This is a genomic window from Devosia sp. YR412 (genome assembly GCF_900110945.1).
GTDB lineage: Bacteria > Pseudomonadota > Alphaproteobacteria > Rhizobiales > Devosiaceae > Devosia.
This window is the reverse complement of record NZ_FOFL01000007.1, coordinates 55635-112314: the sequence shown is the minus strand read 5'-3', so window position 1 is coordinate 112314 and position 56680 is coordinate 55635. Positions and strand designations below refer to the sequence as shown.

54 protein-coding genes and 3 tRNA genes (2 of these 57 only partly in view) are annotated in these 56680 nt (G+C 62.6%); 24 read left to right on the top strand and 33 right to left on the bottom strand.

Features of this window, described 5'->3' with window-relative positions; all coding sequences use genetic code 11:
* The 10 genes from serS to BM045_RS17890 all read right to left on the bottom strand — a co-directional run.
* Positions 1-760, bottom strand: the 5' portion of a protein-coding gene (serS, locus tag BM045_RS17935; RefSeq protein ID WP_092185763.1) for a serine--tRNA ligase. The gene continues 569 nt to the left of window position 1, outside the view; only the first 760 of its 1329 coding nucleotides appear in the window; its start codon is at positions 758-760; its stop codon lies beyond the left edge, outside the window.
* 127 nt (positions 761-887) lie between these two features.
* The gene (gene tatC, locus BM045_RS17930) at positions 888-1709 is read right to left on the bottom strand and encodes a twin-arginine translocase subunit TatC (protein ID WP_092185761.1); all 822 of its coding nucleotides are present in this window, start codon (positions 1707-1709) and stop codon (positions 888-890) included.
* 2 nt (positions 1710-1711) lie between these two features.
* Complete coding sequence (gene tatB / locus BM045_RS17925) at positions 1712-2422, bottom strand: Sec-independent protein translocase protein TatB (protein WP_092185759.1); 711 nt, start codon at positions 2420-2422, stop codon at positions 1712-1714.
* Between the two features lie 40 nt (positions 2423-2462).
* Positions 2463-2675, bottom strand: coding sequence for a twin-arginine translocase TatA/TatE family subunit (tatA, locus tag BM045_RS17920; RefSeq protein ID WP_092185757.1), 213 nt, complete (start codon positions 2673-2675; stop codon positions 2463-2465).
* Positions 2676-2736: 61 nt separating this feature from the next.
* On the bottom strand, positions 2737-3819 hold the full coding sequence (locus BM045_RS17915) for an ABC transporter ATP-binding protein (RefSeq protein ID WP_244523055.1): 1083 nt from the start codon (positions 3817-3819) through the stop codon (positions 2737-2739).
* Positions 3812-4477, bottom strand: a complete 666-nt coding sequence (gene scpB / locus BM045_RS17910) for an SMC-Scp complex subunit ScpB (RefSeq protein WP_244523054.1) — start codon at positions 4475-4477, stop codon at positions 3812-3814. The genes BM045_RS17915 and scpB overlap by 8 nt, the downstream gene beginning before the upstream one ends.
* The gene (locus tag BM045_RS19230) at positions 4474-5202 is read right to left on the bottom strand and encodes a segregation and condensation protein A (protein WP_244523060.1); all 729 of its coding nucleotides are present in this window, start codon (positions 5200-5202) and stop codon (positions 4474-4476) included. The genes scpB and BM045_RS19230 overlap by 4 nt, the downstream gene beginning before the upstream one ends.
* 178 nt (positions 5203-5380) lie before the next feature.
* A complete protein-coding gene (locus BM045_RS17900; RefSeq protein WP_170848579.1) occupies positions 5381-7681 on the bottom strand; it encodes an SPOR domain-containing protein in 2301 nt (766 codons plus the stop codon).
* Positions 7682-7779: 98 nt separating this feature from the next.
* On the bottom strand, positions 7780-9525 hold the full coding sequence (gene argS, locus BM045_RS17895) for an arginine--tRNA ligase (protein ID WP_092185749.1): 1746 nt from the start codon (positions 9523-9525) through the stop codon (positions 7780-7782).
* A gap of 30 nt (positions 9526-9555) precedes the next feature.
* Positions 9556-10746 (bottom strand): deoxyguanosinetriphosphate triphosphohydrolase, encoded by a 1191-nt coding sequence (locus BM045_RS17890; RefSeq protein ID WP_092185747.1) that lies wholly within the window; start codon positions 10744-10746, stop codon positions 9556-9558.
* An 82-nt stretch (positions 10747-10828) separates the two neighbouring features.
* Between BM045_RS17890 and BM045_RS17885 the strand changes: the two genes are divergently transcribed.
* From BM045_RS17885 to xth, 3 genes are all read left to right on the top strand, one after another.
* The gene (locus BM045_RS17885; protein ID WP_092185745.1) at positions 10829-11179 is read left to right on the top strand and encodes a HesB/IscA family protein; all 351 of its coding nucleotides are present in this window, start codon (positions 10829-10831) and stop codon (positions 11177-11179) included.
* A gap of 106 nt (positions 11180-11285) precedes the next feature.
* Positions 11286-12395 (top strand): serine hydrolase domain-containing protein, encoded by a 1110-nt coding sequence (locus BM045_RS17880; RefSeq protein ID WP_170848578.1) that lies wholly within the window; start codon positions 11286-11288, stop codon positions 12393-12395.
* A gap of 51 nt (positions 12396-12446) precedes the next feature.
* Positions 12447-13226 (top strand): exodeoxyribonuclease III, encoded by a 780-nt coding sequence (gene xth, locus BM045_RS17875; protein ID WP_092185741.1) that lies wholly within the window; start codon positions 12447-12449, stop codon positions 13224-13226.
* Between the two features lie 94 nt (positions 13227-13320).
* Here xth and BM045_RS17870 read toward each other — a convergent pair whose 3' ends face one another.
* Positions 13321-14097 (bottom strand): tetratricopeptide repeat protein, encoded by a 777-nt coding sequence (locus BM045_RS17870; protein ID WP_170848577.1) that lies wholly within the window; start codon positions 14095-14097, stop codon positions 13321-13323.
* Between the two features lie 706 nt (positions 14098-14803).
* Here BM045_RS17870 and BM045_RS17865 point away from each other — a divergent pair.
* A complete protein-coding gene (locus tag BM045_RS17865) occupies positions 14804-16534 on the top strand; it encodes an ABC transporter ATP-binding protein (RefSeq protein WP_348271260.1) in 1731 nt (576 codons plus the stop codon).
* Positions 16535-16780: 246 nt separating this feature from the next.
* Here BM045_RS17865 and BM045_RS17860 read toward each other — a convergent pair whose 3' ends face one another.
* Both BM045_RS17860 and BM045_RS17855 read right to left on the bottom strand, forming a co-directional pair.
* Positions 16781-17788 (bottom strand): CorA family divalent cation transporter, encoded by a 1008-nt coding sequence (locus tag BM045_RS17860; RefSeq protein ID WP_092185735.1) that lies wholly within the window; start codon positions 17786-17788, stop codon positions 16781-16783.
* 8 nt (positions 17789-17796) lie between these two features.
* Positions 17797-20550: a valine--tRNA ligase gene (locus tag BM045_RS17855; protein ID WP_092185733.1), complete on the bottom strand. Its 2754-nt coding sequence runs from the start codon at positions 20548-20550 to the stop codon at positions 17797-17799.
* Between the two features lie 172 nt (positions 20551-20722).
* Between BM045_RS17855 and BM045_RS17850 the strand changes: the two genes are divergently transcribed.
* Positions 20723-21019, top strand: coding sequence for a hypothetical protein (locus BM045_RS17850; RefSeq protein ID WP_092185731.1), 297 nt, complete (start codon positions 20723-20725; stop codon positions 21017-21019).
* A gap of 280 nt (positions 21020-21299) precedes the next feature.
* Here the strand turns inward: BM045_RS17850 and BM045_RS17845 are convergent, their stop codons facing one another.
* The 3 genes from BM045_RS17845 to BM045_RS17835 all read right to left on the bottom strand — a co-directional run bounded on the left by BM045_RS17845 (position 21300) and on the right by BM045_RS17835 (position 24411).
* Positions 21300-22016, bottom strand: a complete 717-nt coding sequence (locus BM045_RS17845) for a PopZ family protein (RefSeq protein WP_170848576.1) — start codon at positions 22014-22016, stop codon at positions 21300-21302.
* Between the two features lie 225 nt (positions 22017-22241).
* Entirely contained in the window at positions 22242-23621 is a 1380-nt protein-coding gene (locus BM045_RS17840) for a TolC family outer membrane protein (protein WP_170848575.1), read from the bottom strand.
* Between the two features lie 133 nt (positions 23622-23754).
* Positions 23755-24411, bottom strand: coding sequence for a protein-L-isoaspartate O-methyltransferase family protein (locus BM045_RS17835; RefSeq protein ID WP_092185725.1), 657 nt, complete (start codon positions 24409-24411; stop codon positions 23755-23757).
* Positions 24412-24634: 223 nt separating this feature from the next.
* Here BM045_RS17835 and BM045_RS17830 point away from each other — a divergent pair, with 223 nt between their 5' ends.
* Both BM045_RS17830 and BM045_RS19345 read left to right on the top strand, forming a co-directional pair.
* Complete coding sequence (locus BM045_RS17830; RefSeq protein WP_092185723.1) at positions 24635-24907, top strand: hypothetical protein; 273 nt, start codon at positions 24635-24637, stop codon at positions 24905-24907.
* A gap of 55 nt (positions 24908-24962) precedes the next feature.
* The gene (locus BM045_RS19345) at positions 24963-25091 is read left to right on the top strand and encodes a hypothetical protein (RefSeq protein ID WP_280139487.1); all 129 of its coding nucleotides are present in this window, start codon (positions 24963-24965) and stop codon (positions 25089-25091) included.
* A gap of 118 nt (positions 25092-25209) precedes the next feature.
* Here BM045_RS19345 and BM045_RS17825 read toward each other — a convergent pair.
* Positions 25210-25283 (bottom strand) — tRNA-Cys (locus tag BM045_RS17825).
* 373 nt (positions 25284-25656) lie between these two features.
* Between BM045_RS17825 and BM045_RS17820 the strand changes: the two genes are divergently transcribed.
* From BM045_RS17820 to BM045_RS17800, 5 genes are all read left to right on the top strand, one after another.
* Positions 25657-26997: an extracellular solute-binding protein gene (locus BM045_RS17820; RefSeq protein ID WP_092185721.1), complete on the top strand. Its 1341-nt coding sequence runs from the start codon at positions 25657-25659 to the stop codon at positions 26995-26997.
* A gap of 75 nt (positions 26998-27072) precedes the next feature.
* Positions 27073-27957, top strand: a complete 885-nt coding sequence (locus BM045_RS17815) for an ABC transporter permease subunit (protein ID WP_092185719.1) — start codon at positions 27073-27075, stop codon at positions 27955-27957.
* An 8-nt stretch (positions 27958-27965) separates the two neighbouring features.
* Positions 27966-28883 carry an ABC transporter permease subunit gene (locus tag BM045_RS17810; RefSeq protein WP_092185717.1) on the top strand — a complete coding sequence of 306 codons (918 nt, stop codon included), beginning with the start codon at positions 27966-27968 and terminating at the stop codon, positions 28881-28883.
* 7 nt (positions 28884-28890) lie between these two features.
* Positions 28891-30006: an ABC transporter ATP-binding protein gene (gene ugpC / locus BM045_RS17805; RefSeq protein WP_092185715.1), complete on the top strand. Its 1116-nt coding sequence runs from the start codon at positions 28891-28893 to the stop codon at positions 30004-30006.
* Positions 30007-30021: 15 nt separating this feature from the next.
* On the top strand, positions 30022-30933 hold the full coding sequence (locus BM045_RS17800; RefSeq protein ID WP_092185713.1) for a TIM barrel protein: 912 nt from the start codon (positions 30022-30024) through the stop codon (positions 30931-30933).
* A 52-nt stretch (positions 30934-30985) separates the two neighbouring features.
* On the opposite strand, the gene BM045_RS19010 is transcribed toward BM045_RS17800, so the two are convergent.
* Positions 30986-31123: a hypothetical protein gene (locus BM045_RS19010; RefSeq protein WP_170848574.1), complete on the bottom strand. Its 138-nt coding sequence runs from the start codon at positions 31121-31123 to the stop codon at positions 30986-30988.
* Positions 31120-31362, bottom strand: coding sequence for a hypothetical protein (locus BM045_RS17795; protein ID WP_092185711.1), 243 nt, complete (start codon positions 31360-31362; stop codon positions 31120-31122). The genes BM045_RS19010 and BM045_RS17795 overlap by 4 nt, the downstream gene beginning before the upstream one ends.
* Positions 31363-31511: 149 nt before the next feature.
* Between BM045_RS17795 and BM045_RS17790 the strand changes: the two genes are divergently transcribed.
* The 8 genes from BM045_RS17790 (at position 31512) to BM045_RS17755 (ending at position 38977) form a co-directional block, all read left to right on the top strand.
* The gene (locus tag BM045_RS17790; protein ID WP_210185042.1) at positions 31512-32714 is read left to right on the top strand and encodes a benzoate/H(+) symporter BenE family transporter; all 1203 of its coding nucleotides are present in this window, start codon (positions 31512-31514) and stop codon (positions 32712-32714) included.
* Entirely contained in the window at positions 32714-33319 is a 606-nt protein-coding gene (locus BM045_RS17785) for a molybdenum cofactor guanylyltransferase (protein ID WP_092185709.1), read from the top strand. Before BM045_RS17790 ends, BM045_RS17785 begins: the two co-directional genes overlap by 1 nt.
* 99 nt (positions 33320-33418) lie before the next feature.
* Positions 33419-33494 (top strand) — tRNA-Asn (locus BM045_RS17780).
* Positions 33495-33627: 133 nt separating this feature from the next.
* Positions 33628-34086: an SRPBCC family protein gene (locus BM045_RS17775; protein ID WP_092185707.1), complete on the top strand. Its 459-nt coding sequence runs from the start codon at positions 33628-33630 to the stop codon at positions 34084-34086.
* 51 nt (positions 34087-34137) lie between these two features.
* Positions 34138-35544, top strand: a complete 1407-nt coding sequence (locus BM045_RS17770) for a cryptochrome/photolyase family protein (RefSeq protein WP_092185705.1) — start codon at positions 34138-34140, stop codon at positions 35542-35544.
* Positions 35545-35687: 143 nt separating this feature from the next.
* Positions 35688-36734 (top strand): cysteine synthase A, encoded by a 1047-nt coding sequence (locus BM045_RS17765; RefSeq protein ID WP_092185703.1) that lies wholly within the window; start codon positions 35688-35690, stop codon positions 36732-36734.
* A gap of 66 nt (positions 36735-36800) precedes the next feature.
* Positions 36801-38252: a cardiolipin synthase gene (gene cls / locus BM045_RS17760; protein WP_244523053.1), complete on the top strand. Its 1452-nt coding sequence runs from the start codon at positions 36801-36803 to the stop codon at positions 38250-38252.
* 8 nt (positions 38253-38260) lie between these two features.
* The gene (locus BM045_RS17755) at positions 38261-38977 is read left to right on the top strand and encodes an alanyl-tRNA editing protein (RefSeq protein ID WP_092185699.1); all 717 of its coding nucleotides are present in this window, start codon (positions 38261-38263) and stop codon (positions 38975-38977) included.
* Between the two features lie 6 nt (positions 38978-38983).
* Here BM045_RS17755 and BM045_RS17750 read toward each other — a convergent pair whose 3' ends face one another.
* The 5 genes from BM045_RS17750 to BM045_RS17730 form a co-directional block, all read right to left on the bottom strand.
* A complete protein-coding gene (locus BM045_RS17750; RefSeq protein ID WP_170848573.1) occupies positions 38984-40015 on the bottom strand; it encodes an amino acid ABC transporter substrate-binding protein in 1032 nt (343 codons plus the stop codon).
* 248 nt (positions 40016-40263) lie between these two features.
* The gene (locus tag BM045_RS17745; RefSeq protein WP_092185694.1) at positions 40264-41064 is read right to left on the bottom strand and encodes an amino acid ABC transporter ATP-binding protein; all 801 of its coding nucleotides are present in this window, start codon (positions 41062-41064) and stop codon (positions 40264-40266) included.
* Positions 41065-41067: 3 nt separating this feature from the next.
* A complete protein-coding gene (locus BM045_RS17740; RefSeq protein ID WP_092185692.1) occupies positions 41068-42195 on the bottom strand; it encodes an amino acid ABC transporter permease in 1128 nt (375 codons plus the stop codon).
* Positions 42196-42199: 4 nt separating this feature from the next.
* Complete coding sequence (locus BM045_RS17735) at positions 42200-43735, bottom strand: amino acid ABC transporter permease (protein ID WP_170848572.1); 1536 nt, start codon at positions 43733-43735, stop codon at positions 42200-42202.
* 187 nt (positions 43736-43922) lie between these two features.
* Entirely contained in the window at positions 43923-44939 is a 1017-nt protein-coding gene (locus BM045_RS17730) for an amino acid ABC transporter substrate-binding protein (protein WP_092185688.1), read from the bottom strand.
* 223 nt (positions 44940-45162) lie between these two features.
* Here BM045_RS17730 and metC point away from each other — a divergent pair, with 223 nt between their 5' ends.
* The gene (gene metC, locus BM045_RS17725; protein ID WP_092185686.1) at positions 45163-46350 is read left to right on the top strand and encodes a cystathionine beta-lyase; all 1188 of its coding nucleotides are present in this window, start codon (positions 45163-45165) and stop codon (positions 46348-46350) included.
* Here metC and BM045_RS17720 read toward each other — a convergent pair.
* On the bottom strand, positions 46332-47084 hold the full coding sequence (locus tag BM045_RS17720) for a phosphatase PAP2 family protein (RefSeq protein ID WP_092185684.1): 753 nt from the start codon (positions 47082-47084) through the stop codon (positions 46332-46334). The two genes, metC and BM045_RS17720, sit on opposite strands and share 19 nt — an antisense overlap.
* Before the next feature lie 103 nt (positions 47085-47187).
* On the opposite strand from BM045_RS17720, the gene BM045_RS17715 reads away from it, so the two are divergent.
* The 3 genes from BM045_RS17715 (at position 47188) to BM045_RS17705 (ending at position 48697) form a co-directional block, all read left to right on the top strand.
* Positions 47188-47264, top strand: a tRNA-Pro gene (locus BM045_RS17715).
* 39 nt (positions 47265-47303) lie between these two features.
* Positions 47304-47609 (top strand): ETC complex I subunit, encoded by a 306-nt coding sequence (locus tag BM045_RS17710; protein ID WP_092185682.1) that lies wholly within the window; start codon positions 47304-47306, stop codon positions 47607-47609.
* A gap of 221 nt (positions 47610-47830) precedes the next feature.
* On the top strand, positions 47831-48697 hold the full coding sequence (locus BM045_RS17705) for a TraB/GumN family protein (protein ID WP_092185679.1): 867 nt from the start codon (positions 47831-47833) through the stop codon (positions 48695-48697).
* 34 nt (positions 48698-48731) lie between these two features.
* Here the strand turns inward: BM045_RS17705 and BM045_RS17700 are convergent, their stop codons facing one another.
* The 8 genes from BM045_RS17700 to BM045_RS17665 all read right to left on the bottom strand — a co-directional run.
* Positions 48732-49889, bottom strand: coding sequence for a Gfo/Idh/MocA family protein (locus tag BM045_RS17700; protein WP_092185677.1), 1158 nt, complete (start codon positions 49887-49889; stop codon positions 48732-48734).
* Between the two features lie 12 nt (positions 49890-49901).
* Positions 49902-50957: a sugar phosphate isomerase/epimerase family protein gene (locus BM045_RS17695; RefSeq protein WP_092185675.1), complete on the bottom strand. Its 1056-nt coding sequence runs from the start codon at positions 50955-50957 to the stop codon at positions 49902-49904.
* Positions 50958-51100: 143 nt separating this feature from the next.
* The gene (locus BM045_RS17690) at positions 51101-52240 is read right to left on the bottom strand and encodes a Gfo/Idh/MocA family protein (protein ID WP_092185673.1); all 1140 of its coding nucleotides are present in this window, start codon (positions 52238-52240) and stop codon (positions 51101-51103) included.
* Positions 52241-52244: 4 nt separating this feature from the next.
* Entirely contained in the window at positions 52245-52994 is a 750-nt protein-coding gene (locus BM045_RS17685) for a sugar phosphate isomerase/epimerase family protein (RefSeq protein ID WP_092185789.1), read from the bottom strand.
* A 180-nt stretch (positions 52995-53174) separates the two neighbouring features.
* A complete protein-coding gene (locus BM045_RS17680) occupies positions 53175-54257 on the bottom strand; it encodes an ABC transporter ATP-binding protein (RefSeq protein WP_092185671.1) in 1083 nt (360 codons plus the stop codon).
* 5 nt (positions 54258-54262) lie between these two features.
* Entirely contained in the window at positions 54263-55195 is a 933-nt protein-coding gene (locus BM045_RS17675; RefSeq protein ID WP_092185669.1) for a carbohydrate ABC transporter permease, read from the bottom strand.
* Positions 55192-56130 (bottom strand): carbohydrate ABC transporter permease, encoded by a 939-nt coding sequence (locus BM045_RS17670; RefSeq protein WP_092185667.1) that lies wholly within the window; start codon positions 56128-56130, stop codon positions 55192-55194. Before BM045_RS17670 ends, BM045_RS17675 begins: the two co-directional genes overlap by 4 nt.
* 94 nt (positions 56131-56224) lie before the next feature.
* A protein-coding gene (locus tag BM045_RS17665; protein ID WP_092185665.1) for an ABC transporter substrate-binding protein crosses the window boundary here: on the bottom strand, positions 56225-56680 show its final stretch. The gene runs 786 nt beyond the window's last position; only the last 456 of its 1242 coding nucleotides appear in the window; its start codon lies off the right edge, out of view; the stop codon is at positions 56225-56227.

Here is a 56680-nt window from a genome sequence, read left to right as displayed (position 1 = left end):
TATTGGTCAGCGGCACTTCGGCCGTGGGGATCAGCGCCAGACGGCTGTCGCCATGTGGCGTGAAGAACAGGTCGTCCTCGAACTTCGGCAATTGGTTGGTGCCGAACAGCGCCTCGTCGCGCACCAGCAGCGGCGGCTGCACTTCGAGATAGCCATGCTCGGCGGTGTGCACGTCCAGCATGAACTGGCCGAGCGCGCGCTCGAGACGAGCCACCTGGCCCTTCAGCACGACGAAGCGACTGCCGGAGAGTTTGGCGGCCGTTTCGAAATCCATCTGCCCCATGGACTCGCCGATTTCGTAATGCTCCTTGGGCGCAAACGACAGGCTGGGCTTGGGGGCACGCGCCTGGGCGGCGGTTTCCGCGGTGCCGTTGCGGCCGAAATATTCGACATTGCCGCTCTCGTCACTGCCATCGGGCACGTCCTCGAACACCAAGTTCGGGATGACCGACAGCGCACTGCGCAGCTCGAGCTCAATCGCGCGCTCGTCGGCTTCGCCCTGCGGGATGAATTCCTTGAGGCTCGCAACTTCGGCCATCAGCTCGGCGGCCTTGGCCTCGTCCTTCTGCGCCTTGGCCTGGCCGATCTGCTTGGAGAGCGCATTGCGCTTCTCCTGGGCGTCGTTCAGCTTGGCAATGATCTCGCGGCGGCGATCGTCGATGGCCAGTAGATCGGAGGAGCGCAGCGAAATCCCCTTGCGCCGCGACACGGCCGCATCGAAGGCTTCGGCATTGGCTCTGATCCACTTGATATCGAACATCACTTGCTACGGGACGCTGCCCGCCTCTCTCATTGGCACAGGCTGGTCAGCACTCATGGTCAGCCTGTCGAACCAAGAGCGGGCGGAGCAAGCCGCCGCCGTCACCTCGCCCGAAAACGGGAGAGGCTTACTCGGATGATGAAGAGCCGGTGAGCTCGGCTTCCTGCGCCGCCAGGGCCGCGGCCCGGCGCTTTTCGATCATCCGCACGGACATGATCGAAAGTTCGTAGAGCAGGTACATGGGCACAGCAAGACCGATCTGGGAGATCGGATCGGGCGGCGTGATGAAGGCGGCAAAGATCAGGATACCGACGATGGCATAGCGGCGGCCTTTCTTCAGCGTATCGACATGCACGAGGTCGATCTGGGCTAAAAGCGTCAAGATGACCGGCAGCTGGAAGCAGATGCCGAAGGCCAGGATCAGCACCATGGCAAAGCCGAGATATTCGCTGACGCTGACCAGCATTTCGATGTCGTCGGTCTGCATGCCGGCAAAGAAGTGCAGCGCCATGGGCAGGACGATGAAATAGACCAGCGCTGCGCCCGCCGCAAAGAAGATTGGCGTGGCCACGAGATAGGGCAAAAAGGCCTTGCGCTCGTGCTTATAGAGGCCAGGTGCCACGAACATGTAGATCTGGGCGGCGATCATCGGGAAGCCGAGGAAGATGGCACCGAAGAAAGCCACGTTGAGATAGGTGAAGAACAGCTCCTGCGGAGCCGTGAAGATCAGGTTGGTGCCCGGCGCAGCACTGCGATAGGGCATCAGCAGCCAGTCATAGATGGTGCTGGCGAAAATGAAGCAGAAGGCCATCAGCGCGACGATGGTCACTGCCGAATAGATCAGCCGCTTGCGCAGTTCGACCAAGTGCTCGAGCAGCGGAGCTTCGCTGCCGGCGAGTTCGTCGTCGACGGGCTTAGTTTTGTCTTCGATCTGCTTGGCCTCGGCCATGGTCAAATATCCCCGGCCTTGGCGGCAGCAGTCTTGCGCGGCGCACGCGCCTTGGGTGTCTTCGTGGCCGGCGAATCCGCGGGTTCGGTCGGCAGCGCCCGCACAGGCTTGGGCGCAACGACCTTTTCGGAGCGCGGCTTGGCAGCAGGCTTGGCGATCGGCTGGGCTTCAGCCGGTGCCGGTACGGCGTCGAGCGGCGCGAGGTCGGTCTTGATCACAGGCGATGTCGGCGCAGCCTTGGCGCGAGCCGGAGCCTTCGGCTTGGTCGCGCCCTTCACCGGTGTCGTGGCCTTGGACGCCACGGGCGCCGGAGCGGGCGGCTTGAAGCCGGCTTCGGCAGCGACTTCATCGGCCGACTTGGCCGGGGTCATGCCAGCCTGCGACTTGATCGCGTCGACGACGCTTTCCTTGGCCGGGTCGGTCGGCTTGATGATCCCGCTCGGCTTGGGGCCGGTTGGGGTCATGGCATTGAATTCGCGACGGATTTCGTCGCTGGTTTTCTTGAGCGGCGCGGTGATCGAATTGCGCAGGTTGCGCACTTCATCAAGACCGGTGGTCTTGTTGATCTCGCGCTGGAACTCGCTGCCCATGCGCCGGATCTGGCCGATGATCTTGCCGACGCGGTTCATCACCACGGGCAGGTCTTTCGGCCCGATGACGATCAGCGCAACAACGCCGATCACCAGCATTTCTGTCCAGCCCAAGCCGAGCATAGTCTATTCCTTCAAAGCACAGCCGCTGGAGAAAACGTCCTTAGACGTCTTTCTTCTCGGTCTCGCGCACGACGTCGCCATCAGCCGTGGTCGCAACGCGTTCCACCGGCTTGTCGTCGTCCTTCATGCCCTTCTGGAAGGCCTTGATGCCCGTGGCAACTTCGCCCATCACACCGGAAATCTTGCCGCGACCAAACAGCAGGATGACGACGACTGCGACGACGAGAATGCCCCAAATTCCTGGCGCGTGCATTTTTGAACTCCATGGTAGTCTTCAGAACGCGTTACACGCGAAAGATGGGTCAGAAATAGGGTCAATCGCGCGCAAACACAAGAACGTGCTCGGGGTCCAGCGTCACGAAGACATCTTGTCCCACGCTGAGCGCGGAATTCGAGGGCTGGCGCAGGCCGAGCGGCGCATCGAGACCATCGACCGACACCTCGCAGATGTCCACGCCGATGGCACCGCGCTTGCCGACAATGCGGCCCGGCGTGCCTGGACCGGACAGCGCCATGCGGGCGCCGCCGGCGGGGCGGATGGCCACGGTGACGGCCGCGCCATCGGCAAGACCGGGCGTGGCGATCGGGCCCAGCGGCGTCGATGCAAAAGCCGATGAGACCACGGTTTCCACTTCGCTGAGCGGCGAGAAGAAGCGGGCCGCATTGAGATCGATCGGGTTGCGGTAAATTTCGGCCGGCGTGCCGATCTGGGCGATGCGGCCCTGGCGCAGCAGAGCGACGCGATCGCTGAGCAGCATGGCCTCTTCGGGGTCATGCGTCACCATCAGGCTGGTGACATGGGTTTCTCTAAGCACGGCAAGGGTTTCCTCGCGGACGCTTTCGCGCATGCGGGCATCGAGGCTGGAGAAGGGTTCGTCGAGCAGCAGCACGCCGGGGCGCGGGGCGACGCTGCGGGCTAGGGCCAGGCGCTGCTGCTGGCCACCGGACAGCATATGCGGATAGTCGGCTTCGCGGTCGGCCAGGCCGACACGTTTGAGGGCGGCGCGGGCTTGTGCTAGGGCATCGGCGCGGCCCAGGCCCCGCAGGCCGAACAGGACATTCCTGAGCACGGTAAGGTGCGGGAAGAGCGCAAAATCCTGGAACATCAGGCCGATACCGCGCCGGTCGGGTGGCGTGGTGAGGCCGGGCGCGGAGACGGTTTCGCCATTGATGCGGACGGCGCCGGCATGGACTGGCTGGACGCCAGCAGCGACGCGGAGGGCGGTGGACTTGCCGGAGCCCGACTCGCCGAGCAGGCAGACGATCTCGCCGGGTTTAAGGCTCAGGGTCAAATTGTTGAGCACCACCCTGCCCCCGAGCCGGACCTCAACGGCGTCGAAGTCGAGGGTGGCGGCGAAGCTGACGCCGGTGGTGCCGCGCAAACCCCAGTCAGTCATCGGTATTTTCCTCTTCACCGCCGAGGTCATCGGGGTCGAGCGGGTCTTCATCGTCGCGCGGGGCTGTGCCGTCGAAGGGCAACGGGATCTGCAAATTGGCCGGCAGGCGGCCGGAGAGCAAGCCGGAGCCCTTGAGCTCGTCGAGGCCCGGCAAGTCACCGAGTGACTCGAGGCCGAAGTGGTCGAGGAAGGCGTCGGTGGTGCCGTAAGTGACTGGCCGGCCTGGGGTTCTGCGGCGGCCGCGCATGCGGATCCAGCCGGCTTCCATGAGGAGATCCAGCGTGCCCTTGCCGGTGGCGACGCCGCGGACCTCTTCGATTTCGGCGCGGGTGGCTGGCTGGTGATAGGCGATGATCGAAAGGGTTTCGAGCGCGGCGCGGGAGAGCGGGCGGGTGTCGTGTTCCTCGCGGCGCAGCAGGAACTCAAGGTCTTCGGCGGTGCGGAAGGCCCATTTGTCGCCACGGCGGACGAGGTTGACGCCCCTGCCCGCATAGCGCGCCTGGAGCGTTAGCAGCAGGTCACCAATCTTCGCTCCCTGGTCCACATACGCTAACAGACTGTTAGCATCGAGGGGCTCACTTGAGGCAAAAAGCAGGGCTTCGAGCACCCGCAAGTTGCGCTCAACTATCTCACTGGCTTCAGAAATTTCCTCGGTCACGGCGTTTTCGCCTTGTGACGACGCATCAACAGCGGACCGAAGGTCTCGGTCTGGCGCAAATCGATCTGGCCGAGGCGCACCAGTTCGAGGCTCGAGGCGAAGCTCGAGGCGCGCACCGTGGCCCGTTCGGCCGGGTTGGCCAGATAGTCGGACAGGTAGGCATCCATCGGCACCCATTCAAAACTATCACCGATCAGGCGCTGGAGGATATCGCGCGCCTCCTGCAGCGACCAGACGGTGCGCTGGATCGGCGAATAGTCCTCGCTGACGCCGCGCTCGCGCTGGCCGGCATAGGCCTTCAGCAGATCGTAGAGCGAGGCTTCCCAGAGATTGTGGCGATTGACCTCGATCGGCTCGGGCATGCCGCGGGCAAACACCTGATGGCCGAGCCGTGGCCGGTGCATCAGCTGATTGGCGGCCTTGCGCATGGCTTCGAGCCGCTTGAGGCGGAATTGCAGCATGGCGGCGAGCATTTCGCCCGAAGGCTCGTCATCGGATGGCGCCTGGGGCACCATCAGACGGCTCTTGAGATAGGCCAGCCAGGCGGCCATCACCAGATAGTCGGCAGCCACTTCGATGCGCTTCTCGCGCACGGTTTCGATGAAGGCAAGATATTGCTCGGCCAAAGCCAGGACAGAAATGGCGGCCAGATCGACCTTTTGCCGGCGGGCCAGATCCAGCAGCAGGTCGAGCGGGCCTTCATAGCCTTCCACGTCGACATGCATGACCTCTTCGGCCGGCGCGGGTGCCGGCGTGTCAAACCAGTCGGTCTGGGCTGTGGTCATGATGGAAGTGCCGCGCAGCTGAAGATATCGCGCCATCCTTGGCGGCTGGGTCGGCCAGCGTCAAGCATGGCAGAGCGCGGCGTGACGATGTGCACCGGTCCATAAGGACCGGCGCGCCTTACATGGTGAAGCAGTCGCCGCCGGCGGCTTTGACATTGGTGCAGATGCCATTGGCATCCTGCATGGAATTGGCCGGGACGCGGACGCGATAGTAGATGCCGCGCTCGCCCAGATCGACGCGCTGGACTTCCAGGTTTGCGCCGTTGAACAGCGGACCGAAGCGGGTGACCATGGATTGGGCCGTGCTGCGGGCCTCGGCCTCGCTGCGCTGCGAGGCGAGCTGGACATAGGCTGGGGCAGTATTGCCGAGCGCTTCCACTTCGACCGGCTGGGCCAGCGGTGCGGATGGCTGTGCAGCCGGAGCGGCGGCAGTCTGGGCCGGCGCGGCAGCGGCCGACGTGGTGTTGCCGAAGGCGCTATTGGTTGGCGGCGGCGGCAGCATGTTGCCGGAGGCGCTGCCCGAAGAGACGACGGCATTGACCGGCGATGCCGCAGCGCTGACCGAGGCAATGCCGGGACCGGACAGACCGGCCGGACGGGTGCGCGGAATGACGGTAGTCTTGCCGGCCAGCGGATTCCCGGAGAGATCGACGGCCGGCACAGTTTCGCCGGCGCTGACCGGCGTCACGGCTGGAGTCGTCGGCTCGGGGACAGCAGCGGTGGCCGGCGTCGGTGTCGCCGCAGCAAGGGGCGTCGTTGCCGTGGATGTGGGCGCAGCCGGCTGGGCGCTGGCGAGCAGTTCCTCGCTGGCGGTTTCAGCGCCGGGCACGGCGGGCACATTGGGGCGGGCGACCGGCAGGATATTGCTGCCGGCAACGCTGTCTTCGCCGCTAACGATGGTCCCATCGGGGCGGACCGTCACAGTGCGGACCCGGCGGTTGGCGAGGCCTTCTTCACTGGTCTCGACGGCGGCAGGCACCTGGGTGACTTCGCTGACATCCGCCTGATCGCGAGACACAAGCTGTTCCTCGGCGCCGGGCACGACGCCATCGATCTCGTTGAAGACGACGGACTGGGCCGGCGCGGCTTCGGGATCGACCACCGGAGTTTCCTTGGTCGGGCTGGCATCGGCAGTGAGCAGCGGCGCCGGACCGGGCTCGCGGCCAAGGCCGAGCACCCAATAGAGACCAAAACCGGCGGCCAGCAGCAGGGTGACGGCCACAAGCGGGCCAGCCAGAGCGCGAGTCATGCCGGCAACGCGCGGGGCGCGGCGATGGCGAGGCGCGACAGGCTCTTGCTCGACCACTTCGGGATTATCGACCCAGCCGATATTGACGCCTGCGGCTTCAGCGGCCGCCAAAATGGCTTCGTCGGCACCGGAAAGGCTGCGCGGCGACGGCGGGGGTGCCGCGGATGGCGTGGGCAGGACCGGCGTTGCCAGGCTGCGCAGGGACGGCGCCGGGCTCACAGGCTTTTGGTTTTCGAAGGCAGGCTGAACCTGGCGATCAAGATCGACCCGCACGGCGCGGCCGATCAGGCTTTCGATTTCGTCGATCGGATCGCGGCCGATATCATCATCGCGGACGGAAGGGTCGGACTGCGCGGCTGGCTGGCGCCAGTCCAAGGTGGGTTCGGAACGTGTCGGTGCAGCCTGGACCGGCGCAGCCACGACGGGCGCGCTGACGACCGGGGCCACGGAAGGCTCGGCCTGGCCGGAGCCGAGACCAAACACCGGCGCGACCTTGAAACGGTCCTGCTCAGGGCGCTGGGCCGGCTGCAGGTTGAGCGGGCGCATTGCGGGCTGGGCCGGGCGCTGGGCAGCGCCAAGGCTTGCCGCTACGGCGGTCGGCGCCCAATTGCTGGACGGCTGCGGCGCGGGACGCTGCTCGGCAATGACGGGCGCAGGTTCGGGCTGCGGCGCGGGGGCGACCGGCACTGCCTCGGCCTGATGCTCATCGGCGTCGCTCTGGCCACCGGCCAGTTCGGCGGCGATCAGATCGGCAATGCTGTCGTGATCGACAGGAGTAAAGCCGGGATCGGGTGCGCGATTGACCGGCGAGGATGGCCCGGCAACCGGCGTGTGCACTGGCTCTTCGCGCCTCGGCGTGGGTTCCGGCGCTTTGGGCGAGACCAGGCCAAAATCGAAACGGAAGGGTTCCACTTCGTCGGGCGCAGCGGCCACGCTGGCCGGTGCGGCGGGCACTGGCGCCGGCTTGTCCTGAACCACGGCAGCCGGCACAGGCGAGGAACGCCCGAAGTCGAAACGCGGTGGGGGCGGCGCACTGATGTCGCCGCCGGGAATGCGGATAGGCGAAAGCGGGCTGGACGGCTCGGCCGGCTTGTCGCCCCGGGCATCTTGCGCCATGAGCTTGGCCAGTTCGGCAATCAGGTCATCCGAGGCATCAGATTGTCCGGCCATCGGTTGCTTCGCTGTCATAGAGCAGCGCCCTTTCGGTTACGACTTCGGCGCCCATGCGGGGGCATTGTGCCGGGAGTCATCACAGTATTGCGCCCGAATTATGAAAGCTCCTCGGGGGCGGAGACGCCCAGAATTGCTAGAGCGTTGGCGATAACCTGACGCACGGAATCGACGAGCGCGAGTCGAGCCAAAGTGAGCTTTGGGTCGTCAAGGTTAACAAATCGTAACTGCGGGTCATCCTTGCCCTTGGCCCAGAAGCCGTGGAAGGCCGCAGCGAGCTCATGGGCATAGAAGGCAATGCGGTGCGGTTCATGCGCAATCGCTGCTGCCGTGACGGTGCGGGGGAAGGCGGCGAGCACGCGAACGAGGTCGAGTTCGGCCGGCGTCATGATGCGTTCGATCTCGGCTCCGGCCAGCGCGGCCGGGGAAATATCGAGGCCCGGCAGGTCACGCGCTGCGGTCTTGAAGATCGAATGCGTGCGGGCATGGGCGTACTGGACGTAAAAGACCGGATTGTCCTTGGTCTGCTCCTTGACCACGGCAAAATCGAAATCCATCGCCGCATCATTGCGCCGATACATCAGCATGAAGCGGGTGGCATCGGCGCCGACTTCTTCGACGACATCGGCCAGGGTGACCAGATCGCCGGAGCGCTTGGACATCTTGAACGGCTCGCCATTCTTAAGCAGGCGGACCAGCTGGCAGATGCGGACGTCCATGTCGGCGGCATTGAGCGAGACGGCCTTGGTGGCCGCCTGCAGGCGCTTCACGTAGCCCGAGTGATCGGCGCCGAGCACGTTGATCATATGCTTGAAGCCACGCAGGAACTTGTTGCGGTGATAGGCGATGTCGGCGGCAAAATAGGTGTAGGAGCCGTCGGACTTGATCAGGGCGCGATCGGTATCGTCGCCCCAGTCGCTGGCGCGGAACAGGGTCTGCTCGCGGTCTTCCCAATCCTCGGGCGTCTTGCCCTTGGGGGCTTCGAGGCGGCCCTCGTAGACCATGCCCTTTTCGCGCAGCCAGTCGAGAGTGAGCTGGATATCGCCCCCCTGCCCGTGCAGCGTGCGCTCGGAGAAGAACACGTCGTGATGGATGCCGAGCAGGGCAAGATCGGCCTTGATCAGTTCCAGCATGGCGGCGAGCACACGATCCTTCACAAGGGGCGTGCGCTCGGCTTCGGGCATGGCGAGAAGGCTGTCGCCGAACTCGGCCTTGAGCGCCTGGCCGACCGGGATCAGGTAATCGCCGGGATAGAAGCCCGAGGGGATTTCGATGGTTTCGCCGAGGGCTTCGCGGTAGCGCAGGAAGCTGGAATTGGCCAGGGTATCGATCTGGCTGCCAGCGTCATTGATGTAATATTCGCGCGTCACTTCATAGCCGGAATAGGCCATCAGCGCCGCCAGCGTATCGCCGAAGACGGCGCCGCGGGTATGGCCGACATGCATCGGACCGGTCGGATTGGCCGAGACATATTCGATATTGACCGCTTCGCCGCCACCCAGCGTCGAGCGGCCGAAATCCTTGCCCTGCTCGGTGATCGACTTCAGCACCTGATGCCAGACCGGCGCGGTGAGACGGAAGTTGATGAAGCCGGGACCGGCTACCTCCACCGAGACGACGTCCTCGTCATGCTTGAAATGTTCCACCAGGGCATTGGCCACGTCGCGCGGATTTTTTCCCAGCGGCTTGGCGACGATCATCGCGGCATTGGTCGAGAGGTCGCCATGGGACGCGTCGCGCGGCGGCTCGACCACGATGCGGGCGATGAGATCGGCACCGGCTTCGGGGAAGAGAACCTGCATCGCATTGGCAATGCGCGCGGAGAAGAGGGCAAAAACGTCCATGATAGACCTGACTATTGAAGTGCGCCGGGGTTAACGGAAATCCGGTCGAGCGTCAAACAGCCGGGCATACTCGTCGAGGGCATAAGGATCGGTCATGCCGGCGATGAAATCGGCAACGACGCGGGCCAATGCATTTTCATCGGCGGCATCAGCAGCATAGCCGTGCCAACGGCCCGGCAGATCGCGGGTTGTCATGTAGCGGGCGAAGAGATCGGTGACGATGGTTTCGCTCTGGCGCACGGGGACCATGACGGTCTCATGGCGGTACACGCGCTGGAACAGGAAGGCCTTGAGGCCCTTTTCGGCCTCGGCCGTTTCCGGCGAGAAAGTCACAAGCATTCTACCGGCATCGCGCACGTTTGCAGGTGTTTTTATTGCACTTTGCAGGATGTTTGCTGCCGTGGTGCGGATCACATCCTCGATGCTGGAGGTAATGAGGCGCCGCTGCACTTCATGAGCCTGCCGCTTGGGGGCGATGTTGGGATAGCGCTCGAGCACTTCGCGGACGATGGGACCGGCCAGCGGCACGTCGACCATGTCGTCGAGCACGATCAGGCCGGCGCGCAGGGCATCGTCGATGTCATGGGCATTGTAGGCGACGTCATCGGCAATGGCGGCGGTCTGGGCTTCGAGCGAGGCAAAGCTTGAGAGTCGCAGGTCGGCTGCGGCGGGAATGTCGTCGAGGCCGGCAGGCAGGCCTTCGTGGGCATATTTGCCGTAGGGGGTGCCGTCCGGGTTCAGCAGCGGGCCATTGTGCTTGAGAATGCCTTCCAGCGTTTCCCAGGTGAGGTTGAGCCCGTCATGCTCGGCATAGCGGTTTTCCAGCCGCGTCACGACACGCATGGCCTGGATGTTGTGGTCGAAGCCGCCATAGGGCTGCATGGCGGTGTGCAGCGCGCGCTCGCCGGCGTGGCCGAAGGGGGTGTGGCCGAGATCGTGGCTCAGGGCGACCGCTTCAGCGAGATCTTCGTCGAGCCGCAGGGCGCGGGCCATGGAGCGGGCCATCTGGCTGACTTCCAGCGTATGGGTCAGCCGGTTGCGGAAATGGCCGCTGTGCTGAGGGAACACCTGGGTCTTGTGCTGCAGGCGGCGAAATGCGGTGGAATGGATGATGCGGTCGCGGTCGCGCTGGAATTCGGATCGAGTCGGGCTGGGGCCGGTTGAATGCAGGCGACCGAGGGAAAGCTCGGGCTTGCTGGCATAGGGAGCGGTCTCGCTCATCGGTGATACTTAAGCCCTTTTCATTTGGGTCGAGAGTTACTATTTTAGCCTGACCGTTATGACATTACGGCGTGGACCTATTATGACCGCTACCGCCCTTGCCTCCCCCGAAGTCGTGCTCACTGACCGCGCCGCCAAACGCGTGGCGCGCATCCTGTCGAAAGAACCGGAAGGCACGGTGTTGCGCATTTCGGTGGCCGGCGGCGGCTGTTCGGGATTCCAGTATGAATACAATCTCGTACAGGAAAAGCCGGCCAGCGACGATATCGTTCTGAGCAAGGGCGAGGCAACGGTTCTCATCGACTCGATGTCGCTCGAATTCATGGGCGGGGCGGAGATCGACTTCGTCGACGACCTGATCGGCCAGGCGTTCCAGATCAAGAATCCGAATGCCGTGGCGTCGTGTGGCTGCGGGACGAGCTTTGCGGTCTGAGTCTATCCGATAGCACTGAATGAATGATCCCCGCGCAAGCGGGGATTTTTGTTTGTGGCGGGCGACACGGCGGGGGATAGTCGACGCCTATTCTGGGAGGAATCATATGGACTTGCAGCATCGGCTCGACGCGGTGGTGGGCAAGGCGGTCGCGGAACGGCGGATTGTCGGCGCGGTGCTGCTGGTGCGGCGGAATGGGCGAGCGCTTTATGAGAAGGCGCATGGGTTGGCGGATCGCGAGGCGGGCCGTCCGATGGCGCTGGATGCGATTTTCCGGCTGTCGTCGCTGACCAAGCCGATCGTCGCGGCGACGGTGCTGGCGCTGGTCGATGCGGGCAAGATGGCGCTGGATGCGCCGGTCACGGATTATCTGCCGGAGTTCAGGCCGAGGCTGGCGGATGGGACGGTGCCGGAGATCACGGTGCATCAGTTGCTGACGCATACCTCGGGGTTGAGCAGTGCTTCGACGCTCACGGCGGCCGAGCAGGCGGCGGGGGTCAATCGCTGGCATCTGGGAGCTGACGAGATCATGACACGGCTGGCGGGTCTGCCGCTGCTGTTTACACCGGGTACGGGCTGGGCCTATGGGCCGGGGCTGGATGTGCTGGCGGTGATTGCCGGAAAGCTGGTGGGTGGTCAGCCCGAGGATGCGATCCGGAAATATGTGACCGGTCCGTTGGGTATGGTGGATAGCCGGTTCGGGGTGACGGATTTGTCGCGGCTGGCGGCGGCATATGCCGACGGGGCGGAGGGCGCAGTGCTGATGGGCGATCCGCATAGCGTGCCCAATGACTTTGGCGGGGTGACAACTTACGACCCCGGCCGGATTTTCGATGCCAAGGCGTTCCAGGCGGGTGGTGGCGGCATGGCCGGGACCGGCGGGGATTTCATGGCGCTGCTGGAGGCGCTGCGGACGGGTGGATTGCTGAAGCCCGAGACGCTAGCGCGGGGCATGGACAACCAGACGAGCCAGTTGCCGCATGCGCAGGGGCCGGGCTGGCAGTTCAGCTATTTCGGCGCTTGGATCGACGATCCGGCGCTGGCTGGCACACCGGCACCGCGCGGGACCAATCGCTGGGGCGGGATTTATGGGCACAACTGGTTTGTCGATCCGGTGAACCAGCTCACCGTGGTCTCGATGAGCAATACAGGGCTCGAGGGTTCGGACGGCGCCTATGTGGCCCAGGTGCGCGACGCGATTTATGCCGCGCTTTAGTTGCCCCCTGCCCGGCCGGGCGTTAGCTTGCCGGCAACGGAGAGTCTGAGCATGCGTATCGCAACCTGGAACATCAATGGCATCAAGGCCCGCATCGAGCTGCTGGTGGCCTGGCTGGCGCAGGAAAAGCCGGACATTGTCGTGCTACAGGAGATCAAGACGGTCGACGAGGGTTTTCCGCGGGCCGAGATCGAGGCGCTGGGTTACAATATCGAGACGCATGGGCAAAAGAGCTGGAATGGTGTGGCCATCCTGTCGCTGCTGCCGTTTGACGAAATCTCGCGCGGGCTGCCGGGCGATGATGCGGACGAGCAGGCGCGGCTGATCGAGGGCGTGTTTTCCACCGAAAGCGGCGCGGTGCGGGTGTGCGGCATTTATCTGCCGAACGGTAATCCGGTCGATACGGAAAAATTCCCGTACAAGCTCAACTGGATGCGGCGGCTGGAAAGTTATGTCGAGGGCCGGCTGGCGCTCGAGGAGCCGTTTGTTCTACTGGGCGATTTCAACATCATCCCGGCGCCGATCGATGCGCATGACCCGAGCGCCTGGTGGGGCGATGCGCTGTTCCGTCCCGAAAGCCAGGAGCGGTGGCGTACGCTGCTCAATCTCGGGCTGACCGATGCGCTGCGGGCGACGACCTCGGAAGCGGCCTATACGTTCTGGGATTTCCAGGCCGGAGCGTGGCGGCGCAATGCGGGGATCCGCATCGATCACCTGCTGCTGTCGCCACAGGCGGCGGACCGGCTGGAGGATGTCACCGTGCATAAGGATGTGCGCGGCTGGGACAAGCCGAGCGACCATGTGCCGGTCGAGGGGCGGTTTAGTTTTTAGGGCTTCGGTAGAAAGAGCCCCGCCATTCGGCCATAGGCCTCATGGCCTTCTTCGCTCAAAACAGCCCACTGGGCTGTTTTGCCCTGCGGGACGCTCAGAAGCCCGCGAACTGCGGCGCTATGGTCTCGGCCAAAGCATAAGCCTCGGTCTGCTGCTCGGGCGCAGACGCAGCGATGGCGGTGTTGAGCTCGTCGGTGATCCAGGCGGCGTCGGCGGTGGCGGCGCAGCGCTGCTGGGCGATCACCAGCCACATCAGGCCTTCCACGGGCTGGGCTTCGATGCCGGCCACGCCGTTGAACAGCATGGTGCCGAGCTGGGCCTGGGCCGGGCAATGGCCCTTGCGGGCAGCCAGCGAGAACCAGCGGGCGCTCTGCAAGGGGTTCAGGCCGAGGCCGTCGTCGCTCATGTAAAGCAGGCCAACGCGATATTGCGCATCGGCATCGCCGAAATAGGTTGCTGCATGCAGCAGCATGGCGTGCGAGCGTTCGGCATCGATCGGAATGCCGGCGTCCGGCAGGCCTTCGCGGTAATATTCGCCGACCTTGACGAAGGACTGCGCAACGATGTCGGCTTCGACGCCCTTGGGCGCGGCATCGGCATGCTGGTTGGCGATCTGGGCGAAATAGCCGAAGGCCTTGGCAGGGTCGCGGTCCACACCTTCGCCGTTTTCATACATGGTGCCGAGCTGCCACATGGCCATGGGCTGGCCGGCTTCGGCCGCATCTTCGAGGGCGGAGAGCAAGTCGTCCCCAGACACACCGCCGCCTGCCCCGTCGAGCATATTGGCCATGTTGAGGGCCGCATCGGCGGCCGTCTGGGCGTGCACAGGCAGGGCCGACGCGGTGAGCGCCAGGATGACTGCCGTTGTCACGGAAATCAGGGAATGGTCCCTAAAACTCCGCATCTTGCTCCTTTGTGCCCGCATGCTGCGGGCGAACCTGGTTTCCGGAGCCCGTTCGGGCCCCATGATCGTCTGTGCAGCTTTCCCAGAGCCGCAATGCTCAGGAAAGCTTTTGTCCATCTTTGGGTAAACTCCGTTTGTGACCGGATTCCGCCGCGCAGATGGCGCCACGGAGGTATTGTCAGATCGGAACTCACCGCACGAGATCGTGTAACCTTGCGGTTGCGCAATCAGCTCGGGCTTGGGGGGAAAACATGCAAGCGCGCGGACTTGTCCACACTGCTCACAGCCATCCGCCCCCAGATGCCTATGCCGTCTCGTTTAGGGTGAGAATGTGGCGACAAACATCGCCAAATTGTTGCCAGACGACACTGTGAAATCGATTCACAATCGCTGTTGCTGAATCAGCACAGAGACATGGCTGATACTGGCAGTTCGCGGCTGATGCCGTTGTGCTCCGGCCGTGTCGGCCGCATAGTACGACGCATGACGCGAACCGAGGAGCGCATGATGAAAACCCTGTCCGAGACGAAACACGCTTTTGTTCAACAGGACATGATTTCTCATGCAGTCTCTTCCTTCGAAGCCGGAGCCGCGCCAGAACGCAGGCCGTAATTCCGGGCTTTTCAAACGCTTATCCACACTGACCGGACGTCGCGGCGAGTCCACGCGAGCTGTGTCGCGTGCCCGAAAATTCCTGGGCTATTACCGGCCCTATGTGCCGCTGCTGTTGGCTGACCTGGCCTGTGCAGTGCTGGTCGCGGCGACGGCCATAGCCCTGCCGCTCTGCGCCAGCTATATCACCACGCGCCTGCCGGAACTGGCAGCCGCAGATGACGGGCTGCTGCAGATTTCCTTCATGGGCGCCATCATGCTGGGCGTCATTGCCATCCAGGCGCTGGCAACGCTGGTGGTGGACTATCAGGGCCATATGATGGGGGCGCGGATCGAGACCGATCTGCGCAGCGAGCTGTTCGCGCATTGCCAGCGCCTGTCCTTCGGCTTTTACGACCGCCAGCGCACCGGCCAGCTGATGAGCCGGATCACCAATGATACCTTTGCCCTCGGCGAGCTGTTCCACCACGGGCCGGAAGACCTGGCGATCGGCTTTCTCAAATGCGCCGGAGCGCTACTGGTGCTGTTCTTTATCGATCCCGTTCTGGCCGGCACGATCGGGATCATGCTGCCCTTTGCCGTGGTCTATGCACTGCATTTCAACCGCCGCATGAACCGGGCGTTGACCAAAAGCCGCGAACAGATTGCCGCCGTCAATGAGCGGGTGGAGGACGCGCTGTCCGGCATTCGCGTCGTGCAGAGCTTTGCCAATGAGGCGCTGGAGCTGGAGCGGTTCGACGGCGAGAATGGCGATTTCCTCAACAGCCGGAGCGACGGCTACCGGAGCGAGGCCTGGTTTTCCATCGGCATGGACGTGTTTGCCCAGCTTGTGCTGGTCACGGTGATCATCCTGGGTGCCATGCGCATCCTGACGGCAGGGCTGTCTGTGCCGGAATTGCTCACCTTCCTGCTCTGCGTCGGCGTGTTGGTCGATCCGGTGCAAAGGCTCGCCAATGTCGCGCGGGTCTGGCAGGAGGGTTATACCGGCTTCGTGCGGGCGATGGAATTGCTCGAGGTGGCGCCGGAAATTGCCGACCGGAAAGGTGCTCGCCCGATTGGCCGGGTTCAGGGCGCGATTAGTTTTCGCGATGTGAGTTTTGGCTATGGCGAGACGCCTGTATTTCAGGACCTGTCGCTCGATATCAAGCCGGGTGAGTTCGTCGCGCTGGTGGGGCCGTCAGGTGTGGGCAAGAGTACGCTCTGTGCGTTGATCCCGCGCTTTTATGATGTCACCGGCGGGTCGGTGGGCATTGACGGCCGGGATGTGCGCGACGTGACACTGGCCTCGCTGCGGCGCTCGGTGGGCGTGGTGCAGCAGGATGTTTATCTGTTCAGTGGCACGGTGGCGGACAATCTGCGCTATGGGCGGGTCGATGCCAGCGAGGCCGAGATCGTGGCAGCAGCCAAGGCGGCCAATGCGCATGAGTTCATCCTGGGCCTGCCGAAGGGCTATCAGTCGGACATCGGCCAGCGCGGGGTGAAGCTGTCCGGCGGGCAGAAGCAGCGGCTGACCATTGCGCGGGCGTTTCTCAAGGACCCGGCGGTGCTGATCTTTGACGAGGCGACCAGTGCGCTGGACAATGAGAGCGAACGGGCGGTGCAGCAGGCGCTGCTGTCATTGGCCAGGGGACGGACGACGCTGGTGATTGCGCATCGGCTGTCGACGGTGCGGCATGCGGACCGGATTATTGTGCTCACGCCGGAGGGGGTTGGCGAGGAAGGGACGCATGAGGGGTTGATGGCCCGGGATGGGCTGTATGCGCGGCTGCATCGGGTTTCGGGGCGGATTTAGCCTAAGCTCCAACCTCGCCACATACTCGGTGTCATCCCGGCCTTGAGCCGGGATCCATCCTGAGATGGTCGTCCTGCTGCAATGTGGTTCGATCGACCTTGCGGCTGTGGCGTGATCTCAGGATGGGCACCGGCTCAAGGCCGGGGTGACGGCCGGTGGGTGGGGAAGAGCCCGCCATTCGGCCATAGGCCTCACGGCCTTTTCACCTAAAATCGCTCCACTGGAGCGATTTTGCCTTCGGCCGGTTCAAAGCCACTGTCGCCCGCGCATCCACCAGACAATGCCGATCGACAGCACGAACAGTCCCACACAAACCCCCGCAAAGGCATGCGGGGCATCGGAGAATGGTATCCCCTCGACATTCATCCCCAATGCCCCGGTGATCAGGGTCAGCGGCATGAAGACCACGGTGACGGCGGCGAGGATCAGCATGGTGCGGTTCATCTGCTCGGCGCGTTCGTCGATGATCTGCTCGCGCACCAGCACGGCGCGTTCCGAGAGGGCCTGCAGTTCATCGCCGATGCGGGCGGAGCGCATCGAGGCTTCGCGCAGGCGCAGGCGGTCTTTTTCGGAAAAGAACGACAGGTCCTCGATTTCGAGCGTGTTGAGCACGTCGCGCTGCGGCCAGACCAGGCGGCGGACGTTGATCAGCGTGCGACGGAGGTGTTCGAGATTGTCCTGCGCCTTGGCGGTGTGGCGGACGATGAGGGTTTCCTCGATCTCGTCGAGCCGGTCGCCGAGATTTTCCAGCAAGGGTTCGAGCCGGTCGGCGGCACGGAGGCCGAGACGGGCGACGAGATCGGCTGGCGAGACCGGCGCGTAGTGCGACTGTTCCCAGCGGGTGATGCCGAGAAAGTCGAGAATGTTGAGCTCGGAGGCGATGATGACGCGGCCCTTTTCGAGCCAGAGCGTCAGCAATTGCCGGCCGACATCATCGGGCGCGGCGCCGGGGCGGACGACGCGCAGCATGACCAGGGCCTTGTCTTCCATCACCGTGCAGCGGGCGCGGGTGCTGGGCGCGGTGAGGAGATCCGCATTGAAGGCGCCCAGTTCCTCGCGCAGCCAGACCTTGAACTCCGGCGACTTGGAATTGCCGGCCACGAGCTTGAAGCCCTTGGCCGGAATCACCGGATGCTCCGCGCCATTTTCATGGCGCGTGACGCCGCCCTTGCCGTCAAAGATCAGGATCGCCCCCACGCCCACCATGCCATTGCGGACGGCACGGGCTGGCGGTTCGCGTGGGATATCGTCCATGGCGGCTCCTAGCTCAGGCGTTTCAGCGCTTCGAGGATGTGATGACGCCGTTCCACGGCGGCTTCACGACGGGCCTTCTGCTCTTCGATGACTTCCGGTGGTGCCTTGGCGACAAACTGCTCGTTGCCGAGCTTCTTGTCGATTCCGGCGATCTCGGCGTCGAGCTTGACCACTTCCTTCTCGAGACGGGCCTTTTCGACGGCGATGTCGATCACGCCGGCCAAAGGCAGGGCCCAGGTGGCTTCGCCGACGACAAATTGTGCCGATTCACCGGGGACCACATTGGTCGGGGTGATTTCTTCGAGGCGGGCCAGGCGCGTGATCAGCGACGTGCCGGCAACGAGGCGGCGGAGGGTCACCTCCCCTGCCCCGACGACGACGATCGGCAGCTTGGCGCCGGCCGGGACGTTCATTTCGCTGCGCACTGAGCGCACATTGGTGATGACGTCGATCAGCCAGGTCAGTTCGGCATCGGCTTCCGCATCCTCAAGGCCGGAGAGGTCTGGCCACTCGGTGAGGATCAGCATGTTCTGGCGCGGGGCGCCGAACTTGCCGGTCTCCGCCCAGAGCTCTTCGGTGACGAAGGGCATGAAGGGATGCAGCACGGTCAGGATCTGGTCGAGCGCCCAGGCGGCGGTGGCGCGGGTCTCGGCCTTGGCCGCTTCGTCCGTGCCCATGAAGACCGGCTTGGCGAATTCGACATACCAGTCGCAGAAGGTGCCCCAGGTGAAGTCGTAGATGGCATTGGCGGATTCGTTAAACTTGTAGTCGACGATGCCCTGCGTGGTGGCGGCGGCAGCGCGCGCCACGGCGCCGACGATCCAGCGGTTGAGCGGGAGCTTATTCGCCTTGGGATCGTACCCCTCGACGCGGCGGCACTCGTTCATTTCGAGGAAGCGGGCGGCGTTCCAGATCTTGGTGACGAAGTTGCGATAGCCCTCCACGCGCTGGATGGAGAGTTTCAGGTCACGGCCCTGCGCGGCCATGGCGGCCAGGGTGAAGCGGGTGGCATCGGCGCCATATTCGTCGATCAGCTTGAGCGGATCGATGACATTGCCCTTGGTCTTGCTCATCTTCTGGCCCTTTTCGTCGCGGACCAGGGCATGCATGTAGACCGTGTGGAAGGGCTCCTCGTCGAGGAATTCGAGGCCCATCATCATCATACGGGCGACCCAGAAGAAGATGATGTCAAAGCCGGTGACGAGGACGTCGGTCGGATAATAGCGGCGCAGTTCGGCGGTCTCATCCGGCCAGCCCAGCGTCGAGAAGGGCCAGAGGGCAGACGAGAACCAGGTGTCGAGCACGTCTTCGTCGCGCTTGAGCGCGGTCGGGACGCCGTAATGCGCATCGGCCTGGGCCTGGGCTTCGGCTTCGCTCGATGCAACGAAGGCATGGTTGTCCGGGCCATACCAGGCCGGGATCTGGTGACCCCACCAGAGCTGGCGCGAAATGCACCAGGGCTTGATGTTTTCCAGCCAGGCGAAATAGGTGTTTTCATATTGCTGCGGCACGAATTTGGTGCGGCCTTCGCGCACGGCGGCGAGCGCCGGCTGAGCGAGGACGTCGGCCTTGACCCACCACTGGTCGGTCAGGAAAGGCTCGATGACGACAAGCTTGGACTTCTCGTCATGGGGGACCATGATCTTCTTGTCCTCGATATGATCGAGGCCACGGGTCGGGTCTTCCTCGGCCAGCGCGGTCAGATCGGCGACGATGGCCTTGCGCGCGGCAAAGCGGTCGAGGCCGCGATAGGCGCCGGGGATGAACTCGTCGGAAATGATCGAGCCATTGGTGGTGAAGACGTTGATCTGCTCGAGATTGTTGCGGACGCCGACTTCGAAGTCGTTGAAGTCGTGGGCGGGCGTGATCTTGACGGCACCGGTGCCCAGGGTCGGGTCGGCATATTCGTCGGCAACAATCGGGATGCGGCGGCCGACCAGCGGCAGGTCGACGAATTTGCCGACGAGGGACGCATAGCGCTCGTCTTGGGGATGCACGGCAATGCCGCTATCGCCGAGCATGGTTTCGGGGCGCGTGGTGGCGACCATGATATAGTCGCGGGTCTCATGACCGGTGACTTCGCCCTCTTCGTCCAGAATCGGGAACTGATAGGTAACGCCATCGGCCAGCGGATAACGCAGGTGCCACATGTGGCCCTTGATCTCGATGTTTTCGACTTCGAGATCGGAAATGGCGGTTTCAAGACCCGGGTGCCAGTTGACCAGACGCTTGGCGCGATAGATCAGGCCACGGTTGTGCAGCTCAACGAAAACCTTGGTGACGGCGCGCACCATCTGGTCTTCGGCGCCGCCATTATCGCCCATGGTAAAGCGTTCGCGTGAAAAGTCAGCAGAAGCGCCCAGGCGCTTGAGCTGGTTCATGATCGTACCGCCAGACTCGGCCTTCCACTCCCAGACGCGCTCAATGAATTTTTCACGGCCCATGTCGCGGCGGTTGAGCTGCTTTTCGGCCAGCTGGCGCTCGACGATCATCTGGGTGGCGATGCCGGCATGGTCGGTGCCGGGCTGCCAGAGAACGTCCTTTTTCAGCATGCGGTTGAACCGGACCAGGATGTCCTGGATCGTATTGTTGAGCGCATGGCCGATGTGGAGCGAGCCGGTGACATTGGGCGGCGGGATGACGATGGTGAAGGTCTCGGCGCCGGGCGCAGCCCCGGCCCCGGCGGCAAAGGCATTGGCCTTGAGCCAGTCGGCATAGACCCGCGTTTCGACCGCGGCTGGCTCATAGGACTTTTCAAGCATGGATCACTCGCAACAGCAGAGACCCGCCAGGCAAGAGCACTTGGCAGGCCGAACAAAATGGTTGGCAGACTTCAAGCAAATGGCGCCCTCTGGGTCAATGGCAAGCGCGCATCGGTGATGCCTGCCGGGATTTTGATTTGCTTTGCAGGCCTAAGAGGCGTGGAATGCTGGGATGAACCGCATCTCTTACACGTTTGCCGCACTGCTGCTCCTCACCTCCGGCGCCATGGCGGCCTGCCCGCCCGAGACTGGTGGCACGACGGCGGCGGAAATTCAGGCCAATCAGGCGCGGGTGGTTTGCCTGCAAAATGAACTGGCGGCGGAGACGCGGCTGAAGCAGCTGGAATTCGACGTGCAGAGCAATCAGCGGCAGTTGCAGGATCTGCAATTGCAGCAGCGGCTGCAGGCGATCCCGAAATTTGTACCGCCGGTGATTTATGTGCCGCCAGTGGTTCAGCCGGTGCTTTAGGTCTGGCGTGATGGATGGGCGGTCACCACCTCTCCCCTGAGGGGAGAGGTCGGCGCGCAAGCGCCGGGTGAGGGGTTCAGAAGTACTTTTGACCAACCCTGCCACAACGGACCTCTGAACCCCTCACCCTCCCCTCTCCCCTCAGGGGAGAGGCTACGCAAGAGCCGAAGCATCCAGCGCAAACTCGTCTGGCCAACTGCAGAACATCGGGGGCTCCAGGAAAACAAAAAACCTCGGGACTTGCCCGAGGGTTTTGAATTTTGGAGCGGTGCTTGCCGCTTTAGTCGCCGCGGGAAACGCGGGCGATTTCTTTTTCGACCATACGCTCGACGACAGAGGGCAGGTTTTCGTCCAGCCATTCCTTGAGCATGGGGCGCAGCATGTCGCGCATCAGCGATTCAATGGTGGCGCCGGCGTTGCCGAGGCCCAGATTGTTGAGCTTGGTGATTGAGCTGCGCACGGCGGCCTGGGTGGCCGGCTCGAGCAGCTGGTCAGCCATGTCGCTGGTCAGCTTGGGATCTGGCAAAGGCGCGGCCTGGAACATCGGCTCGGGCGCCGGCACGGCGCGCGGCGCAAACACCGGCTCGGGTTCGGGTTCCGGAGCCTTGGCGAGCGGCGGCGGATCGAAAGAGGGAAGTTCTTCTTCCTCTTCCTCGTCGGCCAGGTCGCTCAGGTCGAAGGCAATATCTTCAGGCTCGACCAGCTGCGGCGCGGGCGCCAGCATGGGCTCGTCATCGTCCTTGGTGTCGGCCAGGATGGAATCGAAGCTGAAGCCGCCGACATCATCGTCACCCTTGTCGACGATCTGTGCGGTCGACAGCGCCAGCGGCTCGATATCGTCGAGCATGTCGCTGAGGTCGCGGTCGAGCGAGTCGGACTGACGGGCCGGCGTGGCCTGCATCGGCGGCGGGGCCGCCTGGATGCTGGGGCGCCGTGGTGCGCCAGCCGCGTCGTCATCGGCGATGATCTGCCGGATGGACGACAGAATTTCATCCATCGATGGTTCTTTGGGTGCCGGCTTGTTCATCAGTGCCTCTTACTCATGCGCGCCCAAACCAGCTTGCAATCATCCGCCAACGCGACTGCCCTGATTCGTTACTACCACCTTAACTGCAGCAAGCCGGATAAGGAATCGCACATAAGCCCCGCAAAGACTTCTTCCACTAAAACTTGTGGCCGGGAATGACCCGGCCACCACAGATGGAACAAGTGTGTCAGGGGTTTACTCGGCGACGGTGCGCAGTTCCTGCCAGACGTCTTCAACGGCCTGGTTGTAGCGAACGGCGGACTTGACCTCGACGGCAAGGCCCAGATCACGCGCAGTGAGGTGGCCCATTGCCGCCAGCAGCGAGAAGGTCGCGACAACCTTGTTGGTCGAGGCATTGATCAGCGCTTCACGCGCCGTGGTCAGTTCGGCCTGGGAATTGAGCACGTCGAGCGTGGTGCGGGTGCCGAGGTCACGCTCCTGGATGACGCCGTCCAGCACGGTGGTGCCGGCGGAAACCGCGGCATTGGCGGCAGAGATCTGTGCATCGGCGCTCTGCATGCCGGCCCAAGCGGAAATCACCGCCTCGCGAATCTGGTCGTAGGACGACATAGCCGTCACTTCCGACTTGATCAGCTCGATATTGGCCTTGCGCACGCCGGCGCCAATGGCGCCGCCGGCATAGATCGGCACGGTAATCTGGAAGCCAAACTGGCCGCTGATGCCCTGCCCGGCGCCGGCGCTGCTGAAACCGGTGCCGACCTGGCCGGACACCGAAGCATTTGGACCAAAGGCGGCGTCGGCCGCATCACTGCCGGCCTGGGCGGCGCGAATGGCAGCCTTGGCGGCGAGGATGGCCGGGTGACCGGCCTCGGCCTCGGCAATGGCAGCCTGCAGATTGCCTGGAATCAGGCGGCCGTAATTGTGCGAGGCATTGAGGCCCTGCGGCTGTGCGCCGACATAGCGCTGGAAGGTCGCCTGGCTGATCTCGAGACTGCTGAGCGCCGCGCGATAGCTGGCATCGCCCTGGGCGAGACGGGCCTGAGCCTGGGCAACATCGATGCGGGTGCCTTCACCAACATCGAGACGATCCTGGGCCGACTGTAGCTGGGCCTGGAAGAAGCTGGTGTTTTCCTGGCGCAAAGCAACCAGCTGGCGACCGCTCAGGACCGACATATAGGCCTGTACGACCGAGAGCAGCACATTCTGCTCGGTGTTGCGAATGCCGTGTTCGGCAGCTTCGGCGCCGGCGCGGGCAGCTTCGACCTGCGCTTCGGTCTTGTGATTGTCAAAAATGGTCTGGTTGTAGGACAGGCCCGCGGTATAGCTGGAGGCGCCGACATAATTACCATTGGGATTGGCTTGGCTGGCCTGGCCGGCCGACCACGCATAGGTGCCACCAACCGAGGCGCCGATGGTCGGGCGATTACCGGAATTGGCCAGCGCCACATTTTCCGCGGCAGCCTTGGCCTCGAGCAATGCAGCCTGCAGATCGGGCGCATGATCATAGGCGATGGTCAGGGCCTGGGTGATCGATTGTGCCTGGGCACCTCCGACCGACGCCGCGGCCATGCCCAACGCCAACGCGCTGACGATCAATTTAACCCGAAAACCCATTGGCCGACTCCCAGAACCCCGAAACGATATGCGCAGCACATGGGGCACACAACCTGCTGCAGCAATACTAAAGTGGTTTGACGTACGATTGATGTCGCGTCGTGCCCGACGCGCAACACCAATGCAATCACTATCAGAAAATGAATTCCGCCTCTTGCGGCGTGGCCAACAAAGTCGGCAGCACCCCGTTGAATTCCTGTCGCGTGGTGACGGCCCCGCCCGTCTTGACGAACACATGAGCGACGCCGATGGCCCCATTGCGGATCAGCGTGACAAGCCGACCGCCGTCCCGCAGGGCGGCGATGGCGCCGGGCGGGACACTATTGAGCATACCTTGCGCGAAGATTGCGTCGAACTGGTTGGGGCCGATCGCGGCAATATCCCCTGCGACGATGCTGGCATTGGCAATGCCGAGGCGGGCCAGATTGTGCTGCGCCGTTGCGGCCAGCGCTGCATCCTGTTCCAGACCGGTGACGGAAGCGGCAAGGCTGGCGACGAGGGCCGTGGCATAGCCGGTGCTGGCGCCGATATCGAGCACGGCGTCATTCTCGTGGATTTCAAGCAGTTGCAGCAGCCTGGCGAGACTGGCGGGCGACGGCATGAAACGGGAGGTGCGCGGCTGGCCGAACCAGTGCAGATCATCGACATAGGCCAGGTCGCGGCGGGCATCCGGCACGAAAAGCTCGCGCGGCACCGCGCGCATGGCGGCAATGATGCGCTCATTGGTAACGCCGCCGGCGCGGATCTGGCTATCCAGCATCACCTGCCGTGCGCGATCGAAATCGACCATTCAACAAACGCCCTGAACGCCACCCTATGCCGGACGTGAATATCGACCGAGGGCGTGGCTGGCAAGCTGCCATGGCCGCAAGCCACAGCTTAGCACTGCATGGCACCCATGCCGCAAGACAATTGGTGTGGTCCCGCTAACCCAGTCTTTACCGTGAACCAGGGCGCAGCGAAACAGATGCCAGCACCTTCCGTTGCTTTTGCATATCGATCGGAGTGCCAAGATGAGCGACCTCGCCAGCCCGGAAGACCAGATCAGCCAGTCGCGCCGCGTGCTTGCGGCCTGGGACTGGATGTCGACGATTTCCACCCGCCCAGACGAGGTGGTGCGCCTGCTGCAGGGCGAGACGCGGGCGTTGGCCAGTTTGGCAATCGAGCATCCGGACAATGCCCCGGCGGCGGCGCAGCTGATCGCTGCGTACGGGAGGCTGGCGGCGCGGGTAAAGGAACAAAGCCACCGCGGTCCTGGGCAGGCGAAGCAGCAATTGAGCGCTTGAATAGCCAAAGACATACGATTGGACTCACCACCCAATTGCGGCCACCGACAATATCGTGCTGCGCGTGGAAGGTCTCTATACCGACCTCGGCACACGGACATATCTCGGCGGCGTGGTGCCTCCGGGCGTCGATGCCCGCGTGACCTATGGCACGGTGCGGACCGGTGTCAGCTTCAAGTTCTGATCGATAGCGATCACGATGAAACCCCGGGGCGCGTCTCCGGGGTTTTTCTTTGCGCCAAGTGCAAGACCGGTCGGCCCGCTTTAAGGGGCTTAAGCGTCAGCAATGTCATGGAATTTGTTGGAGGCCTCGTCCGGAATTGAACCGGAGTACGCGGATTTGCAATCCGCTGCGTCACCACTCCGCCACGAGGCCTCACGTCCGCAGTACCTATTGGACGATATGGGCTTATGCAAGACCCACGGCTAACGGACGGTGAATTTTTCAAATCGTTATGCCGAGGCGCCGGACATTGCCAAAATCTGGCGGCAGCCCTTTGCGCGAGCATGACCATTGCGTCACACGCGCGTCAAAATCCGGCTCTGGCAATCACTAAGCCGCAAGACGCCTGAAAAACCACGGCTGAGATCGTGGTTTTCGGGGCGATGGCCCCGTCGTGGGCCGATGCAAATTCATCAATCTGTCGTGGAACTGTCCGACAACCGACGTCTGGCTGAGAAGGAACTGTCAAGCAGAACGCCTAGATGTCCCGCCGCCCAACAGGCGTTAAATTCGGAGACTGGCTCAAATGACACGCACCCGGCTGCTCAGTGCAGCAACCACGATCGCAGCGCTTGCGCTCGCAACGGCCCCGGCAATGGCCCAGACCAAATTCGAATTCTGGTATGGCCTGTCGGGCGACCTGTCCGAGCGCATCCTGGACATGTGCAAGACGTTCAACGAATCCCAGGCCGATTACGAAATCGTCTGCGTCAGCCAGGAAACCTACGAAAACAACCTGCAGAACACGATTGCAGCGTTCCGCGCCAACAAGCAGCCGACCATCACCCAGATCAGCGACGGCGGCACCGTCGACCTGATGCTGTCGGGCGCCTATGTCCCCGTGCGTCAGCTGATGGAAGAAAACGGCTACGACATCGACTGGTCCGATTATAACTCAGGCGTCAGCTCCTACTTCGCCACCTCCTCGGGCGAACTGCTGGCCATGCCGTTCAACAATTCCACGGCCATGTTCTACTACAACACCGACGCGCTGGCCGCTGTCGGCTTTGAAGGCGCGCCGCAGACCTGGGAACAGGTCGAGACCATTGCCCGCGACCTCAAGGCTGCCGGCTATGATTGCCCGATCGCTTTCGACCCGACCGGTCAGTGGCAGTGGTGGGAGCAGTTCTCGGCGATCCACAACCAGCCAATCGCCTCGAACGGCAATGGCTATGGTGGTCTCGATGCGACCGTCGAATTCAACAAGGGCAAGTTCGTCGACCAGCTGAGCTGGTTCAAGAAGATGTATGACGAAGGCCTGCTGGTGGTGAAGAGCAAGGCAACCGGCGAAACCGCCAACGACGCCTTCATCAATGCCAAGTGCCAGATGTCGTCGTCCTCGATCGCCGACCACGGCACGATCGGCAAGCAGGCCATCGAAGGCATGCATTGGGACGTCACCATGCTTCCCGTCTGGGAAGGCACCGAGCGCAAGAACTCGCTCGTTGGTGGTGCGGCTCTGTGGACCCTCAAGGGTTCGGATGCCGAGCAGTACAAGGGCGCCGCAGCCTTTTACGCCTTCCTCGCCACGCCGAAGCAGGCTGAATGGTGGTCGACCGTGACCGGTTACATCCCGGTGACCAATTCGGGCTTTGAAGCCATGAAGGCTTCGGGCTTCTATGACGCCGCACCCTACAAGGGTCGCGAACTGGCTCTGGCCAGCCTGAGCTTCACCCCGCCGACCGAATATACCCGTGGCGTTCGCCTCGGCAATTTCGGTGCCGTCCGCAAGGAAATCCAGGACGCCATCGCCGCCGTGCTGTTCAATAACGTGCCGGTCCAGCAGGCTCTCGATGACGCTGCCACCCGCAGCAACGAAGTCCTGCGCAAGTTCGAAGCCACCTATCCGGGCCAGGCTCTCCCCTGATCCTTCCAATAAGCCAGCGCGGACGGTCCCCGGACCGTCCGCGTCTTCTTTCTTGCTGCATAAAGGCCACGGCTCATGGAACGTCGCGCTTTCTACCGTAACCCGATCCTGCCGTGGCTGCTGCTGGCGCCGCAATTGATCCTGGTGCTGGTATTTTTCTACTGGCCAACCTCGCAGGCCCTGTTCTGGGCCTTCACGCTGGAACAGCCTTGGGGCGGCGGCAATACCTGGGCCGGCTTCAACAATTTCCTCTCGCTGTTCGGCGACACCCGCTATTGGGCCACCGTCGGCCGCAGCGCGTTTTATGCCATTGCAGCCACAGTGATCTCGATGGGGATTGCGCTGACGCTGGCGATGTTCGTCGACCGGGCGCTCAAGGGCACCCGCCTGTTCCAGTCGGTGTTTGTCTGGCCCTATGCCATTGCCGCTCCCGCGGCCGGCGTTGCCTTCCGCTTCATCTTTGCCCCGGAAGCCGGGCTGATCGGCGCGGTCAACGAAATTTGGCCGGGCATCTGGAATCCGGCGACCAATGGTTTTCACGCACTGGGCATGGTCATCGTCTGCCATGCCTGGTTGGGCATCGGCTATAATTTCATCTTCTTCCTGGCCGCCTTGCAGATGCTGCCGAAATCGCTGTCGGAAGCCGGCGCGATGGATGGGGCCCGCCCCTATCGCCGCATGCTCGACCTGCAACTGCCGCTGATCGCGCCGACGGTGTTTTTCCTTTTGATCATGAACCTGATCTCGAGCTTCACCGACAGCTTTGGCCTGATCGACGTGATGACCGAGGGCGGGCCGATCAATGCCACCGAGGTGATGGTCTACAAACTCTATGTCGATGGTTTCAAAGGGCTCGATTATTCCGGCGCTGCCGCACAGTCCATCGTCCTGATGATCCTCGTTATCGCGCTGACTTTCATCCAGTTCCGCTGGGTCGAAAAGCGCGTCCACTACAACTGAGACCGGCCATGATCGAACGTTCGCCGATATTCGACTTCATCACCTATGCCACGATGATCCTCGGGCTGGTGCTGGTGCTGGTGCCCTTCTGGGTCACCATCGTCGCCGGCAGCCAGAGCCTGCAGGAAGTCAGCCAGGTGCCCCTCAACCTCTGGCCCTCGGGGCACCTGCTGGAAAACATCCAGACCGCCTGGGCCCGGGCTGATCTCGGCCCCAAGATGATCAACTCGCTGATCGTGGCGGTTGGCGTCACCACCGGCAAGATCGTGCTGGCGGCGCTCTCGGCCTTTGCCATCGTGTTCTTCAACTTCAAGGCCCGCATGCTGTGCTTCTGGCTGATCTTCATCACCCTGATGCTGCCGCTTGAAGTGCGTATCGTGCCGACCTATTCCATCGCCGCCAATGCGCTGCTTCCGTTCCAGACCCTGCTCGACACGTTCGGCATCACCAGCCTTTTGGAAATGATGTCAGGCGTCCGCGTGACGCTCGAATGGAACCTGCTCAACTCCTACACCGGGCTGATCCTGCCGCTGGTTGCCACCGCCACCGGCACCTTCCTCTATCGCCAGTTCTTCATGACCATTCCGGACGAGCTGGTGGAAGCCTCCAAGATGGACGGCTCGGGCCCGATCCGGTTCTTCTTTGAAGTGCTGCTGCCGCTGAGCCGCACCAATATGCTGGCGTTGGCCACCATCATGTTCGTCTCGAGCTGGAACCAGTATCTCTGGCCACTGCTGATCACCACCGACCGCGCCAATTTCGGCACCGTGGTGATGCAGCTCAAGGCCCTCATTCCCGCCCAGAACGGCACGCCCGACTGGAACGTCACCATGGCGGGTGCCCTCATCATCATGCTGCCGCCGCTCCTGGTCGTTGCCCTCATGCAACGCTGGTTCGTGCGTGGCCTCATCTCCCGCGACAAGTGAGACTATCATGACCGCCATCACCCTGTCCGGCGTCAAGAAGCGCTACCTCAAGAACCCCGTCGTGCACGGCGTCGACGTGACCATCGAGAGCGGCGAATTCGTCGTGATCCTCGGGCCGTCGGGCTGCGGCAAGTCCACGCTGCTGCGCATGATCGCCGGCCTTGAAGACATCACCGAAGGCACCATCGCCATCGGTGATACCGTGGTCAACAAGCTGGAGCCGCGCGAACGTGGCTGCGCCATGGTGTTCCAGAATTATGCGCTTTATCCGCATATGTCGGTGGCGCAGAACATCGGCTATGCGCTCAAGGTGTCCGGCATGCCGCGCGCCGAGCGCGAGGCCAAAGTGCTCAAGGTTGCCAAGTCGGTGGGCCTCGACCCCTACCTCACCCGCAAGCCGGGCGAACTGTCGGGCGGCCAGCGCCAGCGCGTCGCCATGGCCCGCGCCATGGTGCGCGAGCCCAAGGTGTTTTTGTTCGACGAGCCCTTCTCCAACCTGGATGCCAAGCTGCGCGTCGCCATGCGTGCCGAAGTGCGCGGCCTGCATCGTGGGCTGGGCGTGACCTCGGTGTTCGTGACGCATGACCAGACCGAAGCCATGACGCTGGCCGACCGCCTGATCATCATGAACCAGGGCGTGGTGGAACAGGTCGGCAAGCCGAGCGAAGTCTACCACCGCCCGGCAAGCCTGTTCGTTGCCGATTTCATCGGTTCGCCCGCCATGAACCTGGTGCGCGGCTTCTTCGGCGAGGACGGCCATTTCCGTCACGGCAAGGGTGGCATGATCCACCTGCCAACCGTGGCGCCGAGCCTTGTCAGCCAGGAAGTTTCGATCGGCATCCGCCCCGAGCTGGTGCGTCGCGTGCCGGCCAATACCAAGGACGCCATTGCGGCCGTGGTCGACTATACCGAAGAGCTCGGCGCAGCCCGGCTGATCTATGCCGATGCTGATGGCAGCCGTCTGATTGCTGTTGACCATGGCACTGACGCGCTGGGCACCGGCATGCCGATCCATCTCGCGATCGACGAGGCCGACCTGCATGTGTTCAGCCAGGACACCGGCCGCCGCATCGAGCTGGGCGCTGCCCAGCGCGCCGCCACCAATTCCCGCATCAACGCCTGACCCCAGGGAGACATCATGGGTAACATCATTGCGACCGGTTTCAATTCCGGCTCCGACGACGGCGAGCTGTTCAGCCTCGAAGCCGACCTGCGCCGCCTGGCCGATATTGGCGTCGATACGGTCGAACTGGGCCTCACCAGCGTGGACCTGATCTCGGGCGGCCGTATTCTGCCGGAACGGCTGGAGCGCCTCGTCGCCATCACCAGCCAGTTCGATTTCCGCTACACGGTGCATGGCCTGGTGTCGTCCAACTTCATGGACCCCGATACCGCCGTGTTCCAGATGCAGGCCGCCAAGGCGCTGGTGGAAGTGTGCGATCGGATCGATGCGCGCATCCTCGTGCAGCATGGCGGTGCCCTGCGCGCCGATCAGTTGCACCAGCGTGCCGAAGCCGATGTGCGCGAGCGCGAGGCGCTGACCGAGCTTGGCGATTTCGCCCGTCCCTATGGCGTGCGGATTGCGTTTGAAAACATCTTCACCACCGAGCCTGGCCAGTATCGCCAGACCCCGGCCGAAGTGGCTGAGACGGTCAAGGCGGTGAACCACTCCAATGTCGTGGCGCTGATCGACTTCAGCCACGCCTATATCGAGAGCACCTACAAGGGTCTCAACTTCCGCGAGCAGATCGCCGCCATGGCGCCTGTCACCGGCCACCTGCATGTGCATGACAGCTTTGGTCGTCCGCAGGCCTTCTACAAGGCGTTCCACCCGCAGGAAAACACAGCCATGGGTATTGGCGATCTGCACATGCCGCTCGGCTGGGGCGACATCGACTGGGACTGGATATTTACCGAACTGGATTTCCTGCCCAATACGGTGATGATGATGGAAATCGGTCCGCGCCATCGCAGCGAACAGCCCGAAAGCCTGCGGCGCGCCCGCGAGCTGGCCGGTCTCGATGCTCCGGCACAGGCTGCCGCGCAGTAAGAACCAAGCGACCCGGTGGATCACCACCGGGTCGTTTTCTTTTCGGCTATCGTTATTTGCGCGGCTGTTTTTCGACCGGCTGTTCCTGCTTGCCACCGCCGGACTTGCGGCCGAGATCGTCGATATTGTCGTCCTGCTGTTCGCCGGGTTCGGTTTCGAGCGGCGCGGGCTTGGAGGGCTTGTCGCTCATTGGTTGAGCACCTTCTGGCTGGTGGGCGGATTGGCTTCGAGGCGTTCGAGCGCGGCGCCGACCAGGTCGGCGACATAGACATCGAAGTCGTGGTCGGGGCTCGTCGTCTCATATTCATGCAGGGCTTCGGGCGTGACGCCGGCTTCAAGCGCGAAGGCTTGCGGCTCCATTCCCAGTGCGAGCCGTCGGTTGTGGTCGCCCTTGGGGAAGCGGTTGGCCGGGTCATTTGGCGTGGTCATGATGGTCCTCCTCATGTGTTCTGCTGAACAACCATGCAGGCGAGGATTGGTTCAGTTGCCCTCTCCCAGGTCGGCACGTTTACGGCTTCACCGGCGCGGGACCTTTGCATAGGTTGCTCGGGCAATCATGGGGAAGTCGTTTGAGCGAGATGTCATTGGCTGGCGGGAGCCGGCGCGAATACCTGCAGCCGATCATGGCCGGGGCCCTCGCAGCGGTGGTTGGCTATGCCAGCACTTTTACCCTCGTCCTCGCAGCACTGACTGCGGCGGGCGCTTCGCCGCAGCAGGCCGGCTCGGGCCTGATGACGGTGTGCATTGCCATCGGCATTCTCAACATCGTGGTCAGTGCGCGGCTGAAAGTGCCGGTGAGCTTTGCCTGGTCGACGCCGGGGGTGGCGTTTCTGCTCACCGTTGGTGAACCTGTTGGTGGATTTCCGGCGGTGGCCGGGGCCTTCATCGTGGCGGCCGGATTGATCGTGCTGACCGGGCTGATCAAGCCGCTGGCGCGGCTGATTGCGGCCATCCCGGCCTCGATCGCCAATGCCATGCTGGCGGGCATGCTGCTCACCCTATGCCTGGCCCCGATCACCGCCGTGGCGGAAATGCCGGCGCTGGCGCTGCCGATTCTGCTGGCCTGGGTCATCGGCATGCGGTTTGCGCGGCGCTATGCGGTGCCGATTGCTGTGGTGGTGACGGGCATTATGCTGGCGAGTTCGACGCATCTGGAGCCCGGCGCGCTGGATGGCAGCTGGCCGGTGTTCGTGCCGGTGATGCCGGTGTTTACGCTGGATGCGATCATCCGTATCGGGCTGCCGCTCTATATCGTCACCATGGCCAGCCAGAACCTGCCGGGGCTGGCGGTGATGCGGGCCAATGGGTTCGGACTGCAACCGGCGCCGCTGTTTATCATGACCGGCATTGCCAGCGCCGTGACGGCTTTCTTTGGCGGGCATACCAGCAATCTGGCGGCGATCACGGCGGCGATCTGCGCCGGGCCGGAGGCGCATCCAGACCAGGACAAGCGCTGGCCGGCGCCGGTTTCGGCGGGCGTGGTCTACCTTCTCATCGCACCGGGCGCGAGCCTGGCGGCGGCGTTCATTGCCGCCTCCCCGCCCCTGCTGATTCAGGCTGTCGCTGGCTTGGCTCTGCTCTCCAGTCTGGCGGCGGCCCTGTCCAGCGCTTTGGCAGCGGAAGAAACGCGGCTGCCGGCTGTGCTGACCTTTGTCACCACGGCGTCGGGAATCACCATTATCGGCGTTGGGGCGCCGTTCTGGGGGCTGGTGGCCGGCATCGGCATGCTGGGGCTGATGCGGGCCGGAATCAAGGCGGCGCCCGAGGTGGTCGGCAAGTGATGCCTGTGCACGCAGTCATCATTGCCGGCGGCAAGGGCGAGCGGCTGGGGGGCGTGCGCAAGGCGGATCTGTTGCTGGGCGGGCGGAGGCTGGTCGATCGGGTCGCAGGGGCGCTGGGGCCGGTGGAATCGCTGATGATTGCTGTCGGGACGCAGGGCGATGGTCGTGGGCGGCGCGATGATTCCATGGCGGTCGTGGACATAGATGCGCCGGTTGGTGGGCCGCTGGCGGGACTAGCGGCGGCGGTCGAATCGCTGCGCTTGCGAGGAATCACAAGCGGGCTGCTGGCGTCTGCGGCGGTCGACACGCCGTTCCTGCCGGAGGACGTTGTGGAGCGGCTCGTGGAGGCCCTAGGCGATGCGCCGGTGGCCTATGCCGCCTGGGGGGAGCAATTTTATCCGCCCAATGCGGTGTGGCGACTGGACGCGCTGCAGGATTTGCCAACGCAGGTTCGGGCCGGAACCGCGCCCACAAGCCTCAAACGGCTGCTGCAAAACCTCAACGCCGTGCAGCTGGATTGGCGGCATCATGTTGATTCTAATCCCTTTCTCAACATCAACACGGTAGCCGACCTGATTGCGCTGCAAAAACTCGCCGGGAAATGACGGCCCTGTGAAAGTTATGCACAATCGGCGCAAAGGGGGCTTGGCAAAGCAAATCAACTTCGCTAAACGGACCATGCCTTGGAGACGAGGTAACAGTGTTCCGCGATAGCTCAGTTGGTAGAGCATTCGACTGTTAATCGAATGGTCGCTGGTTCGAGTCCAGCTCGCGGAGCCAACTTTCCCTAACATTGCCAATTTCCCGGTCTTGCCGCACTTTCGGTGAGACTTTTGGCGTTTGTGCCGCGCCATTGCCAGCCTGCACCTTGCGCGCTAGGGGTTCGGCACAGTCTGCAGCCCAAGGAGCCGGCATGAGCAACGGCATGGATATCGACGGCGAAAGCCAGATCACCCTCACCCGCACCATCGACGCCAATATCAGCGATGTGTTCTCGGCCTGGACCGACCCGGCGCTGATCGAGCAGTGGCAGGCCGACGAGGCCGAACTCGATGCCTTCGAGGGCGGCGAATATAAGTTCACCACCTTTGGCGATGACGAGGATCCGGAGGACCATACGGTCAGCGGGGAAATCCTGCAGTTCGTCGAAGACCAGAAATTGGTGATGAGCTGGGTTCATAAGGATGGCGACGGCGAAGACGCCGAAGAGCTGATCTTCGTGCTCGATATCGACTTCAAGGCAGTTGGCGACGACCAGACCAAGGTGACGATCACCGAGCGCGGCCTGGCGCATGCCGATCCGGAATCGCGGATCTTCTCGATCGAGGCATGGAGCGCGGCGCTCGAGCATCTCGCAGAAGTTTTGGAATGATTTGAACCATTTTCCCTCTCCGGACGTATCGCATTCCGGAGACAAGTGCATATGGCTCAAACCAGTATCGTCTGGCTGCGCAACGACCTGCGGATAGCCGACAACCCTGCCCTGCGCGCCGCTCATCTGGGCGGCGCTCCCGTCACAGCAGTCTATATCCATGAGACGACCAAGGGTGTGCGTCCGCCCGGCGCTGCGGCGCGCTGGTGGCTGCATCATAGTCTCAATGCGCTGGGGAAAGACCTTGCCAAGCGCGGCGTGACGCTGGTTGTGCGGAGCGGTGACGCACAGAAGGTTGTGCCGGAGCTGGCCAAGGAGTTGGCAGCGGGAGAGGTGTTCTGGAACAGGCGCTATGCGCCGGCTGAGCGCGATGCCGATACCGCCATCAAGCATGATTTGCGGCAGCGCGGCTTTGGCGCGCAGTCCTGCCCCGGCAATGTGCTGGTCGAGCCCTGGGATATCGCGACCGGTCAGGGCAAGCCCTATTCGGTGTTCACGCCGTTCTGGAAGACTCTGAAGGACACGCCGATCGCCCGGCCACAGCGGCGGCCCGATGCTGACGAGCCGTTGCGGGCGGGCAGGTTTGATGAGGACTACCGGGCGCCAAAATGGGCTGGGAAACTCGGACAGCATTGGAGCATCGGGGAAGAGGCCGCGGCAAAGCAGGTTTCGGACTTCCTTGATGGGCGGCTGGACGACTATGCCGAGGGGCGGGATTTTCCGCGCAAGGATGTGACGTCGCTGCTGTCGCCGCATCTGCGCTTTGGCGAAGTCAGCCCGCGACAAGTGTGGCACGCGGCGCAGGCGGTGGCGCATGCCGATCTCGGCAAGCAGGCGGCGGTGGAAAAATTCCTCTCCGAACTGGCCTGGCGCGATTTCAACTATCACCAGCTCTATCATCGCGACGACATCACCACGGTGCCGATGCAGGGCAAATATGCCGGGATGGAGTGGCTGTCGTCGGAGAAGGATCTGAAGGCCTGGCAGACTGGGCAGACCGGCCTGCCGATCGTCGATGCCGGCATGCGGGAGCTTTGGGAAACCGGCTATATGCAGAACCGGGTGCGCATGCTGGTCGCATCGCTGTTGGCCAAGAACCTGCTGGTGGACTGGCGCCTGGGCGAGCAGTGGTTCTGGGATTGCCTGGTGGATGGCGATGTCGCCAGCAATCCGGGCAATTGGCAATGGGTGGCCGGGAGCGGGCTGGATGCCTCGCCCTATTTCCGCATTTTCAATCCCGTGGTGCAGGGCGAGCGCTTCGATGGCGGTGGCGACTATGTGCGGCGCTGGGTGCCGGAACTGGCGAAACTGCCGGAAAAGTGGATCCATGAGCCGAGTGCAGCGCCCAAGGATGTGCTGGACAAGGCCGGGGTGGTGATCGGAAGAAACTATCCGGCGCCGATCGTCGATCTCAAGACCAGCCGGGTGCGTGCGCTGGAGGCGGCGGGGCGGCTATAGCGGCTAACATCCAGCGCCTTTGAGCATGAATTTGCTCTGGCATCATCGCTGGAGCAAAAGCGTTCCAGATCAATCGGTTCGACCTTGTTCGCCATGGGCCGGACACCTAACATAAGCCCTTCAAAAAACTCATAGATCGAGCCATGGCCAACCATAAAGACCTCATCGCTGCGATCGGCAACACACCGCTGATCCGTCTCAATCGCGTCTCGACGCTGACCGGCTGCGATATCTGGGGCAAGGCGGAGTTTCTCAACCCGGGCCAGTCGGTCAAGGATCGTGCTGCCCTGTTCATCATTCATGACATGGTGAAGTCGGGAGCTCTGAAACCCGGCGGCACGATCGTCGAGGGGACCGCCGGCAATACGGGGATCGGGCTGACACTGGTGGCCAATTCGCTGGGCTTCAAGACGGTGATCGTCATTCCCGAAACCCAGAGCCAGGAAAAGAAGGACGCGCTGCGCCTATATGGCGCCGAGCTGATCGAGGTGCCGGCCAAGCCGTACAAGAACCCCAATAATTACATCAAGATTTCCGGCCGCTTGGCGGAAAAGCTCAATCGCGAGCTGCCGGAGGGCGCCGTCTGGGCCAATCAGTTCGACAATGTGTCGAACAAGCGCGCGCATGTGGAAACCACGGGCCCCGAAATCTGGCAGCAGACCAATGGCCGGATCGACGGCTTCATCTGCGCCGTGGGTTCGGGCGGTACGCTGGCCGGCGTGGCCGAGGCGCTGCGGTCGCGCAATCCTGACGTCAAGATCGGCCTGGCCGATCCGGAAGGCGCTGCGCTCTACAATTATTTCGCCAATGGGGAGCTGAAATCTTCGGGCGACTCGATCACCGAAGGCATAGGCCAGGGCCGTATCACGGCCAATCTTGAGGGCCTCAAGATCGACAATCCATACCAGATTCCGGATGCCGAGGCCCTGCCCTATATTTTCGACCTGCTTGAACATGAAGGCCTGTGCTTGGGCGGCTCAAGCGCCATCAACATCGCCGGCGCGGTGCGCATGGCGCGCGACCTGGGACCGGGCAAGACCATCGTCACCATCCTCTGCGACTATGGCAATCGTTATGCCAGCAAGATCTTCAACCCGGAATTCCTGCATGCCAAGGGCCTGCCGGTGCCAAGCTGGATGGAAGGCCGCACGCCGATCGATATTTCCAGCGTGATCGAGCCCGGCGCCTGAACCAAGCGCCATTGTTCGGCAGGTACTTGTTGATAGAGTGCGGCTCCATGAGTCAGGCGGCACATCTTGATAGGCATTGACGACATTCTGCGGGCGATCATCGCCGACTTCCACATCGTGGCGGCGATTACGCTGGCGATTTACCTGCTGGCCTTCATCTGCGCGGTGCGCGAGGTAATGAATTCTCGGACTTCGCAGGGTTCCATCGCCTGGATCCTGGCGCTGGCGCTGCTGCCGTTTCCGACGGCCTTTCTTTATCTGATCCTGGGCTGGAAGGCGTTCGACGATTATGCCACCGACCGCATCCGCAATGGCCGCGCCGCGCGGCCGCTGCGGGCCAAGGATCTGGCTCTGATAGACCGCGAGACCAGCCACAAATGGCCGGTGCAGACCAAGGTGTCCGAAGTGCCGTTTCTCAACGGCAACGAAGTGGAAATCCTGATCGACGGCAAGGCGACGTTCGATTCCATCTTCGAGGGGATTGCGACGGCCAAAAAATATCTGCTGGTGCAGTTCTATATTGTCCGCGATGACGCGCTGGGCGAGGAACTGGCCAAAAGGCTGATCGAGCGGGCCAGGGCCGGGGTGGAGGTTTTCCTGCTGTATGACGACATCGGCAGCTCGGGCATGCCCAAGCGCTATCGCACGCAATTGCGCGAGGCCGGCGTCAAGGTGGCGGGCTTCAACCAGCGGCACAAGTTCTTGCGGGTCTATGGTCCGAGCCGCATCAACTATCGCAATCATCGCAAGATCGTGGTGGTGGATGGCGAGCACGCCTGGGTCGGCGGGCATAATGTGGGCGTCGAATATCTGGGCGAAGACCCGAAATTCGGGCGCTGGCGCGATACGCATGTGCGGGTTTCGGGGCCGGCAGCACTGGGCTGCGCGCTGCTGTTCCGCGAAGACTGGGAATGGGCGACGGGTGATACCCTGCCCTCCGCGCCGCCCGAAGAAGTGGCGACGCCGGGCGATCAATCGGTGCTGGTGATGGGCAGTGGCCCGGCCGACAAGCTGGAGGAATGCGCCATTGCCTTTACCGATATCATCGGCCGGGCGCGCGAGCGCGTCTGGATCGTCAGCCCGTATTTCGTGCCGGATACCGATATCCGCACGGCGCTGTTTGCCGCCAAGCTACGCGGCGTCGATGTGCGGATCATGCTGCCCAATGAGCCGGACCACAAGATGGTCTGGCTGGCCAGCATTGCCCATGCCGACGCCATGGTGGAGCATGGCGTCGATATCTATCGCTTCACCGACGGCTTCCTGCACCAGAAAGTGGTGCTGATGGACGACCAGATCGCCTCCATCGGCAGCGTCAATTTCGACAATCGCAGCTTCGCGATCAACTTCGAGATCACCATGTGGTTTGCCGACCAGACGACGATCAACAATGTGGAAGCCATGTTGATCGAGGATTTCAAACTGTGCCGGCAGGTCGACATGGCCGAGGTCAAAGGCCGCTCGCTGCCGTTGCGCTTCGCCACCCAGGCCGCGAAATTGCTCTCTCCCGTGCTTTGAGTTTTTCCATGACCGAATTCCTGTTCCGCGACGACAGCTACCTGCAATCGACACCGGCGACGGTGATCGCCGTCACGCCAGAGGGCGGCGTGGTGCTGGACCGCACGGTGTTTTATGCGGCATCGGGTGGGCAGCCGGGCGACAATGGCCGGATCACGCGAGCCGATGGCTCGGTGGTCGCCATTGCCACGGCGATCCACCCCGATGGCGACAAGACACAGATCGTGCATGTGCCGGCCGAGGGCCAGGCGCTGCCGGCGGTTGGCGAGGCCGTGGTGGCCGAGATCGATTGGGACCGACGCTACAAGCTGATGCGGATGCATACGGCGCTGCATCTGCTTTCGGTGGTATTTGCCTATCCGGTCACCGGTGGGTCGATCGGCGAGGACAAGGGACGGCTGGATTTCGACATGCCGGAAGCGCCGGACAATCTCGCTGAACTCGAACAGGCGCTCAACGAGCTGGCCGGGCGCAATCTGGCGGTGACGCATGAGTGGATCACCGATGCCGAGATGGAAGCCAATCCCGGCATGATCAAGACCATGAACGTCAAGCCGCCGATGGGCCAGGGTCGCGTGCGACTGATCCGGATCGGCGATGTCGATCTGCAGCCCTGCGGCGGCACGCATGTGCGCAATACCAGCGAAATCGGTAGGTTGGCGCTGGGCAAGATCGAGAAAAAGGGCAAGCAGAACAGGCGCGTAAGCCTGGTTTTTGTCGAATAGAATCCGCTAACGGACTGGCGCTGCGTAGAGCAGGCCACCATTGGACCACAACCCGTTCTGGCCGCGCAACAGGGCTGCGCCCGTCAGTGGACCGAAGTGACGATCATAGAGCTCGCCGTAATTGCCGACTGCGCGGATCACGTCGGCCATAAAGCTTGGCCGCAGGCCGAGCGGCGTGCCGAAATCGCCTTCAACGCCGAGCAGTCGGCGGACGGCAGGGGTCCGTGCCGCCAGCAGCGAGTCGACATTGGGAGCGGTGACGCCCAGTTCCTCGGCATTGATCAGGGTGAACAGCGTCCAGCGGACAATGTTGAACCATTGCTGGTCGCCGTCGCGCACGACGGGGCCCAGCACTTCCTTGGAGATGCGTTCGGGCAGGATGCGATGGGCCGAAGGATCGGGCAGCGCGCGGCGGATGGCCTGCAGCTGGCGACCGGAGGCCGAAACCACCTGGCAGCGGCCGGCCTGATAGGCCACAGAAAGATCGGCGACATCCTCATAGGGCACTTCGGTATAGCTGGCCTGATTGGCGAAGAAGAACTCGCTGATGCGCTCGAGCTCCTCGCCGGTATTGGCGACGCAGATGCTGATATTGTCGAGCTCGAAGGCCGAAACGGCGCCCATGCTCTGCGGCACAAGGAACGCCTGACCATCGAAAAAGGACGTGCCAACAAAGCTGGCGCCATAGAGGCTGTCGCGCTGCCCGGTCCAGGGACCGTTGCGGGTCAGGACGTCGACCATGCCGGTTTGCAGCGGCGCAAAGCGGGAGTCGCCGCGCAGCGAGCGGAATTCGATCTTGTTGGGATCGCCGAACACGGCAGCGGCGATGGCGCGGCAGAGATCGACGTCAAAGCCGGACCAGCGGCCCTCGCTATCCTGCTGGGCAAAACCCGGCAATGGATTGGTCGCGCCGCAGATCAGGAAGCCACGCTCGCGCACGGTCTGCAGGGTCTGGGCGGAGGCCGGAGTGGCGGCAAGCGTCAGCGCGCAGGCAAGGCCTGCTGTCAGTGACAGCAATCGCTTGAAAACTCTGGTCAATCCACGGCTTCCCTTCGGGACCTGCATATTGGCAGGGCAAGGCGCCGGGTCAAGGCGGCTTGGGGCGTGCAGCTGTCAATTCCACCGGACAATGCAAAGGCCCTCTCTCGTGAGAGAGAGCCTCGTGCTCCCACAGGGGAGAAAGGGACCGCATTTGTGGAACGCGTGGGCCATTCTCGGCCATAGGCCTCATGGCCTTCCCTGACTTGAAAGGCTCCACTGGAGCCTTTCATCCGCTGCACGGAGCGTCAGTGAAGGATCTGACTGAGGAACAGCTTGGTGCGTTCGTGCTGCGGATTGGAGAAGAAATTCTCCGGATCGTTCTGCTCGATGATCTGGCCCTGGTCCATGAAGATGACGCGGTTGGCCACTTGGCGGGCGAAGCCCATTTCGTGGGTGACGCAGATCATGGTCATGCCGTCTTCGGCCAGGCTGATCATCACTTCGAGCACTTCCTTGACCATTTCCGGGTCAAGCGCCGAGGTGGGTTCGTCGAACAGCATGATCGAGGGCTTCATGCAGAGCGAGCGGGCAATGGCCACACGCTGCTGCTGGCCACCGGAGAGCTGGCCGGGGAACTTGTTGGCCTGCTCGGGGATCTTGACGCGTTCGAGATAGTGCATGGCCGTCGCCTCGGCCTCGGCCTTGGGAATGCCGCGCACCCAGATTGGGGCAAGCGTCAGGTTCTGCAGGATGGTCAGATGCGGGAACAGGTTGAAGTGCTGGAACACCATGCCCACTTCGCGACGCACGTCGTCGATGCGCTTGAGATCGGCCGTCAGCTCGGTGCCGTTGACGATGATCTGGCCTTCCTGGTGTTCTTCCAGGCGGTTGATGCAGCGGATCAGCGTCGACTTGCCCGAGCCCGAGGGACCGGCGATGACGATGCGCTCGCCGCGCATAACCTTGAGGTTGATGTCACGCAGCACATGGAAATCGGAATACCATTTGTGCATGCCGATCACATCGATGGCCACGTCGGTCTTGGAGACCTGCATGCCGGACGTCTTGATATTGCGTTCGACGGTGGTTTCGGAAACTTGGCTCATGACTTACCTCTTGTGCCCGGTATCCAGCCGCCGCTCCATCCAGAGCGAATAGCGGGACATGGCGAAACAGAAAATCCAGAAGACGAACGCGGCAAAGACATAGCCGGTGACTGCCTGGGTCGGTGATGCCCATTCGATGTCGGAACTGGCCGACTGCACGGTATTGAGCAGATCGAAAATGCCGACGATGGAGACCAGGGACGTATCCTTGAACAGGGCGATGAAGTTGTTGACGATGCCCGGGATCACATGCTTGAGCGCCTGGGGCAGGATGATGAAATAGGTCCTTTTCCAGTAGCCCAGGCCCAGTGATGCACCGGCCTCGAACTGTCCGCGCGGCAGGGCCTGCAAGCCGCCACGCACCGTTTCCGCCAGATAAGCCGAGGAGAACAGGGTGACGCCGACGAGGGCCCGGAGCAGCTTGTCGACCGTGGTACCGGCCGGCATGAACAGCGGCAGCATGATCGAGGCCATGAACAGCACGGTGATCAGCGGCACGGCACGCCACAGTTCGATGAACAATACGCAGAGCGTCTTGATGATCGGGAGCTTGGACTGCCGGCCAAGGGCCAGCAGGATGCCGAGCGGGATCGAGCAGATGATGCCGACCAGCGAGATGATCAGGGTGACCATCAACCCGCCCCACTGTTCGGTCGGCACATAGCGCATGCCGAAGACGCCACCGTGCAGCAGGTAGAAACTGACCACGGGGAAGACGACGAAGAACAGCAGGGCATTGATGCGCTTGAACGGCGCGGTTGGCATCAGCAGCGGAATGATCAGCGCGGCCAGCATCACGAAGACGATATTGGGGCGCCAGTATTCCTGGATCGGGTAGAAGCCGTAGATGAAGAAGTTGAAGCGGGCGTAGATATAGGCCCAGCAGGCCCCTGCCCCTTCGACACGGCAATCTTCCACCGTACCACCCGGCATGACCGCGTGACCGATGATGAAGTTATAGAGCGGCGGCACTGCCCAGAGCAGGAACAGAATGCCGATCACGGTGAACAGCGTGTCGGTGGGTGTCGAGAAGAGGTTCTTCTGCGCCCAGAGGATCGGGCCACCGGTGCGGCCGGGGGCCGGCTTGGAGGGCACGAATTCCTTGCGAACGAAGCCAAGGTCCATGGTCATGGTTCTACCGCTCCACCAGGGCCACGCGGCCGTTGTACCAGTTCATGAATGCCGAGGTCACCAGCGAGAAGGTCAGATAGACCGCCATGGTCAGGGCAATCACCTCGATCGCCTTGCCGGTCTGGTTGAGGGTCGTGCCCGTGAACACGTTGACCAGTTCGGGATAGCCGATGGCGGCGCCGAGCGAGGAGTTTTTGGTGAGGTTGAGATACTGACTGGTCAGCGGCGGCACGATGACGCGCATGGCCTGCGGGACGATGACCAGGCGCAGCCGGTCCCCTTCCTTGAGGCCGAGCGACTGGGCCGCCTCGGTCTGGCCGTGGCTGACGGCACGAATGCCGCCACGAACGTTTTCGGCGATGAAGGCGGCGGTATAGATCGAGAGACCAAACACCAGGGCGACCAGTTCCGGCGGCAGCTGGACGCCGCCCTGGAAGTTGAAGCGCTGCAGCACCGGTGGCTCGAAGGCCAGTTCGGCGCCGATCAGCCAATAGAGCACCAACGGAATGCCGACGACCACGAGGATCGGCAGCGCCGTGGGGAACTTGCTGGCGTCGACCGGGGCGGTACCGATGCGTTCGAGCATCATCCAGCCGACGGCGAGGCCGATCAGCAGGGCCACCAGTTGCACGGCGATGGTCGGCACGGCATTGAACATGCCGCCGAGCAGGAAGGCCGCCACGACGAAGGTGATGGCCGAGGCGACAAAGGCGCCGGCATAGGGCCGGTAGGGTGTGAAAGAAATCGCGACGAGAACGAGGGCAGCAATAGCGGCAACCATCGGCGTGGCGAGGCCCGGGATGATCTGGCCCAGAAGCGCAAAGGCCAGATAGCCGAGGGCAAACATGACCACGGCATTGGCGACGCGGGCGGCGAGCACGATCGAGCTTGGATAGTGGCCGGTCAGGGTGCGCTGGCGGGTGGCCCAGACGCCGATGGCAATTGCCGCCACGAGGCAGAGCACGAAGGCCACGGCGACCCAGATGAACTCATGGTCGGGCAGCGGCTTGGGCACCATGATGCCGCGCTGGTTGATGTAGATACCCAGCGGCAGAAGGAAACTGTCGCGCACTGCCGGCATGGCCTTCAGCACGGCGAAGTACCAGAAGAACAATTGCAGCAGCAGCGGGATGTTGCGGATGGTCTCGATATAGACCGTGGCAACGCGCGAGATCAGCCAGTTGGATGAGAGGCGCGCAATACCGAGGGTGAAACCGATGATAGTGGCAAAAAAGATGCCGATCACCGCCACCAGCAGGGTGTTGAGCAGCCCGGCCACAAAGGCCTGCCAATAAAGCGAGGTGCGGCTCCAGGGGAACAGCGTGAAGCTGATGTCAAAGCCAGCCGTGCGGAACAGGAAATCAAAGCCTGTCGTCTTGTTCTGCATCGCCAGGTTCTGTGCGGTGTTGAGCACAATCCAGGCGGCGAAGCCGATCACCGCAGCAGCGACCAGCACCTGATAGATAATGCCGCGGAACACCGGGTCATTGAGCAGTGAAGTGCGCGGAGGCGCTCCACCAATATTGTCTTGCACCGCCATGGGGCATGCATTCCTTTGCTGTGAGCCGAGCGCCGCTGCGACGCTGGATTGCGGAAACGACAAACCTACGCGGCTTGCGCCACGCATTCATCACCGGCCAAGCCGGTACAATCACAGAGTTCGAGGTCGCTCGTTCAAAACCAAATCCGGCGCTCCTGTGACAGGAGCGCCGGGCTTGTGATCGCGCTTAGCGGATCGGTGCCGAGTACTGCAGGCCGCCGTCTTTCCAGAGAGCGTTCAGGCCGCGCTCGAGGCCGATGTCGGTGTTGGTGCCGACGTTGCGCTCGAAGGATTCGCCGTAGTTACCGATCAGCTTGATGACCTGGTAAGCCCAGTCCTTGGTCAGGCCGATCGGGGTGCCGAAGTCGCCTTCAACGCCGAGCAGGCGCTTGATGGCAGGGTTGTCCGAGCCGAGCATTTCGTCGACATTGGCCGAGGTCACGCCGAGTTCTTCAGCTTCCAGCAGTGCAAAATAGACCCAACGGTTGATCTTGAACCACTGGTCGTCGCCCTGGCGAACCACCGGGCCAAGGGGTTCCTTGGAGATGATTTCGGGCAGGATGATGTGGTCAGCCGGAACGGCGAACTTGGAGCGTTCAGCAGCCAGTGCCGAAGCGTCGGTGGTGTAGACGTCGCAACGGCCGTCTTCATAGGCCTTCACGACTTCGTCCTGGTCGACGAACACGACGGTGTTAAACTCGAGGTTGTTGGCCGCGAAATAATCAGCAGCGTTCAGCTCGGTGGTGGTGCCGGATTCGATGCAGATGGCGGCGCCGGACAGGTCGAGAGCCGAGGCAATGCCGTCAGCAGCGCGAACCATGAAGCCCTGGCCGTCGTAGTACATGGTACCGACGAAGCTGATGCCCAGATCGGTATCGCGGCTCATCGTCCAGGTGGTGGTGCGCGACAGGATGTCGATTTCACCGGCGGAGAGAGCAGCGAAACGCTCCTGGCTGGTGAGCGGGGTGTAGCGGACCTTTTCGGCATCGTTGAAGATGGCCGAAGCGACGGCACGGCAGAAATCGACTTCGAGGCCGGTCCAGACGTTGTTGGCATCAGGCGCCGAGAAGCCGGCCACACCGCCGGTCACGCCGCACTGCACGTAGTCCTTGGCCTTTACGTCGTCGAGAGTGGCTGCATGAGCAGCCGTCGCGCCAAGGCCGAGCGAGGCCGCGACTGCGAAGGTTACGAGCGTTTTTTGCATTGAGATTGCCTTTTGTTTCCTGACCTTATGACCCCAGGGCTCATCAGACTTGCGCCAGCGTCCCCGGTGGCACCGCCGCCTTTTAAGGACGGTGTGATGCTGATAAGCATGCAAGCGTCTATTGACCGTTGCGTCAAGGGCTCATGGCGGCTTGGGACAGCAAACCTGTCTCTTATTTAGACAACTTTCGACAATTGACCTGAATTTGAGCATCGAGCCTATTATGAATGATAATAAAAGCGGCAATGGCCGTGGTCTGTCGGTGGAAACCGTTCTCACCCACCATGGCCGGCAGCCCGATGACCAGTTCGGTTTCGTCAATACGCCGGTCTATCGCGGCTCGACGGTGCTGTTCAAAACGCTGGCCGATATCGAGGCGCAGAAGCAGCACTTTTTGTATGGCCGCGCCGGCAATCCGACTACAGAAGGCGTCGAGGCGGTTATCACCGAACTCGAAGGCGCCTATCGCACCAAGCTGGTGCCGTCGGGGCTGGCCGCCATCACCATTGCGCTGATGAGCTGCGTCAAATCCGGCGACGACGTGCTGATCACCGACAGCGCCTATGAGCCGACGCGGGCCTTTGGCGACAATTTCCTCAAGCGCATGGGCGTCACCGCGCGCTATTACGATCCGCGCATTGGCGCGGGGCTGGCCGATCTGATGCAGCCGAACACCAAGGCCGTGCTGGCCGAAAGCCCGGGCTCGCTGACTTTCGAGGTGCAGGATCTGCCGGCGCTGGCCAAGGTCGCCCATAACGGCGGCGCGAAGCTCGTGGTGGACAATAGCTGGGCCAGCCCGCTCTATCTGCGGCCGCTGGAACTGGGCGCCGATATCGTCATCCATGCCGGCACGAAAATGTTCGTCGGCCATTCGGATGCCTTTGCCGGCACGATTTCCACCACAGAGGCGAACTGGAAGGAAGTGGAACGGGTCCGAAAAGAGCTCGGCTTCTTTACTTCGGGTGATGACGCCTTCCTCGTGGCACGCGGCTTGCGCACTCTGGCCATCCGCATGAAGGAGCATCAGCAGCGAGCGCTGGAAATCGCCACCTGGCTCGAATCGCAGGACGAAGTGCTGCAGGTCTTGCATCCGGCACTGCCGAGCCATCCCGATCATGCGCTGTGGCAGCGCGACTTTACCGGCTCAGGCAGCCTGTTCGCCGTGCTGCTGCGCCCTGCCCCGCGCGATTCGGTGGCGGCCTTTGTCGATCACCTCCAACTGTTCAGCATGGGCTATTCGTGGGGCGGCTATGAAAGCCTGTGCCTGCCCGTCAAGCTTGGCGCGAACCGCACGGCAAAGCCTTGGACAGCTGACGGAAACCTGTTCCGCCTGCATATCGGGCTAGAGGGGATAGACGACCTCAAGGCCGATCTGTCGGCCGCGATTGCCCGCTACGCCGCAGCGCGCTGAAACATGCGGCGCCAGACCTTCTTCAGGTTTGGCGCCCCGCGGAAACGCACCGTGCGATCGGGCAGTTCGGCAAACAGCCAGCGGCGCGTCGCATAGAGATTGCGGATGGCATAAGCGCCTAACATGCCGACGACGAAGCCGGCGACAACGTCGGTGGGGTAGTGCATGCCGATCACGACGCGGGAAATGCCGGTCATCACCGCAATCAGCAGAATCAGCCGGAAATAACGCGGCGCCATAAAGCCGATGATGAAAGCAGTGCCAATCGCCGTGGTGGCATGGCCGGAGGGAAAGCTCTGAAAGCTCCAGTCATTGAGGAAATGCTGGAACTGGAAGTGGCCACTGTCGATAAACAGCTCCGGCCGGGCGCGGCCGAACAGGCGCTTGAGCAGGTTGACGCCGAGGCCAGGCAGGCCGACACCAATGAAAATGAAGCTGGCGACCAGCGCCAGCTCATATGTGGCGCGACGATAGAGCCCAGGGCGGACCAGACGCACGGCGATCGCGGCCACGACGAAGATGATCAGCGATGGAATCAGCACCCAGTCGGACAGGCCGAAATCGGTGATGAAGGCGAAGGGCGCCTTCCAGACATCGGGCCAGGCCATCAGCGTCTGCGAGACATAGACATCGAAAAATACCAGCACGAACAGCAGCGCGATCATCGCTGCAGTAAAGTCCGGCCAATTCTTGCGATTAAGGCCCAAGGGCCAGCGCTGGGTAAGGTTGGGCATGGGGTGTTTTCTGGACGCGGCAGAGATTTCCGTCAATGCCTGTGAATAGGCGTGGTTACGCTTGCCCTTTCAATTCGAACAGGCTAACGAAGCGCGGTGATCTCGGAGTGTAGCTCAGCCTGGTAGAGCACCGGTTTTGGGAACCGGGGGTCCAAAGTTCGAATCTTTGTACTCCGACCATCACATCTAGCCGTTAGCGCATCGTGTTGAGGACTTTGCATGACCGCCCGCATCTACCGCCCTGCCCGTAACGCCATGCAGTCGGGGCAAGGTAAATCGAAGAGCTGGGTCCTCGTACACGAGCTGGCCGAATCCAAGAGCATCGATCCGCTGATGGGCTATACGACATCCGGCGATACACGCCAGCAGGTTCGCCTCAGCTTCGATAGCCAGGAAGAAGCTGAATCATACGCGCAGAAGAATGGCATCGCCTATTCAGTGCAGCCCGCGCATGATGCCACGCCGAAGCGCCAGAGCTATCCGGATAATTTCCGCGCCGACCGCAAGACGCCCTGGACCCACTAGGGCCGGCCAAATCCAGAATCCATGATGCGCTGCAAGTGATTGCGGCGCATTTTTTTTGGGCCTTTCGCGACTAGCGCGGCGCCGACACGCGATCGCCTGATTGTGGTGGTGTGTCTTGGGGCGAGATTAACCCTGCCCGGCCTGCGCCGCGCATCGTCTCTGGCGATTGGCGCGGATCGACCTATCTGACAGGGTAGATCAAGCCAACGAGGAAACTGCCGATGAAGCTGTCCACGCGCTGCCTGCTCCCCGTTATCACAGCGCTCGGCCTGTCGGCGCCCGCCATGGCGGCGCCGGGCATCTGGGAGGTGCGCGACGACGATAGCGCCATCTGGCTGTTTGGCTCGTTCCACATCCTGCCCGAGGGCACCGAATGGCGGACGGACTTGTTCGACAACATCCTGAGCGATGCCGACAAGGTGGTGTTCGAGACCGATATCGGGCCGGTGGCGATGGCCCAGGTCGGCGGCAAGGCCTTTGCGCGCGGTATTTATGTCGATGGCACGCTGCTTACCGATGTGATCGGCGAGGAGATTGAAGCCAGCCTTCGCGAACAGGCTGACCTGCTGGGCCTGCAGCTGGGGCCGGTGCTGGCGATGAAGCCGTGGATGGCCGCCAATGCCATAACCGTCGCGGCGCTGGCTGCCGAAGGATTTAGCGAACAGGGTGTTGAATTCGTGCTGCAGCCGGAGCTTGCACCCGAACGACTGGCGTTTCTGGAGACTGGCGACGAGCAGCTCGAGGTTTTGGCGGGCGCGCCGGAAGAGGAGCAGATCGCTTTGCTGAAATCGACGCTGGAGGAACTGCCGGCTTTGCCCAAGCAGATGGACAAGATGCTCGGCAGCTGGGCCGAGGGCACGCCGGAAAAGCTGGCGCAGCTGTTCCTGATGGAAATGGGTGGCCACGAGGAGGCCTTCCTCGATCGCCTGCTCTATGCGCGCAACCGTAACTGGATGGCGCCGCTGGAAGCCATGCTGGAGGAAAATCAGGAGAATCTGGTGGTGGTGGGCGCAGCGCATCTGATCGGCTATGGCAGCGTGCTGGATCTGCTGGAAGAGGCTGGCTACGACGTCGAGCGCATCCAATAAAAAAGCAGGGCGCCGCGAACGGCGCCCTGTTGGCTTAGACAGCGCTGAGCTTGGTCCACTTGCCGTCGTCCTGGCTGGACTTTACCGAGGCCAGGATGAACTGCATGCCTTCGACGCCATCGGCCAGCGATGGCAGCAGGCCTTCATAGGCCTTGCCTTCGCCGCGGATGACGGCGGCGAACTGGCTGTAGAGGGTAGCGAAGGCTTCGAGGTACCCTTCAGGATGGCCCGAGGGAATGCGGACATTCATGGTTGAGGCCGGCGAGCCGGTGATGGAGCCGCCGCGGGTCAGCAATTGCTTTGGCTTGCCGAATTCGGTGAACCACATGTAGTTCGGGTTGTCCTGACGCCACTCAAGACCGGCCTTTTCGCCGTAGATTCGTAGCTGCAGACCATTTTCGCTGCCGACCGCAACCTGACTGGCCCACAGCATGCCCTTGGCGCCACCGTCAAAGCGCAGCATGATGTGGACATTGTCATCGAGCCGGCGGCCCGGCACAAAGCTGGTGAGGTCGGCCGAGACGGAATCGGTCTTGAGACCGGTGACGAAGCGCAGCAGGTTATAGGCATGGGTGCCGATATCGCCGATGGCGCCGCCGGCGCCTGAACGGGCCGGATCTGTACGCCATTCGGCACCGGGGGCATTACCGGCCTGTTCGACTGGCTCGGCCAGCCAGTCCTGCGGATATTCGGCCTGCACGACGCGGATTTTGCCCAGGGCGCCGGATTCCACCAGTTCGCGGGCCTGCCGGATCAGCGGATAGCCGGTGTAATTGTGGGTCAGCAGGAATTTGGCGCCGTTCTTCGGCTTGATCTCGGCCAGCTTGCGGGCGTCTTCGATCGTCGAGGTGATCGGCTTGTCGCAGATGACGTGGATGCCGGCCTCGAGGAAGGCTTTCGCCGGGCCGTAGTGCATGTGATTGGGCGTGACGATCGAGACGGCCTCGATGCCATCGGGCCGCGCAGCCTCGGCGCGGGCCATGTCTTCGTAGGAGGTGTAGATGCGATCTTCGGCCAGACCGAGATTGCGGCCGGATTCTTTCGCCACTTCGGGGCGTGACGACAGGGCGCCGGCCACCAGTTCATAGTCGCCATCGAGACGGGACGCCACGCGGTGCACATAGCCGATGAAGGCTCCCGTGCCGCCGCCCACCATGCCCAGGCGAATGCGCCTTGCGCCGTTTTCAGCCATTTTCGATCGCTCCTAGCTCAGTCCAAGAATCTTGCGGTTTGCCGCAAGGTCAGTACCAGACGATGCGAAATCGTCGAAGGCATGTTCGGTGACGCGGATGATGTGGTTCTTGATGAATTCGGCACCTTCGCGGGCCCCGTCCTCGGGATGCTTGATGGCGCATTCCCATTCGAGCACAGCCCAGCCGGCGAAATCATATTGTGCCATCTTGGAGAAGACCGAGGCGAAATCGACCTGGCCATCGCCGAGCGAGCGGAAGCGCCCTGCCCGATTGATCCAGCTCTGGTAGCCGCCGTAAACGCCCTGACGGCCGGTCGGATTGAACTCGGCATCCTTGACGTGGAACATCTTGATCCGCTCGTGGTAGATGTCGATGTATTCGAGATAATCGAGCTGCTGCAGCACGAAGTGGCTGGGATCATAGAGCAGATTGGCGCGCGGATGGTTGTTCACGCGCTCGAGGAACATCTCGTAGGTGACGCCGTCATGCAGGTCTTCGCCGGGATGGATTTCGTAGCAGACGTCGACGCCGGCTTCATCGAAGGCATTGAGAATCGGCGTCCAGCGACGGGCCAGTTCGTCGAAAGCTTCTTCTACCAGACCAGCCGGACGCTGCGGGAAGGGATAAAGGAAGGGCCAGGCCAGCGCGCCTGAGAAGGTCGCGTGTTCGGTGAGGCCGAGGTTCTTCGACGCCTTGGCCGCCCAGAGCAATTGCTGCACCGCCCATTCCTGGCGGGCCTTGGGATTGCCATGCACCGACGCTGGCGCAAAGCCGTCGAGCATGGTGTCATAGACCGGATGGGCGGCGACAAGCTGGCCCTGCAGATGGGTCGACAGTTCGGTGATTTCGAGGCCGTGTTTGGCGACCGTGCCCTTGAGTTCGTCGGCATAGGCCTGCGATGTTGCGGCCTTTTCCAGGTCGATCAGGCTGCCGACCCAGGTCGGGATCTGCACACCCTTATAGCCATAATTGGCGGCCCAGCCGCAGATGGCGTCGAGGGAATTGAACGGGGCCTTGTCGCCCGCAAATTGCGCCAGAAAAATTCCCGGCCCCTTGATGGTGCGCATGTATTTGCTCCTCTGTCAGGCGCTTTGCGCCTTGGTCTTTGCCGCTTGATATGGAACAGGCGGCGGGTTGGCCGCCGCCTGCAAACTTACATAAAACTCAATGTTGACTGGCAGATGATGCCTGTCAACGCGACGCGTCCCGATTACTTCAGCAGTGCTGCAGCATCGGCCGGGCTCAGCGCCAGCGGACGTTCGCAGGTGGTCGAAAGCGTGAGAACCTGGCCGCTCTCGCCAGCCTTGAGCAGGCTGGTCATGACGTCGACGGCGTGTAGCGCCACATCGAGGCCGCAACGTGCGCGGTAGCCGCCTTCGATGGACGCCATCATGTCGGCGAGGCCGGCGGTGCGGTAATTGGCGCGCGGATGCTCCTTGTCGAGATCCTGGTTTGGCCTGCCGAAGGGGTGATCCCATGGGGTGACATTAGACTTTTCGCCGGCAATGTTGGCCGTAACCAAGTCGCCGCCGAAGAAGTTGGGATCGGGCACGAAGATCGAACCGTCGGTGCCATAGAGCTCGATATTGTGGTGGCCATGCGCCGCCACGTCCCAGCTGGCGCCGATGGTGATGATGGCGCCGGAAACGAATTCGAGCACGCCATGGATGGTGGTGGGGGTGCCGACCTTGACGAAAGTGCCCTTGTAGGGGCCTTCGGCGGTCACTTCGCGTTCGGTGCGGGCCATGTTGGTAAAGGCGGAGAGGCGCTTGACCGGGCCGAGCAGATGGATCAGGTCGGTGACGTAATAGGGGCCGAGATCGAGGATGGGGCCGGCGCCGGGCTGGAAGAAGAAGTCCGGATTGGGATGCCAGTGCTCCATGCCACGGCTCATGACATGCATGGTGCCGCTCATGATCTTGCCGAGCTTGCCACTATCGATGATCTCTCGGGCCTGCTGGTGGGCGCCACCGAGGAAAGTGTCGGGGGCCGAGCCGACCTGGAGGCCGCGATCGTCGGCGGCTTTCTTCAGCGCCATGCCCTCTTCGAGCGACAGCACGAAGGGCTTTTCGGAATAGGCGTGCTTGCCGGCCGAGATGATATCCATCGACACCGCATAGTGGGTCGAGGGAATGGTCAGGTTGACGATAACGTCGAGCTCGCTGTTCTTGAGCAGTTCGTCGGGCGTCTGCGCCGTGACACCATATTCGTCGGCGCGTTTCTGCGCGGCGGCCGGCAGAATGTCGGCCACGGCGCGGACCTCGAGCCCCTTGAACAGGGGCGCGAGCTTGAGATAGGCGGCAGAGATATTGCCGGCACCCATGATGCCGACGCCAAAGGTCTTGACCATTGGATTATTTCCACTTGCTGGCGGTTGCGATCGAGCGCGTGGCAAAACGCACTTCGTCGGATGGCTTGTCGTGTTCGGCCACGAAATATTCGGCCTTGGTCTTGGCTTCGACCGTCTTGATCAGATTGTCCCAATCGAGCACGCCGTGGCCGACGTCGGCCCAGCCATCTTCGTCGGCATTCTGGCCGGCGGGAGCGATGTCCTTGACGTGGACGGCGGTGATGCGGCTGCCATATTTATCGAACCAGGCGACCGGGTCGGACTTGCCGCGCACGATCCAGGCGACGTCGGCTTCCCATTCGATATCAGGCGCGGTTTCGAGGATGATTTCCATAGGGGTGCGGCCGGAGGTGGTGGGCACGAATTCGAAGTCGTGATTGTGCCAGCCGAAGGCATAGCCTTCTTTTTTGTATGTTTCGCCGTGCTTGGCCAGCGTCTCGGCCAGCTCGAGCCACTTGCTCTCGTCGGCGCTGCGGCCTTCGGGGCCGATGTGCGGCACAATGATCTTCTTGATACCAAGGGCTTCGGCGGTCTTGAGCGTGGTCGAGACATCGGCGGCCTGGGCCGGGCCGAAATGGCCGGTCGGCATGGAGAGGCCGTTCTTCTTCAGCGTCGCGGCAAGCGCCGCTGGGTCGCCATAGAGGCCGCCATAGCCCTCCACTTGCGTGTAGCCGAGGGTGCCGAGCTTGGCGAGGAACTCGTCCTGATTGGGGTAGTTGCGGGCGCTGTAGAGCTGGAATGACAGAGTAGTCATCATGGCCTCTTTGTAACGTTAGAATGGGCAAGGGCATCGCAGGAGCGGTGCAGGACTATCGAGGTTTTGGGGATCTGTCGCACCACGCGGACAGGCCGATCAACGCAAAGGTAAGATTGGCTCAAACAGCGACGGCGAGGCAGAAGCGCGGCGCCCGCAGGCGCCGACGCTGGAGATTGGTCAGAGACGGTTGGTGGTTTCAGCGTTGAAGATCGAACCGCGGGCGGTATCGAAACCCAGACGGACCTTCTGGCCGGTTTCAATCACGACGTCGCTGTCGCAACGGAAGGTCACCGCCTGACCGCCGATCTTGGTCCAGGCCAAGGTGTCGGAGCCCATGGGCTCGACAATCTCGATCTCGGCATCGATCTGGAACGGCATGTTGGCCGCTTCGTCACCCAAAACGATATGCTCCGGACGCACACCGAGCACGGCCTTGATGGCGCCGGTGGCTGGCGTGTCGAAGGCATAAGTGCCGACCGGGATGGCAATGCCGTCGTCAGTGGTGAAGGTCGAGCCCGACAGCGTGCCCTGGAACATGTTCATCTGCGGCGAGCCGATGAAGCCGGCGACGTAGAGATTGACCGGCCGGTTGTAGATGGTGTGCGGGTCAGCCAGCTGCTGGATGACGCCATTCTTCATCACGGCAATGCGGTCGGCCAGGGTCAGCGCCTCGATCTGGTCGTGGGTGACGTAGATCATGGTGTTCTTGAGCCGCTGATGCAGCCGCTTGATTTCGACGCGCAGGTCGGAGCGGAGCTTGGCGTCGAGGTTGGACAGCGGCTCGTCGAAGAGGAAGACATCAACGTCGCGGACCAGGGCGCGACCGATGGCAACGCGCTGGCGCTGGCCACCAGAGAGATTGGCCGGCTTGCGCTGCAACAAGGGACCGATCTGGAGGATTTCGGCGGCGCGCTGCACGCGGCGCTCGATCTCATCTTTCTTCATGCCGGCGACGCGCAGGCCGAAGCTGAGGTTCCGTTCCACGGTCATCTGCGGATAGAGCGCATAGGACTGGAACACCATGCCGATGCCGCGAGCCTTGGGCTCGAGCCAGGTGACATTGCGGCCGCCGATGAAGATCTGGCCGTCCGAGATGTCGAGCAGGCCGGCGATGCAGTTGAGCAGGGTCGACTTGCCGCAACCCGAGGGGCCAAGCAGGACGATGAACTCGCCCTGGGCGATCTCGAGGTCGAGGTGTTCGAGAACCTTGACGCTGCCGAAGTTGAGCGACAGGTCGCGGATGGAAACGCTATTTTGCATTGGAATTATCCCTTCACCGCACCGGCGGCGACGCCGCGGACGAACCACTTGCCGGAGATGAAATAGACCGCCAGTGGTACGAGGCCGGTCAGAACGGTGGCGGCCATGTTCACGTTGTATTCGGGCGTGCCCTGGGCCGAGTTGACGATATTGTTGAGCTGGACGGTCATCGGATAGTTCTGCGTGCCGGCAAAGACGACACCGAACAGGAAGTCATTCCAGATGCCGGTAATCTGCAGGATCAAAGCGACCACAAAGATCGGCAGCGACATGGGCAGCATGATCTCAAAGAAGATGCGCCAGAACCCTGCCCCGTCAACGCGAGCCGCCTTGAACAATTCCTGCGGCAGCGACGCAAAGTAGTTGCGGAACAGCAGCGTCAGGATCGGCATGCCGAAGACGGTATGGACGATGATGACGGCCTGCAGGGTACCGAAAATCCCCAGCTCGCGGGTGATCATCACCATCGGGTAGAGGAACACCTGGTAGGGAATGAACGAGCCAAAGATCAGCACGGCAAAGAAGATTTCCGAACCCTTGAAACGCCAGTTGATCAGTGCATAGCCATTCACGGCCGCGATGAAGATCGAGACGATGGTCGAGGGAATGGTGATCTTGACCGAGTTCCAGAAACCGGGCGCCAGGCCCTGGCAGGTCAGGCCGGTGCAGGCACTGGTCCAAGCCCGTACCCATGCATCGAAGTTCGGTGCCTGGGGCAGCGCGAAGATATTGCCGAAGCGGATTTCCGGCATGGACTTCAGCGATGTGGTGAACATCACATAGAGCGGGAACAGGTAGTAGAGCGAGAACATCACCAGGATCGAATAGATGATGATCTTGCGCGGGGTGAAGAAGGGCTTCGGCCGTGCGCCGCGCGCTTCGACCTGGGCCGCCGTCTGGGGCGGTGTTACGCCGGTGAGAACTGAGGTCTGGCTCATGTGCGACGACCCTTTCCGCCAAATTCGAGATAGGCCCAGGGGATCATGATGATCAGAACCGTCAGCAGCATCATGGTCGCTGCAGCCAGGCCCTGGCCAATATTGCCGCCCGAGAACATGTAATTGTAGACGTACTTCGCGGGCACTTCCGAAGAGATGCCGGGGCCGCCATTGGTCAGCGCCACCACGAGATCATAGAGGCGGACAATGCCCGAGCCGATGATCACCACGGCGGTGACCAGTACGCCGCGCATCATCGGAATGACGATCGAGACATATGTGCGCCAGGTGGGAATGCCGTCGATGCGGGCAGCCTTCCAGATTTCGTCGTCGACGCTGCGCAGGCCCGCCAGCATCAGCACCATGCAGAAGCCCGTGCCGTGCCAGAGGCCGGCGATCAGCAGGGCAAACAGCACCATGCGCGGATTGGCAATCCAGTCGAAGGTGAAACCGGTCCAGCCCAGGTTACGCAAGGTACCCTGCAGGCCAAGCGTCGGGTTCATGATCCATTGCCAGACCAGGCCCGTCACGATGAAGCTGAGGGCAAAGGGATAGAGCATGATGGTGCGGAAGGCGCTTTCGAAGCGGATCTTCTGATCGATCAGCACGGCCAGGACAAAGCCGATGACCAGGGTGAATACCAGGGACATCAGGCCGTAGGCGATCAGATTGCTGACCGACACATTCCAGCGCGAGGTCGAAAACAGGCGCTCATATTGTTCAAAGCCAATGAACTTGCCGGTGGGCAGGAGCTTGGAATTGGTGAACGAGTAATAGATCGTCCAGACCGTGCAGCCGACGAAAACGACCAGCACGGTGGCCATCATCGGCAGTGCAGCGATCTTGGCGGGCAGGTTGTGAAGAAAAATTCTATTCAGCAGGCCGGGCCGGTTGACCGTGGTGCCCGCTTCCAAGGGAAGGGCAGTGTCCGCCATCAAACATCTCCTAGAGAAGATGGCCGGCCTTGGCATTCAAGGCCGGCCACGCATTCAGTGCTGGGAGCAAGCTCCCAATCGACAAGCCGGAGACTTATTCGGCGGATTCGATGATCGAGGCGTAGCGCTCGATATAGTCGTCGACCGTGATGCTGTCGTCGTCGAGGAACTCGGTGTTGAGATCCTGCATCTGCTGCTGGGTGTCGCTGGAGAGCGCGAAGTCACCCGATGGGAGCAGACCGTTCTTGAGCAGCACGAGAGCCTTCTGCATGCAGGCATTGGCACCGGTCAGGTCGATATCGGTGCGGATCGGCATGGAGCCCTTCTTCAGGTTGAAGGCGAGCTGGGCTTCCGGCGAGATCAGCGTCTTGGCAAGAGCTGCCTGGGCGTCGATCACGGCCTGGTCGGTGCCGGCAGGCAGGACCGGGAAGTAGAAGCTGTCGCCGCCGCCGGTCAGCTTGTCGCCGAGGCCGAGAGCGGGCAGACATTCGTAGTTTTCGCCGGGGACGCCGCCGGCCACCTGCAGGTCACCCTGCAGCCAGTCGCCGTG

Bases quoted from the DNA above. Each gene is read 5' to 3' on its own strand.
- tatC (WP_092185761.1), bottom strand. From the start codon at position 1,709: ATGGCCGAGGCCAAGCAGATCGAAGACAAAACTAAGCCCGTCGACGAC.
- tatB (WP_092185759.1), bottom strand. From the start codon at position 2,422: ATGCTCGGCTTGGGCTGGACAGAAATGCTGGTGATCGGCGTTGTTGCG.
- tatA (WP_092185757.1), bottom strand. From the start codon at position 2,675: ATGCACGCGCCAGGAATTTGGGGCATTCTCGTCGTCGCAGTCGTCGTC.
- BM045_RS17915 (WP_244523055.1), bottom strand. From the start codon at position 3,819: ATGACTGACTGGGGTTTGCGCGGCACCACCGGCGTCAGCTTCGCCGCC.
- BM045_RS19230 (WP_244523060.1), bottom strand. From the start codon at position 5,202: ATGCATGTCGACGTGGAAGGCTATGAAGGCCCGCTCGACCTGCTGCTG.
- BM045_RS17900 (WP_170848579.1), bottom strand. From the start codon at position 7,681: ATGGCCGGACAATCTGATGCCTCGGATGACCTGATTGCCGAACTGGCC.
- argS (WP_092185749.1), bottom strand. From the start codon at position 9,525: ATGGACGTTTTTGCCCTCTTCTCCGCGCGCATTGCCAATGCGATGCAG.
- BM045_RS17890 (WP_092185747.1), bottom strand. From the start codon at position 10,746: ATGAGCGAGACCGCTCCCTATGCCAGCAAGCCCGAGCTTTCCCTCGGT.
- BM045_RS17885 (WP_092185745.1), top strand. From the start codon at position 10,829: ATGACCGCTACCGCCCTTGCCTCCCCCGAAGTCGTGCTCACTGACCGC.
- BM045_RS17880 (WP_170848578.1), top strand. From the start codon at position 11,286: ATGGACTTGCAGCATCGGCTCGACGCGGTGGTGGGCAAGGCGGTCGCG.
- xth (WP_092185741.1), top strand. From the start codon at position 12,447: ATGCGTATCGCAACCTGGAACATCAATGGCATCAAGGCCCGCATCGAG.
- BM045_RS17860 (WP_092185735.1), bottom strand. From the start codon at position 17,788: ATGGACGATATCCCACGCGAACCGCCAGCCCGTGCCGTCCGCAATGGC.
- BM045_RS17855 (WP_092185733.1), bottom strand. From the start codon at position 20,550: ATGCTTGAAAAGTCCTATGAGCCAGCCGCGGTCGAAACGCGGGTCTAT.
- BM045_RS17850 (WP_092185731.1), top strand. From the start codon at position 20,723: ATGAACCGCATCTCTTACACGTTTGCCGCACTGCTGCTCCTCACCTCC.
- BM045_RS17845 (WP_170848576.1), bottom strand. From the start codon at position 22,016: ATGGATGAAATTCTGTCGTCCATCCGGCAGATCATCGCCGATGACGAC.
- BM045_RS17840 (WP_170848575.1), bottom strand. From the start codon at position 23,621: ATGGGTTTTCGGGTTAAATTGATCGTCAGCGCGTTGGCGTTGGGCATG.
- BM045_RS17835 (WP_092185725.1), bottom strand. From the start codon at position 24,411: ATGGTCGATTTCGATCGCGCACGGCAGGTGATGCTGGATAGCCAGATC.
- BM045_RS17830 (WP_092185723.1), top strand. From the start codon at position 24,635: ATGAGCGACCTCGCCAGCCCGGAAGACCAGATCAGCCAGTCGCGCCGC.
- BM045_RS17820 (WP_092185721.1), top strand. From the start codon at position 25,657: ATGACACGCACCCGGCTGCTCAGTGCAGCAACCACGATCGCAGCGCTT.
- BM045_RS17815 (WP_092185719.1), top strand. From the start codon at position 27,073: ATGGAACGTCGCGCTTTCTACCGTAACCCGATCCTGCCGTGGCTGCTG.
- BM045_RS17810 (WP_092185717.1), top strand. From the start codon at position 27,966: ATGATCGAACGTTCGCCGATATTCGACTTCATCACCTATGCCACGATG.
- ugpC (WP_092185715.1), top strand. From the start codon at position 28,891: ATGACCGCCATCACCCTGTCCGGCGTCAAGAAGCGCTACCTCAAGAAC.
- BM045_RS17800 (WP_092185713.1), top strand. From the start codon at position 30,022: ATGGGTAACATCATTGCGACCGGTTTCAATTCCGGCTCCGACGACGGC.
- BM045_RS19010 (WP_170848574.1), bottom strand. From the start codon at position 31,123: ATGAGCGACAAGCCCTCCAAGCCCGCGCCGCTCGAAACCGAACCCGGC.
- BM045_RS17795 (WP_092185711.1), bottom strand. From the start codon at position 31,362: ATGACCACGCCAAATGACCCGGCCAACCGCTTCCCCAAGGGCGACCAC.
- BM045_RS17790 (WP_210185042.1), top strand. From the start codon at position 31,512: ATGTCATTGGCTGGCGGGAGCCGGCGCGAATACCTGCAGCCGATCATG.
- BM045_RS17785 (WP_092185709.1), top strand. From the start codon at position 32,714: ATGCCTGTGCACGCAGTCATCATTGCCGGCGGCAAGGGCGAGCGGCTG.
- BM045_RS17775 (WP_092185707.1), top strand. From the start codon at position 33,628: ATGAGCAACGGCATGGATATCGACGGCGAAAGCCAGATCACCCTCACC.
- BM045_RS17770 (WP_092185705.1), top strand. From the start codon at position 34,138: ATGGCTCAAACCAGTATCGTCTGGCTGCGCAACGACCTGCGGATAGCC.
- BM045_RS17765 (WP_092185703.1), top strand. From the start codon at position 35,688: ATGGCCAACCATAAAGACCTCATCGCTGCGATCGGCAACACACCGCTG.
- BM045_RS17755 (WP_092185699.1), top strand. From the start codon at position 38,261: ATGACCGAATTCCTGTTCCGCGACGACAGCTACCTGCAATCGACACCG.
- BM045_RS17745 (WP_092185694.1), bottom strand. From the start codon at position 41,064: ATGAGCCAAGTTTCCGAAACCACCGTCGAACGCAATATCAAGACGTCC.
- BM045_RS17740 (WP_092185692.1), bottom strand. From the start codon at position 42,195: ATGACCATGGACCTTGGCTTCGTTCGCAAGGAATTCGTGCCCTCCAAG.
- BM045_RS17735 (WP_170848572.1), bottom strand. From the start codon at position 43,735: ATGGCGGTGCAAGACAATATTGGTGGAGCGCCTCCGCGCACTTCACTG.
- BM045_RS17730 (WP_092185688.1), bottom strand. From the start codon at position 44,939: ATGCAAAAAACGCTCGTAACCTTCGCAGTCGCGGCCTCGCTCGGCCTT.
- metC (WP_092185686.1), top strand. From the start codon at position 45,163: ATGAATGATAATAAAAGCGGCAATGGCCGTGGTCTGTCGGTGGAAACC.
- BM045_RS17720 (WP_092185684.1), bottom strand. From the start codon at position 47,084: ATGCCCAACCTTACCCAGCGCTGGCCCTTGGGCCTTAATCGCAAGAAT.
- BM045_RS17710 (WP_092185682.1), top strand. From the start codon at position 47,304: ATGACCGCCCGCATCTACCGCCCTGCCCGTAACGCCATGCAGTCGGGG.
- BM045_RS17705 (WP_092185679.1), top strand. From the start codon at position 47,831: ATGAAGCTGTCCACGCGCTGCCTGCTCCCCGTTATCACAGCGCTCGGC.
- BM045_RS17700 (WP_092185677.1), bottom strand. From the start codon at position 49,889: ATGGCTGAAAACGGCGCAAGGCGCATTCGCCTGGGCATGGTGGGCGGC.
- BM045_RS17695 (WP_092185675.1), bottom strand. From the start codon at position 50,957: ATGCGCACCATCAAGGGGCCGGGAATTTTTCTGGCGCAATTTGCGGGC.
- BM045_RS17690 (WP_092185673.1), bottom strand. From the start codon at position 52,240: ATGGTCAAGACCTTTGGCGTCGGCATCATGGGTGCCGGCAATATCTCT.
- BM045_RS17685 (WP_092185789.1), bottom strand. From the start codon at position 52,994: ATGACTACTCTGTCATTCCAGCTCTACAGCGCCCGCAACTACCCCAAT.
- BM045_RS17680 (WP_092185671.1), bottom strand. From the start codon at position 54,257: ATGCAAAATAGCGTTTCCATCCGCGACCTGTCGCTCAACTTCGGCAGC.
- BM045_RS17675 (WP_092185669.1), bottom strand. From the start codon at position 55,195: ATGAGCCAGACCTCAGTTCTCACCGGCGTAACACCGCCCCAGACGGCG.
- BM045_RS17670 (WP_092185667.1), bottom strand. From the start codon at position 56,130: ATGGCGGACACTGCCCTTCCCTTGGAAGCGGGCACCACGGTCAACCGG.